General features: G+C 46.0%; 50 protein-coding genes and 2 pseudogenes (1 of these 52 running past the window's edge). 28 read left to right on the forward strand and 24 right to left on the reverse strand.

Translation table 11 applies throughout. From position 1 onward, the window contains the following. The first annotated feature begins 648 nt into the window (after positions 1–648). From VFA_RS18005 to VFA_RS18065, 11 genes and pseudogenes are all read left to right on the forward strand, one after another. The gene (locus VFA_RS18005) at positions 649–1,785 is read left to right on the forward strand and encodes a polysaccharide export protein (protein WP_004728286.1); all 1,137 of its coding nucleotides are present in this window, start codon (positions 649–651) and stop codon (positions 1,783–1,785) included. Positions 1,786–1,798: 13 nt separating this feature from the next. Continuing rightward, positions 1,799–2,239, forward strand: a complete 441-nt coding sequence (locus tag VFA_RS18010; RefSeq protein ID WP_004728287.1) for an arsenate reductase/protein-tyrosine-phosphatase family protein — start codon at positions 1,799–1,801, stop codon at positions 2,237–2,239. Between the two features lie 80 nt (positions 2,240–2,319). Next, entirely contained in the window at positions 2,320–4,485 is a 2,166-nt protein-coding gene (locus tag VFA_RS18015) for a polysaccharide biosynthesis tyrosine autokinase (RefSeq protein WP_004728288.1), read from the forward strand. Positions 4,486–4,920: 435 nt separating this feature from the next. After that, positions 4,921–5,978: pseudogene (locus VFA_RS23515) on the forward strand (ISAs1 family transposase). Positions 5,979–6,298: 320 nt separating this feature from the next. Beyond that, a complete protein-coding gene (locus VFA_RS18030; protein ID WP_004728291.1) occupies positions 6,299–7,582 on the forward strand; it encodes a UDP-N-acetylglucosamine 1-carboxyvinyltransferase in 1,284 nt (427 codons plus the stop codon). A 45-nt stretch (positions 7,583–7,627) separates the two neighbouring features. Continuing rightward, on the forward strand, positions 7,628–8,530 hold the full coding sequence (gene murB / locus VFA_RS18035; RefSeq protein WP_004728292.1) for a UDP-N-acetylmuramate dehydrogenase: 903 nt from the start codon (positions 7,628–7,630) through the stop codon (positions 8,528–8,530). Next, positions 8,520–9,794, forward strand: a complete 1,275-nt coding sequence (locus VFA_RS18040) for an oligosaccharide flippase family protein (RefSeq protein ID WP_004728293.1) — start codon at positions 8,520–8,522, stop codon at positions 9,792–9,794. Before murB ends, VFA_RS18040 begins: the two co-directional genes overlap by 11 nt. 41 nt (positions 9,795–9,835) lie before the next feature. After that, positions 9,836–10,744, forward strand: coding sequence for a glycosyltransferase family 2 protein (locus VFA_RS18045; RefSeq protein WP_004728294.1), 909 nt, complete (start codon positions 9,836–9,838; stop codon positions 10,742–10,744). 1,175 nt (positions 10,745–11,919) lie between these two features. After that, positions 11,920–12,948: a glycosyltransferase family 4 protein gene (locus VFA_RS18055; protein WP_004728296.1), complete on the forward strand. Its 1,029-nt coding sequence runs from the start codon at positions 11,920–11,922 to the stop codon at positions 12,946–12,948. A 76-nt stretch (positions 12,949–13,024) separates the two neighbouring features. Then, complete coding sequence (locus VFA_RS18060) at positions 13,025–13,780, forward strand: glycosyltransferase family 2 protein (RefSeq protein WP_004728297.1); 756 nt, start codon at positions 13,025–13,027, stop codon at positions 13,778–13,780. A 48-nt stretch (positions 13,781–13,828) separates the two neighbouring features. Continuing rightward, complete coding sequence (locus tag VFA_RS18065; RefSeq protein WP_038152513.1) at positions 13,829–14,995, forward strand: nucleotide sugar dehydrogenase; 1,167 nt, start codon at positions 13,829–13,831, stop codon at positions 14,993–14,995. 109 nt (positions 14,996–15,104) lie between these two features. On the opposite strand, the pseudogene wecA reads toward VFA_RS18065, so the two are convergent. Further along, positions 15,105–16,180 (reverse strand): annotated as a pseudogene (wecA, locus tag VFA_RS18070) (UDP-N-acetylglucosamine--undecaprenyl-phosphate N-acetylglucosaminephosphotransferase). 635 nt (positions 16,181–16,815) lie between these two features. Between wecA and VFA_RS18075 the strand changes: the two are divergent. From VFA_RS18075 to VFA_RS18125, 11 genes are read left to right on the forward strand one after another with little or no spacing between them, the layout of a single operon-like run. Then, positions 16,816–17,865 carry a glycosyltransferase family 4 protein gene (locus VFA_RS18075; RefSeq protein ID WP_004728300.1) on the forward strand — a complete coding sequence of 350 codons (1,050 nt, stop codon included), beginning with the start codon at positions 16,816–16,818 and terminating at the stop codon, positions 17,863–17,865. Continuing rightward, positions 17,862–19,259, forward strand: a complete 1,398-nt coding sequence (locus VFA_RS18080; protein ID WP_004728301.1) for a lipopolysaccharide biosynthesis protein — start codon at positions 17,862–17,864, stop codon at positions 19,257–19,259. The genes VFA_RS18075 and VFA_RS18080 overlap by 4 nt, the downstream gene beginning before the upstream one ends. Positions 19,260–19,270: 11 nt before the next feature. Beyond that, on the forward strand, positions 19,271–20,305 hold the full coding sequence (locus tag VFA_RS18085; protein WP_004728302.1) for a polysaccharide biosynthesis protein: 1,035 nt from the start codon (positions 19,271–19,273) through the stop codon (positions 20,303–20,305). Position 20,306: 1 nt separating this feature from the next. Beyond that, a complete protein-coding gene (gene wbjC, locus VFA_RS18090) occupies positions 20,307–21,410 on the forward strand; it encodes a UDP-2-acetamido-2,6-beta-L-arabino-hexul-4-ose reductase (protein WP_038152516.1) in 1,104 nt (367 codons plus the stop codon). A gap of 14 nt (positions 21,411–21,424) precedes the next feature. After that, positions 21,425–22,555, forward strand: coding sequence for a non-hydrolyzing UDP-N-acetylglucosamine 2-epimerase (gene wecB / locus VFA_RS18095; RefSeq protein ID WP_004728304.1), 1,131 nt, complete (start codon positions 21,425–21,427; stop codon positions 22,553–22,555). A gap of 16 nt (positions 22,556–22,571) precedes the next feature. Further along, a complete protein-coding gene (locus VFA_RS18100; RefSeq protein WP_038152518.1) occupies positions 22,572–22,970 on the forward strand; it encodes a WbuC family cupin fold metalloprotein in 399 nt (132 codons plus the stop codon). Between the two features lie 45 nt (positions 22,971–23,015). Continuing rightward, positions 23,016–24,143, forward strand: a complete 1,128-nt coding sequence (locus VFA_RS18105) for a CapA family protein (protein WP_004728306.1) — start codon at positions 23,016–23,018, stop codon at positions 24,141–24,143. Between the two features lie 50 nt (positions 24,144–24,193). Beyond that, the gene (locus VFA_RS18110; protein ID WP_004728307.1) at positions 24,194–25,198 is read left to right on the forward strand and encodes an ATP-grasp domain-containing protein; all 1,005 of its coding nucleotides are present in this window, start codon (positions 24,194–24,196) and stop codon (positions 25,196–25,198) included. Continuing rightward, positions 25,195–26,319, forward strand: a complete 1,125-nt coding sequence (locus tag VFA_RS18115; RefSeq protein WP_004728308.1) for a glycosyltransferase — start codon at positions 25,195–25,197, stop codon at positions 26,317–26,319. The genes VFA_RS18110 and VFA_RS18115 overlap by 4 nt, the downstream gene beginning before the upstream one ends. Further along, on the forward strand, positions 26,306–27,391 hold the full coding sequence (locus tag VFA_RS18120) for a glycosyltransferase family 4 protein (protein WP_232281754.1): 1,086 nt from the start codon (positions 26,306–26,308) through the stop codon (positions 27,389–27,391). The genes VFA_RS18115 and VFA_RS18120 overlap by 14 nt, the downstream gene beginning before the upstream one ends. Next, entirely contained in the window at positions 27,388–28,674 is a 1,287-nt protein-coding gene (locus tag VFA_RS18125; protein WP_004728310.1) for a capsular polysaccharide export protein, LipB/KpsS family, read from the forward strand. Before VFA_RS18120 ends, VFA_RS18125 begins: the two co-directional genes overlap by 4 nt. A gap of 70 nt (positions 28,675–28,744) precedes the next feature. Here VFA_RS18125 and VFA_RS18130 read toward each other — a convergent pair whose 3' ends face one another. After that, positions 28,745–29,977 carry an exopolysaccharide biosynthesis polyprenyl glycosylphosphotransferase gene (locus VFA_RS18130; protein WP_004728311.1) on the reverse strand — a complete coding sequence of 411 codons (1,233 nt, stop codon included), beginning with the start codon at positions 29,975–29,977 and terminating at the stop codon, positions 28,745–28,747. 309 nt (positions 29,978–30,286) lie between these two features. Between VFA_RS18130 and VFA_RS18135 the strand changes: the two genes are divergently transcribed. Beyond that, positions 30,287–31,606, forward strand: coding sequence for an MBL fold metallo-hydrolase RNA specificity domain-containing protein (locus VFA_RS18135; RefSeq protein WP_004728312.1), 1,320 nt, complete (start codon positions 30,287–30,289; stop codon positions 31,604–31,606). 75 nt (positions 31,607–31,681) lie between these two features. On the opposite strand, the gene VFA_RS18140 is transcribed toward VFA_RS18135, so the two are convergent. The 8 genes from VFA_RS18140 to VFA_RS18170 all read right to left on the reverse strand — a co-directional run bounded on the left by VFA_RS18140 (position 31,682) and on the right by VFA_RS18170 (position 38,570). Further along, positions 31,682–32,455, reverse strand: a complete 774-nt coding sequence (locus VFA_RS18140; RefSeq protein ID WP_004728313.1) for an ETEC_3214 domain-containing protein — start codon at positions 32,453–32,455, stop codon at positions 31,682–31,684. Between the two features lie 2 nt (positions 32,456–32,457). After that, complete coding sequence (locus VFA_RS23935) at positions 32,458–32,628, reverse strand: hypothetical protein (RefSeq protein WP_004728314.1); 171 nt, start codon at positions 32,626–32,628, stop codon at positions 32,458–32,460. Between the two features lie 8 nt (positions 32,629–32,636). After that, on the reverse strand, positions 32,637–34,247 hold the full coding sequence (locus VFA_RS18145; RefSeq protein WP_004728315.1) for a transglycosylase SLT domain-containing protein: 1,611 nt from the start codon (positions 34,245–34,247) through the stop codon (positions 32,637–32,639). Positions 34,248–34,303: 56 nt separating this feature from the next. After that, positions 34,304–34,900, reverse strand: coding sequence for an LPP20 family lipoprotein (locus VFA_RS18150; RefSeq protein ID WP_004728316.1), 597 nt, complete (start codon positions 34,898–34,900; stop codon positions 34,304–34,306). 3 nt (positions 34,901–34,903) lie between these two features. Further along, positions 34,904–35,917 carry a hypothetical protein gene (locus tag VFA_RS18155; RefSeq protein ID WP_004728317.1) on the reverse strand — a complete coding sequence of 338 codons (1,014 nt, stop codon included), beginning with the start codon at positions 35,915–35,917 and terminating at the stop codon, positions 34,904–34,906. A 24-nt stretch (positions 35,918–35,941) separates the two neighbouring features. Continuing rightward, positions 35,942–36,916, reverse strand: a complete 975-nt coding sequence (locus VFA_RS18160) for an LPP20 family lipoprotein (protein ID WP_004728318.1) — start codon at positions 36,914–36,916, stop codon at positions 35,942–35,944. A 155-nt stretch (positions 36,917–37,071) separates the two neighbouring features. Continuing rightward, positions 37,072–37,644 (reverse strand): uracil-DNA glycosylase family protein, encoded by a 573-nt coding sequence (locus tag VFA_RS18165; protein ID WP_004728319.1) that lies wholly within the window; start codon positions 37,642–37,644, stop codon positions 37,072–37,074. Then, on the reverse strand, positions 37,644–38,570 hold the full coding sequence (locus VFA_RS18170; protein WP_004728320.1) for a D-2-hydroxyacid dehydrogenase: 927 nt from the start codon (positions 38,568–38,570) through the stop codon (positions 37,644–37,646). Before VFA_RS18170 ends, VFA_RS18165 begins: the two co-directional genes overlap by 1 nt. A gap of 72 nt (positions 38,571–38,642) precedes the next feature. On the opposite strand from VFA_RS18170, the gene VFA_RS18175 reads away from it, so the two are divergent. Both VFA_RS18175 and VFA_RS18180 read left to right on the forward strand, forming a co-directional pair. Further along, positions 38,643–39,248 carry a YjaG family protein gene (locus VFA_RS18175; protein WP_038152521.1) on the forward strand — a complete coding sequence of 202 codons (606 nt, stop codon included), beginning with the start codon at positions 38,643–38,645 and terminating at the stop codon, positions 39,246–39,248. A 167-nt stretch (positions 39,249–39,415) separates the two neighbouring features. Next, positions 39,416–40,660, forward strand: a complete 1,245-nt coding sequence (locus VFA_RS18180; RefSeq protein WP_004728322.1) for a mechanosensitive ion channel family protein — start codon at positions 39,416–39,418, stop codon at positions 40,658–40,660. Positions 40,661–40,707: 47 nt separating this feature from the next. Here the strand turns inward: VFA_RS18180 and VFA_RS18185 are convergent, their stop codons facing one another. Then, the gene (locus VFA_RS18185) at positions 40,708–41,790 is read right to left on the reverse strand and encodes a CNNM domain-containing protein (RefSeq protein WP_004728323.1); all 1,083 of its coding nucleotides are present in this window, start codon (positions 41,788–41,790) and stop codon (positions 40,708–40,710) included. Between the two features lie 406 nt (positions 41,791–42,196). On the opposite strand from VFA_RS18185, the gene hupA reads away from it, so the two are divergent. Both hupA and VFA_RS18195 read left to right on the forward strand, forming a co-directional pair. Continuing rightward, entirely contained in the window at positions 42,197–42,469 is a 273-nt protein-coding gene (hupA, locus tag VFA_RS18190) for a nucleoid-associated protein HU-alpha (protein WP_004728324.1), read from the forward strand. Between the two features lie 42 nt (positions 42,470–42,511). Next, positions 42,512–43,204 (forward strand): DUF1481 domain-containing protein, encoded by a 693-nt coding sequence (locus tag VFA_RS18195; protein ID WP_038152523.1) that lies wholly within the window; start codon positions 42,512–42,514, stop codon positions 43,202–43,204. A gap of 78 nt (positions 43,205–43,282) precedes the next feature. Here VFA_RS18195 and purD read toward each other — a convergent pair whose 3' ends face one another. The 3 genes from purD to VFA_RS23940 all read right to left on the reverse strand — a co-directional run bounded on the left by purD (position 43,283) and on the right by VFA_RS23940 (position 46,502). Beyond that, a complete protein-coding gene (gene purD / locus VFA_RS18200; protein WP_004728326.1) occupies positions 43,283–44,575 on the reverse strand; it encodes a phosphoribosylamine--glycine ligase in 1,293 nt (430 codons plus the stop codon). Positions 44,576–44,662: 87 nt separating this feature from the next. Further along, positions 44,663–46,255: a bifunctional phosphoribosylaminoimidazolecarboxamide formyltransferase/IMP cyclohydrolase gene (gene purH / locus VFA_RS18205; protein WP_004728327.1), complete on the reverse strand. Its 1,593-nt coding sequence runs from the start codon at positions 46,253–46,255 to the stop codon at positions 44,663–44,665. An 88-nt stretch (positions 46,256–46,343) separates the two neighbouring features. Then, positions 46,344–46,502, reverse strand: coding sequence for a phosphoribosylamine--glycine ligase (locus tag VFA_RS23940; protein WP_081454175.1), 159 nt, complete (start codon positions 46,500–46,502; stop codon positions 46,344–46,346). A 2-nt stretch (positions 46,503–46,504) separates the two neighbouring features. Here VFA_RS23940 and zntR point away from each other — a divergent pair, with 2 nt between their 5' ends. Further along, the gene (gene zntR, locus VFA_RS18210) at positions 46,505–46,903 is read left to right on the forward strand and encodes a Zn(2+)-responsive transcriptional regulator (protein WP_004728328.1); all 399 of its coding nucleotides are present in this window, start codon (positions 46,505–46,507) and stop codon (positions 46,901–46,903) included. A 38-nt stretch (positions 46,904–46,941) separates the two neighbouring features. Here the strand turns inward: zntR and VFA_RS18215 are convergent, their stop codons facing one another. The 10 genes from VFA_RS18215 to VFA_RS18260 all read right to left on the reverse strand — a co-directional run. After that, entirely contained in the window at positions 46,942–48,582 is a 1,641-nt protein-coding gene (locus VFA_RS18215) for a methyl-accepting chemotaxis protein (RefSeq protein ID WP_004728329.1), read from the reverse strand. A gap of 251 nt (positions 48,583–48,833) precedes the next feature. Continuing rightward, positions 48,834–49,130, reverse strand: coding sequence for a DNA-binding transcriptional regulator Fis (fis, locus tag VFA_RS18220; RefSeq protein WP_000462885.1), 297 nt, complete (start codon positions 49,128–49,130; stop codon positions 48,834–48,836). Between the two features lie 23 nt (positions 49,131–49,153). After that, the gene (gene dusB / locus VFA_RS18225) at positions 49,154–50,122 is read right to left on the reverse strand and encodes a tRNA dihydrouridine synthase DusB (RefSeq protein WP_038152525.1); all 969 of its coding nucleotides are present in this window, start codon (positions 50,120–50,122) and stop codon (positions 49,154–49,156) included. Positions 50,123–50,261: 139 nt separating this feature from the next. Then, complete coding sequence (prmA, locus tag VFA_RS18230; RefSeq protein WP_004728331.1) at positions 50,262–51,149, reverse strand: 50S ribosomal protein L11 methyltransferase; 888 nt, start codon at positions 51,147–51,149, stop codon at positions 50,262–50,264. 138 nt (positions 51,150–51,287) lie between these two features. Continuing rightward, positions 51,288–52,631, reverse strand: a complete 1,344-nt coding sequence (gene accC, locus VFA_RS18235) for an acetyl-CoA carboxylase biotin carboxylase subunit (protein ID WP_004728332.1) — start codon at positions 52,629–52,631, stop codon at positions 51,288–51,290. Positions 52,632–52,646: 15 nt separating this feature from the next. Next, positions 52,647–53,102, reverse strand: coding sequence for an acetyl-CoA carboxylase biotin carboxyl carrier protein (accB, locus tag VFA_RS18240; protein WP_004728333.1), 456 nt, complete (start codon positions 53,100–53,102; stop codon positions 52,647–52,649). A gap of 61 nt (positions 53,103–53,163) precedes the next feature. After that, a complete protein-coding gene (aroQ, locus tag VFA_RS18245) occupies positions 53,164–53,613 on the reverse strand; it encodes a type II 3-dehydroquinate dehydratase (RefSeq protein WP_004728334.1) in 450 nt (149 codons plus the stop codon). A gap of 367 nt (positions 53,614–53,980) precedes the next feature. Next, positions 53,981–55,930, reverse strand: coding sequence for an acetate--CoA ligase (acs, locus tag VFA_RS18250; RefSeq protein ID WP_004728335.1), 1,950 nt, complete (start codon positions 55,928–55,930; stop codon positions 53,981–53,983). A gap of 215 nt (positions 55,931–56,145) precedes the next feature. Further along, positions 56,146–56,784, reverse strand: coding sequence for a 3'-5' exonuclease (locus VFA_RS18255; RefSeq protein WP_004728336.1), 639 nt, complete (start codon positions 56,782–56,784; stop codon positions 56,146–56,148). 3 nt (positions 56,785–56,787) lie between these two features. Continuing rightward, positions 56,788–57,671, reverse strand: partial view of a DUF294 nucleotidyltransferase-like domain-containing protein gene (locus tag VFA_RS18260; RefSeq protein WP_004728337.1) — the 3' portion only. It continues 940 nt past the right edge of the window; only the last 884 of its 1,824 coding nucleotides appear in the window; its start codon lies beyond the right edge, outside the window — the gene reads right to left on this strand; its stop codon occupies positions 56,788–56,790.

Below are 57,671 nucleotides of genomic sequence, written 5' to 3' on the forward strand. Positions count from 1 at the left end.
ACGTTGAAACACCTAGCGCAACTAGCATTGCTAATGCAATATTTTTCATAGATAGTCCTTAATATACAAATTTAAACATCGATGTTTGAAGTGTGTATTGCACTTCGATTCTCATTGTAGATACAAATTGTTTGTAAAGTAAACGGCTGAGATGTTGTTAAGGGAGATAACTTGAGGCTCATTGAACATTCAATCAAAATTTCACAGAGAAAATGACGACAATAAATTGTCATCTTAACAACGATGTGCATAATAAACGCCCGAAGAATTAAGGTGACAAAATAGTCGCTTGATCTAAAAACAACGTCAAAAAGCTTGTTAGTCACGTTTTTATGAAAACCGTGAGCGTAATGTGGTCCACGCAAACACCAAAGGGCGGTAGCATCCCAAGTTTTGGGATAAAACCACATTTATCGCAGTGAGTTATTTTCTTTTTTATCAAAGAACGTACTATAACGAACTAACACGCCATATGGCTCGGATTGAAAAGCTGGCAAAACGATATAGTTAAACGTTAAGGAACGAGCCTTTAACTATATCGAAGTTAACATTTTGCGCTCAATGTATTGTTCGCATCAATGATTGATTGAATTTTCCCAGAGATTACAAGAACAAGAGTGAACTTGTTCATAACCAAAATTGGCTTACATGGAACTGAAAAAACATCTCCTGATCGCGGTATTGCTGCCGACGATTCTTGCTGGGTGCACCATCGTGCCCGGATCGCACCTCTCACCAAGTGATAAAAATGTTGTTCAATCTGAATCCGATCAGGACGACAACATTTCTGACCAAGTCAACGTTTACCCGTTAGATGCCCATAATGTTAGCCGTTATCAACGGCATCAAGATTTCCGTTCGCGCGCCAATTCTGATCTTGATGCATTAGTGGCCGCTTATGAGTATAAAGTCGGCCCTGGCGATATCCTGAACGTGACCATCTGGGATCACCCTGAATTGACGATTCCTGCGGGCTCTTATCGTAGTGCGTCCGAAGCGGGCAACTGGGTTCATTCCGATGGTTCCATCTTTTATCCTTACATCGGTACCGTTGCCGTCGCTGGAAAAACAGTACGCGAAATTCGCGCTGTCATTTCTGAGCGTCTCTCCAAATACATCGAAAGCCCTCAAGTTGATGTCAGCGTCGCTGCTTTCCGATCTCAGAAAACGTATGTCACCGGTGAAGTCTCGAAGCCGGGGAAACAAGCGATCACTAACATCCCTCTGACGATTTTAGATGCGATAAACAATGCTGGCGGTCTAGCGGCTGATGCCGATTGGCGTAATGTCACCTTGACTCGCAACGGTGAAGAACAACATATTTCGTTGTACGCCTTGATGCAGCGTGGTGATCTCACTCAGAACCGATTACTGCAAGCGGGCGACATTATTCACGTACCGCGTAATGATAGTCAGAAAGTGTTTGTGATGGGCGAAGTCAACGACCCTAAAATGTTAAAAATTGACCGCTCTGGCATGAGTTTGACCGAAGCCTTGAGCAGTGTTGGTGGTATCAATCAGCTTTCTGCCGATGCAACAGGTGTATTCGTTATTCGAACCTCGAACGATAAATCTGAACGCATCGCTGATATTTACCAACTGAATATTAAAGATGCGTCTGCTTTAGTGATCGGGACGGAATTCGAAATTCAACCTTATGACATCGTGTACGTTACTGCTGCACCGTTGACGCGTTGGAATCGTGTGATTAGTCAGTTAGTGCCAACTATTTCGGGATTTAATGATCTCACTGAAGGCGCTCTACGCGTACGCAATTGGCCGTAGAAAGGTGAATTAGATGTTCAATAATATTTTGGTTGTGTGTGTTGGGAACATCTGCCGTTCACCCAGTGGTGAACGGGTATTGCAAACGTTGTTACCCAACAAGCACATTGCTTCTGCCGGCATTGGCGCAGAAAAGAGCCGTTTAGTCGGTAAGCCCGCGGATGAAATGGCAACGCAAGTGGCAGCTGAACATGGGGTAGATTTAAGCAACCATCATGCACAGCAACTCACTAGTGCTTTGTGTGGTCAATATGATTTAATTTTAGTCATGGAAAAAGGGCATCTCGAAGCGCTCACGGAAATTGCACCTGAAGCGCGTGGTAAAACAATGTTGTTCGGTCAATGGATAGGGCAAAAAGAAATTCCAGATCCTTATCGACAAAGTAAAGAAGCGTTTGATTATGCATACAGCTTAATTGAGCAGGCTGCGCAAGCGTGGGCGAAAAAACTTTGATATAGCGTTGATACCATCGCGACATCACACTGATTTTTATTTTTTAATTTTCCCTGAAGCTCCCAGGATACGACAATACAATGACAACACAAGCAACCCGATCTTCAGTCGATAGCCAATCAGATGAAATCGATTTAGGCAAACTCTTTGGCATTCTACTAGATGCCAAATGGATCATCATTATCACGACCTTTGTTTTTGCTGTGCTGGGGGTGGCCGTTGCCATACTTTCTACGCCAATTTATAAAGCCGACGCACTGATTCAGATTGAACAAAAAAGTTCCGGTGGTATCAGTTCGCTAGTTGGTGATATGGGAGAGCTGTTTTCTTCTGAATCGTCGGCAACGACTGAAATTGAGATCATCAAATCACGCATGATTTTAGGGGATACGGTTGATAAGTTTAACCTGACAACGGTTACTGAACCTAATTACTTCCCTCTATTGGGCAAAGGATTCGCTCGCCTAGGAGGAGAGAGTCGAGCGATAAGCGTTAGTCGATTCACTGTTCCTTCATATGCGGATGAAGATGAGCAATACTCAATTACTGTACTCGATTCTCAAGCTCAAACTTATCAGTTTCTACGCAATGGTCGAGAAATGTTTGAAGGTGTAGCCGGCCATCTTTCTAAGAAAGATGGTTATGAGTTGTTTGTGACTAACATAGATGCAGAAAAGGGCTTTGAGTTTACGATTGAAAAACGCAGTAAACTTGCGGCTATCGAATGGTTGAAACAAAATCTTTCCGTAAGTGAACGAGGCAAGCAAACCGGCATTCTGGAGTTGAGTTTTACTGGAGAACGAAAAACGCATATTGCTGATATTTTGAATGATATCGCGCAAAACTACTTTCTACAAAATGTTGAACGTAATTCCGCAGAAGCGGAAAAAAGTTTAGCGTTTCTTAAAAACAACCTTCCTGATGTAAAGCAAAGTCTGACAGAAGCTGAAGACACCTTAAATGCATTCCGTCAAAAAAATGATTCGATTGATTTAGGGTTGGAAGCGCAGTCTACTCTTAAAGTGATGGTCGAGCTGGAAGCCCAGTTGAATGAACTAACGTTCAAAGAAAGTGAGATTAGTCAGCGGTTTACCAAAGATCACCCAGCATACCGTTCCCTGTTAGATAAACGAGCTACGCTCTTGAAAGAAAAAGAACGTTTAAATCAACAAATTCAGAAAATGCCGAAAACGCAGCGTGAAGTGCTGCGTATGACACGTGATGTGGAAGTGAACCAACAAATATATGTTCAGCTTCTCAATAAAGTTCAAGAACTCTCAATAGTCAAAGCGGGTACTGTGGGTAACGTGCGTGTATTGGACCAAGCAGAGTCATACGCTGAGCCAGTTAAACCTAAAAAAGCGTTAATTGCAGTGCTCGCGACGCTATTCGGCGGCATGTTGAGTGTGGCTTTTGTTTTGGTGAAAGCGGCGCTACATCGTGGTGTGGAAAACCCGGATGATATCGAACAAATTGGCCTTTCGGTTTATGCCAGCGTGCCGAAATCAAATCTTCAACTAGAATTATTCAATAAGCTGAAGCGTCACCGTAAGCAAAGCACAGAATTAACGTTATTAGCGGAATCTAATCCAGCGGATCTCTCTGTTGAAGCCTTGCGAGGTTTACGGACCAGTTTGCATTTCGCGATGATGGAGTCTAAGAACAATGTACTGATGATCTCAGGACCTGCTCCGGGCATCGGAAAATCCTTTGTGTCGACGAACTTCTCAGCCGTTGCGGCCAAAACGGGGCAAAAAGTACTGTTGATCGATGCCGACATGCGTAAAGGTTACCTGCAGCAACCTTTTGGTTTGGCATGGGAAAATGGTTTGTCTGATTTTTTAAGTGGCAAGATAGGCTTAAATGAGGCAGTGAAGACCACTCAAGTTGACAATCTAGACATCATGACGCGTGGCCAAGTGCCACCAAATCCATCAGAGTTACTTATGCATCCTCGTTTTAAAGAGTTGATGGAATGGGCGAGCGAACACTACGATTTGGTGATAATCGACACGCCGCCAGTACTTGCAGTCACCGATCCAAGTATCGTGGGTGCATTGGCTGGCACAACGCTGATGGTGGCCCGCTTTGGTATGAATACCGTGAAAGAGATTGACGTTGCTCGTAACCGATTTGAGCAAGCGGGTATTGAAGTCAAAGGCGTGATTCTGAATGCGACCGAGAAGAAAGCATCTAGTTATTACGGTTACGGCTACTATAACTATTCATACAAAAGCGAAAGCTGAGAAAATACAGAAGAAGAAAAAAAGGGCCTATTGGGGCGGGTGAGAGAAAAACCACAAAAACAAATAATTACAATAAGATAGTAGTTTTAGACTGTCTCAAAATGAATAAAAAATGTCTCAGTGTATATCAAATGTCTGAGACATTTTGGTGTCGATTAGTACTAAAAAACTGATTTGGATAAGAAAAACACAGAATACAACGCCAATATAATGATCAAACACTGCTTATTTCCTGCCGCAGGCCAGGGAAAATTCACGAACATGCGCATGTTTAAAGGGGTCGTGGCGCATTGAGTTCTCAATTTTCAAACTTCACTAGTTAGCGCAATCACACAACAATCAATTTGCCGAAGATCGATTTGTAGATCATTTTCGGTGTTTTAATACCTCCATAGACAAATTGGAGGTCCAATAATTAGTAACCAGAACCCATTTATGCATGTCGATGTTATCCCAGATTACCGACAAAAAGGCAAAGTCGAGCACAAGCTAACAGATATCATTTTGTTAACAATTTGTTCGGTGTTTTCTGGTCAAGCTCGAATAGATTTTTTGAAGCGATTCGGTGCTTCTAGTTTTGGTGTTCCGTCAGCATCGACCATAGCCAGAACGATGAGAATGATAAGTGCGACTCGATTACAGAAGTGCTTTATTGAATGGATGAAAGATTGCTGTGAGTTGACCAAAGGAGAGGTGGTTGCCACGACGGTAAGGAGGTGAGGGGCTCTTACGATGACTCTCGCGGACTTGGTGCTATCCATATGGTCAACGTGTTTGCCACTGAAAATGGTGTGAGCCTCGGACAACAAAAAGTGTCCCAGAAGTCGAATGAGATCACCGCCATTCCAAAGCTACTTGAACTGCTTGATATATCAGGCTGTTTAGTCACGATTGATGCGATGAGCTGTCAAAAGAAAATTGCACAAAAGATACTTGATAGTGACGCGGACTATCTTTTAGCAGTTAAAGGTAACCAAGGCCGTTTAGAGCAAGCGTTCGATAACTATTTTGACATGAGCATGTTTCAAAACCACGATGGTGACTCCTACAGCACGCAAGAGAAATCACGTGGTAGACAAGAAACTAGGCTTGCATTGAACAATAAAGATTTAAGTGTTTTAGGTGATATTGAGTTTGAGTGGTCTGGTCTTAAAACCATGGGTATTGTGGTTTCAATAAGGCAAGAAGAGGAAGTAGCGAAAGAGTCAGAATTAGTGGTGAAATACTACATCAGCTCGAAGGATTTAAATGCTAAAGAGTTGTTAAATGCAACGCGATCGCATTGGTTGGTGGAGTCGATGCATTGGAGCTTGGATACCACATTTGGTGAAGACTCAAGTCGTAAGCGCGCGGAAGAAAGTGCAGAGAATTTCGCAAGGATCAGACAAGCGTGTTTAAATATGCTCAAGAGTGAAACGACTCTGAAACACAAAAGAGCGATGTGTGCCATGGATTCTGAGTACCTATTGAAGGTGCTAGAAAGCCTTTATTGACGGGGATATTCATGATTTTTCCGTGATAACTACTCCTGCAAAAGTGAAAGTAAATAGTAGAGAGTAGTCATAAATATAAGGGCCTAAAAGGGCCTTTTATTAAAAGTCTTAAAAGTTAGATATTTAAAGAAAATTAAATATTAAATGATTATGATTATTTAGATTGCATGTAATGTATCTCATACTATGAAGGTTATTATGTTCAAGTTTTACTGGTCAGTTATTTGTTTCAAAGAAGAAGTTTATTACCTTCTAAACTAAGAAATCTCTTAATAACATTAAAGTTTTAAACGTATAGATTGTATAGGAAAATTTATTTTATGGCTCTTTATAATGATGTTATTGAAATCGAAGGTGGGCAGACACCAAAAGGTGAAGTGACAGTTTCAGGTGCTAAAAACTCAGCAACTCGACTGTTAGCTGCTGCTACATTATGTGATGAAGAAGTAGTCTTAACCGGTTATCCTACTAACTTAGTTGATTCTAAGCATAAAGAGAGATTCCTAAATAATAATGGTGTCTTAACTAAGTCTGAAAATGATACTTTAGTTATTGATTCAAAAGATTATACTCCTAAACATTTAGATGATTATTTTTACCCAATTAGAACTACATATCTATTGGTTGCAGGTCAACTGAAACGCAGTGATGTCGCATATATCCCTTATCCAGGAGGATGTAACATTGGTGCTCGTAAATATGATGTGCATATTGCGATTTGGGAGGAATTTGGTTGTAAAGTCGAAGAGAAAGAAAACCATATAGAAATTCATAGACCTGAGAAGTTACTTGCTACCCAGTATGAATTTCCTATCTCAACTGTGGGTGGAACAGAGAATGCTTTGTTGATGGCATCTATTGCCGAAGGCATCTCAACGTTTGCTAACGCTTATATCACGCCAGAAATCGAGGATTTAATAGCTTTTCTTCGTCGCTCAGGTGTTGAAATTGAAGTTATAGGTCAGAGTTCCATTAAGGTTACTGGATGTAGCTATCTAAAAGGGCATCAATACCATGTCTTACCTGACCGTATTGAAGCATTAACTTGGCTAATTTATGGTGCAATTTCTGGCGGTTCTATACTGATCAAAAATGTACCTTTTGACTCAATGGAGATACCACTGATGTATCTCAGAAATGCTGGTGTAGATTTTTTCCAGAATAGTGAAAGTATTTATATCAATACATCATGTATGAAAGACGGCCATGCTCACTCTTTCGAAGTAGCTTGTGGTACTCACCCTGGCATTATCTCTGACATGCAGCCGTTTTACGTAATGCTTGGCTTAATGTCCATCGGTAAGTCACGTATACATGATTACCGTTACCCTAAACGAGTCTCATACGTAGAAGAGCTACAAAAGTTTGTAAATCTTCAACTTGAATTTGAAGAGGGTAAGATAACAACTAATGGTCCAGTTACTTTTAATTCCGCTGATGCCGTAGCTACTGATTTACGTGGAACTATGGCTGCTGTTTTAGCTGCATTATGTGCTCCGAGCGGACTTTCACGCATTACTGGTGTGTCAATGGCCCTGAGAGGTTATAACAACCTTGAAGCTAAGTTAGAGCAGCTTGGTGTTAAAGTCGATTACAAAGGTTAGTAACAATAAGGATATGCACCATGTAATCATGGTGCTTAAATAAATATGGTTAAGTTAGCAGACAAATCTTACTGGAAAGTTGGCGGTGAGTGTTCCTCATTTTTCGACGTTGGCGATGAAATACAACTTAAGAATACATTAAAGAATAATGACTTATCTAAATTGATCGTTATTGGCAACGCGACAAATCTACTCTTTGACTCCAAGGGATACGATGGTGTTGTGATTAAGCTCAATGGCCAATTTAATCAAGTCTCATTTTCTGATTCTGGACCAGTAGAAGTGGGTGCTGCTGTTTGGGTTCCGGGTTTAGTTAGACAATTAATGAAAAGAGGCAAAGGCTCTCTAGATCACTGTGTAGGTATACCTGCGACAGTCGGAGGATTAGTTGCTATGAATGGTGGGAGCCAAAGGAAGTCTATATCAGAAAATATTATATCCGTTAAAGTCATGGATTATGATGGTAATATCCATTGGATTGATCGCGAAGAGTGTTTATTTTCTTATAGAAAATCATTATTTCTTGATGGTGGTTTAATAATCCTAAGCGTTATATTGGATTTGGTGGATATTGAACCTAATTCAAATAGAATTGATCTTCTTAAAATATTGAAAGAAAGACGCCTGAAATTTCCGAGAAAAGAACCAAATTGTGGTTCAGTATTTAAAAGTAGTGTGGAACTATATAATAAAATTGGCCCACCAGGGTTTGTAATTGAGTCGCTCGGTTTAAAAGGTTTAAAATTTGGTGATGCTGAAATATCTGAGAAACATGCTAACTTTATCGTAAACAAAGGACATGCAAAATCTGATGATATTATATCTCTAGTTAAGCATATTAATCTATACTGTAAAAATGAATATAATATCGAGATGGAAGCTGAGGCGATTTACTTAAGTAAGTCTGGTGAAAGATATTTACTTCATTGTGCCCCAAATGAAAAATGATAGTCTACTTTATAAAATAATATCGATTTTTTTAAAGAAATCAATAGTTTTTATTCTTGCTTTTGTCGTAATGCTATTACAGGCTAGGGCTTTAGGTGCCGAGACTCGTGGTGTCTTGGCCGCATTGCTCGTATTGCCCAATTTGTTTGTAATTATTGCTGAAGGAGGAATGAGGCAAGCAAGTACATACTTTTTAGGAAAGAAAATAATTGACGAAAAAAACACGTTGGCTACATCGAAAGTGTTTTTTTTCGTATCATCAATTATAGCTACCATAATCCTTTTTCTTGCGCAAATTTACACATTACCAGATATTGATTCTAATTATATTCTCCTTTCCATCGTTGCCCTACCTTTTTTAGTAATAAATAGTGGGTACCGAGGGTTTTTGTTAGGATATAAGAAAACTGATAAGTTTGGTAATAACTTATTAATACCAAAATTAATTCAAACCTTAGTAATCGTAACGTTGTATTTACTGGGGGTTTTGAATCTAGAATGGTCTCTCATCGTTTTTATTTTAGTTGGTGTAGTAAATTTTGCTTTAGGCTGGCTTGCAGTCCAAGAAGTCGCCCCAAAGGCTCCAATTCGATATTTTAGTTTTACTACACTTAGTAAAATGCTAAAGCTGGGCGGAGTATTTGGACTAAGTTTCTTCTTCATAAATCTCAATTATCAAATAGGGATCCTAGTCGGGAAAGGCACGTTAGAAAGCTCCGAGTTAGGTAACTATGCAGTCACGATACAAATCGCGGAGCTTGTTTGGCAATTGCCAGCTGCGATTTCCGTGATCTTTTTTTCCGAAAGTATGTCTAAATTGCAACATGATGATAAATGGGTAGCGATAATAACAAAGACTACAAGAATTCAAACAGGTTTAACTCTTATCATCTGCTTGATAGGAATTCCTTTAGCTCAGCATCTGTTACCAATTCTCATTGGTAATGACTATGAAATGGTATATCAAATATTGATTCCGCTTATTCCAGGAATAGTGATGATGTCTGTCTTTAAGGTAATTAATGTAGACTTTGCAGGTAGAGGGAAACCTTGGATGATATTGACGTTTATGCCGTTTATTGCCTTGTTGAATTACTTCCTGTCCACGAAACTATCATTAGAATACGGTGTTGTTGGCCTTTCTATAGCTGTGTCTATTACTTATTCATTGGCAGCTATATTAGCCGTTTCCGCATACTCTTACATGTACAAAGTTAATTTTCTTTCTTTCTTTATTCTGAAAAAGAGTGACTTTAAAAAGTAGCGTTAGGTTTTGAATAAGTTAATTTCTAGTTTGGGTTTTATATGAAAAAATATAAAGTAGCCATTTTTACGGCGTATTACAATCGTGAGAATGATGTCAGTGAGTCAATTTCTAGCCTGTTGAACCAAACGTATGATGATTTTGTAGTTGTAGCTATAAATGATGGTTCTACAGATAATACACTTTCCAAGATGAAAGATATAAATGATGATAGGTTGATAATTATAGATAAGGACAATAGTGGTTTTGTTTCCTCAATGATTTATGCCATAAATAAAATAGATTCTGAATATATTGCGATACATGGCTCTGGAGATATTTCATATCCAGATAGAATATCTTTGCAAGTTGAGGTGTTAGATAACAATCCCAATGTTGGAGTAGTAGGCTGTCATTATAAGAATACAGATCTAACTAGAAACAAATCTGTTGAGTTTCACCATTTGTCTGGACTTATTAAGGGGCCAGAAATGGCGATTCAATTGAGTATGAAGAATCCCCTCACACAAGGTGAAGTTATGTTGAGAAGGGATGTTTATAATAAAGTTGGTGGTTACAATCCCTTATTTATTTTTTCGCAAGATTATGATTTATGGACAAGAATTTCAAAAGTTACCGATTTTTTTATAATCCCTAAATTTTTATATGAACGATATGTGCGTTTTGATGGAGTAAGCGGCAATGTTAATAAAATTGCCATTCAGCAATATTTAGCCAGTGTTGCAAGGGTAAATAGTTTTGTAGACAACTCTGATATTAATGTGTTGTCTGTATTCAAAAAAATAAATGATCCTATACTATCTAAGAGGTTAATTAGACTAAATGTAAGGGCAATACTATATGAAAAAATATATCCTAAAGATCTTGCAAGAATAAATTTATTAGAACTAGGTACTAAGGGCTTGTTTTTTAATCTCTTGCTAAATATATGTCGATTTAGAAGAAAGTAAAATGAATGGTAGATTTATAAATAAAATTAATGCTCTTCACTTATTTATATCAGGGACGTTTTTTTTAAAGATCATAGAATCAACTGTATCATTTATACCTCCTATATATAAATTTTATTTGCCAGCAACTCTATTTATTGGTTTTTATATAGCCTATCCTTATTTAAGGAAAATTCAAGGTAGTATATCGGTATCAATATTTCTGATAAGTCTATTTTCATATTTAATTATACTAATTAATGTTTTATGTTCTGACTATGTGGACTTAAATGGAGTAACTCCTTTAGATTTTCACTTGGTTTTACTTTTTTCAATCCCTGCCTTTTTTATGTATGGAATATCTATATCTAGAAGTGCTTCCTTTAATCTTGAAGAGAATTATATAGATAGGTCAGTTGTTTTTTTACTAGCATTAGTTATATTTCTTAACGTAAATTTCCAATATTTTAGATTAGACTTTGAATCATTTAAGTATGATAAGGCTGTTTATCTGTTTCTTGGGGATATATTGTCCATAATCGGATTGTATTATGTTTCTATTGCAAAGGGGACTTTGAATAAAACTATATACTTTTCTTTTTTTCTATTGTTATTGTTTGTTGTTTACTCTAGGACAAGTTTGTATTTCTTCGCTTTTACTGTCTTCGCTGGAATATTTATAAGTTCGAGTGGTAGAAGAAAGATTTGTTATTTATTGCCTGTCGTTTTTTTTGCGTTAATTATAATTCCTTTATCTGATAAACTAAGTCATATGGAGTTGCCCTACTCTTTGAATAGAATGTTGTTCGTATTCTCAGGGTCCGATGATGGTTCTTTAAATGGTAGGGAAATGATATTTGAGGGCTCATTAAGAAGTTTAGAAAACTCGCTATGGCTAGGAGATTTTGGTAACCAGATTGACGTTTTTGGGTATTGGTCATTCTACATCCATAATGTTTTATCCTACTTAAGACAATTCGGATTAATAGCTTTTATATTTGTAATAATAATGCTATCACTCCCTCTGATTTTCTTTACTTATAGAGTTCATATTGGTAGGCGTTTATCAATTAGCCCTTTATATACGTTTGGCTTTTTGGTTTCATTTTACTTGTTATGCATATATGTATTTTCTCGTTCGTATATGTATCCATACATTTATTTAATGCCAGGTTATTTCATAGGAGTTATTTGTAGTGAAAAAAAACCATACCTTACAAATAGGTAATTTTGGCGGTGACGTTCAAATTGATGGACAAACAGTAAAAACAAAAATGATTCATAGACTATTACTGTCTAGATATGATGAAGTTAAAATTATAGATATATATAATTATTCATTAATTAATTATTTGTTTCTTATACTTAAATTGCCTATGTTAGTATTTTTATCTAATTCCGTTTTTATAGGAATAGGTAAGCGTGGCATGAAAATATTAACTCCTATAGTAATAGTTTTGGGTGCTGCTTTTAAAAAAGAAGTCCATTATTATGTTGTAGGAGGTTGGATGCTTCTATATTTGGAACGATATAAGTGGTTGATACCATTTTATAAAAAGTTTAAATCTATTTTGGTTGAATTACCGTCTATGGTAATGGATTGCCAAGATAAATTTAATCTTAATAATGTTTATAACCTTCCAAATTTTAGGTGTTATAATTCTGAAGATACAACGGTTTTGCAAGTTAATTCACCAGTTAAACTTGTATTCTTTTCTCGAGTTATACCGGAAAAAGGAATATGTCTTGCGCTTGATGCGTTGAATCGAGTAAATAGTGAGAGTAATTTGGCTACTCTTGATGTTTTCGGGCCGGTTTTTGACAAAGAGATCCTTGAGTCTATTGAGAATAATCAATATGCGAAATATAATGGTGTTTTATCACCTGACGATTCTAGTATTTACACTGAGCTTAGTAAATACGACGTCTTATTATTTCCGACATATTATGAAGGTGAAGGGTACCCCGGTGCTATCGTAGATGCTTTCTTCTCTGGTTTACCCGTGATAGCATCGGACTGGAAATATAATGGTGAAATAATTACTTCCGGAATCGATGGCTATATTTTTGAATCAAAGAGTGTTTTATCTCTAGAGAATACTTTGAAGAAGCTTTGTTTGAATAGAGATCAAATCTTTGAGATGAAGAATAATGCACTGAGAACTTCAGAAAAATTCTCATTCGAAAATGCTAAGAAAATTATGAATGATGTTACATTTTTATAGGAAATGATTTCCCTTTGTCTCAATAAAAGTGTCATTTTATTTTTTAATTGGTTTTCTTATTTTAAGAGGTATCCCATTGTATTCTCTAGTTTCTATTATTACCCCTTCATTTAATTCTCAAGATTGGGTTGAAAAAACATATATTTCCTTGAAAAGTCAAACTTATACTAATTGGCAATGGATAATTACAGATGATTGCTCGGCAGATAATACTTTTGACCTTTTAAATGATCTTTCGAAAAATGATTCCCGCATAAAATTGTTCAAAAATTCTGTTAATTCTGGGGCTGCTGTTTCACGAAATAACTCTATATCTAAAGCTGATGGGGAGTTCATTGCATTTATTGATAGTGATGATCTTTGGTTACCAGAAAAGCTTGAAAAACAAGTGCAATTTATGCTCAAGAAAAACGTTAATTTTTCTTTTACAGCCTATGAGACTGTGAATGAAGACGGTGAGTCAACAGGAAAGAAAGTTGACACACATTTAACTGGATCTATCGAATATGAGGATATGCTAAGAAAGAAAGCCACTTTAGGTTGTTCTACTGTTATGCTAAGACGATCTGCTTTCGATGATATTTCAATGCCTTTAATTAGAACAGGCCAAGACTACGGTCTGTGGTTAAAGTTGTTGAAGACTGGTACAAAGGCATATCCTATTCCAGAGGTACTTACGCAATATCGTATACTGCCAAATTCAATATCTAGAAACAAAGTCAAGAAAGCCAAAAGACAATGGCAAATTTATCGACAGATTGAAAAACTTAGTTTAGTTAAGTCATTTGAATGTTTTTGCTTTTATGCTTGGCGAGCCGTTTTTCGTAAGTAGTATGTTGTTGTCAGATTTATATAAATAATTTAAAAATTAGGTAGTTAAATGAAAATTACTATTGCCGGCACAGGCTATGTCGGCTTATCAAATGCAATGCTGTTGGCGCAGAATCATGAAGTTGTGGCTATCGATATCATCGAAAGCAAAGTTGAAATGCTTAATAATAAGCAGTCGCCGATTGTGGATACAGAGATTGAAGATTTTCTCGCCAACAAAGCGCTCAACTTCCGTGCTACGGTAGATAAGCAAGATGCTTACGCCAATGCCGATTTCGTTATCATCGCGACGCCAACGGATTATGATGTTGAAACCAACTATTTCAACACAGGTTCTGTTGAATCCGTAATTAAAGATGTCATCGCCATTAACCCGAGTGCGGTGATGGTGATTAAATCGACTATCCCTGTCGGTTATACCGAGCAAATTAAGCAAGAGCTGGGTTGCGACAACCTGCTGTTCTCACCTGAGTTTTTACGTGAAGGTCGCGCGCTGTACGATAATCTTTATCCTTCTCGCATTATTGTGGGTGAACGAAGTGAACGCGCTGAAGTTTTCGCGAACCTGTTAGTGGAAGGGGCGGTAAAAGAAGACATTAAAGTACTGTTTACCGATTCAACCGAAGCTGAAGCGGTGAAACTGTTTTCGAATACCTATCTTGCATTGCGTGTGGCTTACTTCAATGAACTGGATAGTTACGCAGAAACTCACGATCTCAATTCTCGTCAGATTATTGAAGGGGTGAGCTTAGATCCTCGTATTGGCAATCATTATAACAACCCGTCATTCGGTTATGGTGGTTACTGCTTACCCAAAGATACCAAACAGCTTCGCGCGAACTATGCGGAAGTACCGAACAACATTATTGGTGCGATTGTGGATGCGAACACCACACGTAAAGACTTTATCGCCGATTCTATTTTGAAACGTAATCCTAAGCGTGTGGGCATCTATCGCCTTGTCATGAAGGCGGGCTCTGATAACTTCCGCGCGTCTTCGATTCAAGGGGTCATGAAGCGATTAAAAGCGAAAGGTGTTGAAGTGGTGGTGTATGAGCCAGTACTGAAAGAGAAAACCTTCTTCAACTCTCTAGTTTTGACTGATCTCGAACAATTCAAATCCGCGTGTGACGTGATTGTGTCTAACCGTATGGTGGATGAAATCAGCGATGTGGCCGATAAGGTCTATACGCGTGATTTGTTTGGTAATGATTAGTCCCTCAATTTGATACAGCATCCATAGTACTTAATTAAGCTTAAGATAGATAAATAAAAAAACCGGCGTTATGCCGGTTTTTTTATTTATCTATTTATCTATCTATTACTTATTTGCTCGCAATCACTTCTTCGGAGCGCTCGGATTTTACTCTGCGTAAGAATGCGGTAAGCCGCCAAACATAGCTAAGTAATACAGAATAAATCATAAAGCAGGCAATAAAGGTGTAGAACATGGTGGCTTCGCTGATACGCGCAGCTTCGCCATAAATTCCAAATGCTGCAAAACCTACTGCAATGAGACAAATCATGGCCAGTGTTTGCTTGGGAGTTAATCCTAAACGCTGGAAAATGTGGTGAAGATGTTCCCGGTCTGGTTTAAAGGGAGAGTCTCCTCTACGCACTCGGCGAATCATGATTGCAGCCATGTCCATCAAAGGTACTGCGATTAGCCACAAGGCGGTGACAGGCCTCATTAATGGCTCGCTACCTGTTTGACTTGCCCCCAACAGTAGCCAAATCACTGTAAAACCGATCATCATGCTGCCGGCATCTCCCATGAATACCTTGCGTTCGCGGCCCAGTATTCCGAGGTTCATAAAGATATAAGGCAACAGGGCAGTAATAATGACCAAACACAAGTAAGCTAACCCATGTTGACTATCTACGTTTAACAGAATTGCAATCGCGCCGAATGTCACAATCGATAAACCGCCAAGCAATCCGTCAATGCCGTCGACCATATTGAAGGCGTTTATGGCACCAATAACGGCAAACACGGTCACGATGATGCCAAACCAGCCTAAGTAAATATCACCAACTCCAAATAAGTTGCCTAAACTGTTGAGCTCAATCCCCGTCACTTCCATCATGGTGATGGAAAGGGCCGCTTGAATCGCGATGCGCACTTTCACACTGAGGTCGAACTTATCGTCCAGCGCACCTACAAATGTCAGCGTCGCAATCGATAACACAAACAGTTCACTGTACTGAATGATGTCGGGGCGAAAGGTGAGAAATTGAGACAGTACAATACAAGTCGATATACCTCCGACGAGTGGTACTGCCCCTTGATGAAGTTTGCGTGCATTAGGCTTATCTACTAACCCTATTTTTTTGCTACTTTTCTTAGTAAAAAGAGAATAGCAAACGCACTAAAGAAGATGAATGTGAGTTCCAAAAACATAGCCTAGCCAATTAATCCGTTAAGTTTGTATTTTTTTGTTTCGTCGAATTTTACCTGAAAATCCGACACGCTAAAAGTCAGGATTAAACGATTTATTCTGTGTATGAATTTTGTTTCTTTATAGTTTGTCTTTTAATTTAATCAACTAAAACAATGTATTATTATGATTTTTTTAATATGAGACGCTCATTGATAGGTATTGCAACGTCGTTATTACTATAGGATTCCTTGGTTGATGTGCTATCTCTAGTCACAATGAGAATCCAATGTAAAATTACATCAATTGTTGTGATTTTTGTCACGTTATGTCTTGCTACTCAATGAATGCTGAACGTTCCCATCGTCCACGCGAGGATGACTTTCTTTTCTGTTGTCCTGCATCAAGGGTTTTAGGTTGAGAATTTTTCGAACCTTGCCTATCGCTACATCTCTACGAGACCTTCTAAAGTCGGATTCTAATGAGCCAATGCTACCCTTCTTTAGGTTGGAAATGCTGTTAGAATAGAGCGCAATGAAATTGCGCTCTATATGAATGCTGTTTGTTTTTGTTTGATAACAAATGTGACTACAGTCTGTGAATGGTTCATGGAAGATAAAGCATAACGTTTTGTACGTGTTAGAGAAAAAATAGTTTTATGTCTAAAATAACTTTTTTTACCAGAGATAGTATTGATGAAAGCTGTGCTTCGACGATTCGTCTTCAGCACATTGTCGCGGGTTTCGCGGCCAATGGCTATCAGACGCGAATTGTGAGCGGTTACGCTCCTACTCGGTTGGGTAAGTTGAAGCAGTTCCTTTATCTTTATTGGCTATCTTTGTTTATCCGTAGTGATGCTTTTATATACGGAGAGCTGGTGTTACCCCGGTTTTTGGGCTGCTTTCTTTTTGCGCGTCGTTTGTTTGCTGAGCGAACTGAATTCCCTTTCTACAAGATTACTTCATTGCGTCGACACAAGCGCTTGTTGAGCCAATGTTACGTCCATACTCTACGACATGTTGATCAGTTCATTACTTGCTCCTATACCCTTAAACAATTTTATGAGCCTCATGTGAAGCGAGGGAGTGTTCAGGTCATCCCCTTTTTTATTGATGAATCTTTTTTCGATAAAAATACGAATCTCGTCGATCAACACCAGTTATGTTACTGCGGGTATATGGGGAATAACAAAGATGGAATCGAGGATCTACTGCACGCTTTCTCGTTATTTATTGAGAAAAAGGGGAGAAGTGAACCGTACCGTTTAGTGTTGCTTGGCAGTGCGGAAGATGCCGCGATGAAACGATTGAACGCATTGGTTCAACAATTGGGTATCGAACAACATGTGGTTTTCAAAGGACGAGTGCCTCACGAAAAGGTATTAGAAACAATTAACGCTTCTGGATTGCTAGTTTTAACTCGCCCGGACAATTTGCAAGCACAGGGCGGATTTCCATCGAAATTGGGGGAATATCTCAGTACAGGAAACCCAGTACTATGTACCGATGTGGGGGAAATCAAAAGAGTGATCGGAGACGATATCATTCATTTTGTGCCACCTGGTCAGCCAGAAGAAGCGGCAATAATGATGGTAAATGTGTTCAGTCGCTATGCGGAAAGTCAACAGCGAGCGGAGAAAGGTCAGGCCTTCGTTCGTCAGTTTGTACCGCGCCGAATGATTGCAGAGCTGTTGAGTCAGGCAAAATGACCCGGTCATTAGTAAAAAACTTTATTGTCTACGGCTTAGGGTTTGGGCTCAGTAAGTTTTCTATGGTGTTGGTGTTGCCTTTTGTGACGTCAGCATTAACGCCGGAAGAATTTGGTGTCATTGAATTAGTTCAGACGGCTTACAACGTGCTCATGATTTTTGGTCTCCTGCAATTGGATGCGTCATTTCAGCGATTCTATGCCAATCAAGAGTTCCAGCAAACTCGGTTGATAGGAACCATTGTTCTGTTTATCGTGTTGGCAAACGTTCTATTAATCGGGGCGATTCATGGGCTGGGCTGGTTATTTCTTGATGATCTTCCGGTTGGAATGCCTATCATTAGTTTGATGTCGGCATTGGTTTTCTTTTCCAATGTCTCTTCAATACTGTTTATTGTCTATCGTTATGACGACCGTGCAGTCTCATTATCGCTGCTGACCTTTATTCAGATCGCTGTTCAAGTGATTTTTATCTATTACTTTCTCGTGATTAAACAATACGGCGTCTTCCACTATTTTTTGTCGCAAACAATCGGCTTTGTGGTGTTGCTGGTGCTGCAGATCGCTTTACTCAAACGCAGTGTTGATTGGCGTATCGATAGGGGTTATCTCAAGCGTCTTTTTCGGTTTGGTTTACCACAGATGCCTGCTCGAATTGGCGCAGTGTTAAACCGGCATGTCAGCAAGTTCTTTATCATCAATGCGATGTCTATGCATGCGTTGGGTATCTACTCTGCAGCATTGAAGGTGTCTTCAATGGCGCAGATTATTTACATGGCTTTTAATATGGCGTGGTATCCCATGCTGTATAAAATGCTCAATAGCAAGGACTATACTAAGCTCAAAATAATGAATGCAATGGTTGTTGGCGTTTGTCTCTATGCGTCGATTGCTTTTGCTTTGTTATCACCACTCATGGGGCAATTGTTGTTGTCTGAAGAATACACTGAGTCTGTGAAATACATGGCGCCGTTGTTTCTATCGACACTACTGTTTGTGGTTAAAGATTCCGTTGATATTGGCACTCGAGTGACTGAGAAAACACAGTACGTCAGCTACATCTACTTTGTTGCCATGGCCGTGACGCTTGTGCTCTACACGCTATTTTCAAAATTTGGCATCGCGTCAGTTGTCGCCATTCAGTTCGCAGGGAACCTACTTTTGGTCGCTATGACCTTATATAACTCAGAGTGGTTATTTAAAGTAGGCTTTTCCTATCTCGTCAATATCGTTAGCATTGTGCTGTGTTTCGTCCTATTGGTCGTTATCGCGTCTTTGGATCTCAGCATGACTCAGTCGTTGTCAGCGTTTGCTGTACTCACGCTCTCTGTCATGTTGGGCAGTTGGATAACCTATAAAAAGAAGTTTGCCAAGTCGCATAATGAAGTCTGTTAAAGGGTAAAAAAGTGTTTAAAAACAAAGTATTACTAATCACTGGTGGCACTGGCTCATTTGGGAATGCCGTGTTGAATCGATTTTTAGAAACGGACATCAAAGAAATTCGAATTTTTTCTCGCGATGAGAAAAAACAAGATGATATGCGAAAGAAATATTGCAATAGCAAATTAAAGTTTTATATCGGTGACGTACGAGATTACAACAGTGTGCTGAGTGCAACTCGTGGTGTGGATTACATTTATCATGCAGCGGCACTGAAGCAAGTTCCTTCTTGTGAATTTCACCCTATGGAAGCGGTGAAAACGAATGTACTGGGCACTGAAAATGTCCTTGAAGCGGCGATTGCTAACCAGGTGCAGAGGGTGGTGTGCCTGAGCACGGATAAAGCGGTGTATCCTATCAATGCTATGGGTATTTCGAAGGCCATGATGGAAAAGGTCATGGTGGCCAAAGCACGTAACGTTGATGAAACAAAAACGGTTATCTGCGGTACGCGTTATGGCAATGTGATGGCCTCTAGAGGGTCTGTTATTCCATTGTTTGTTGATCTCATTAAGGCCAATCAACCTCTGACGATCACTGACCCTAATATGACGCGCTTTATGATGACGCTTGAAGATGCTGTCGATTTAGTTTTATACGCATTTGAACACGGTAACAATGGCGATATCTTTGTGCAGAAAGCGCCTGCTGCAACAATCGACACGCTCGCCCAAGCTTTACGTGAATTACTTCACGTGCCTCAACATCCTATCAATGTGATTGGGACTCGCCATGGTGAGAAGCTTTATGAGTGTTTACTCAGTCGAGAAGAAATGATTGCGGCCGAAGACATGAATGAGTATTACCGAGTGCCACCTGATCTTCGAGATCTTAACTACAGTAAGTATGTTGAGGAAGGCGATGCGCGGATTGCACAGATCGAGGATTATAACTCACACAATACCGAGCGTTTGGACGTCGAGGGAATGAAAGCTTTGTTAATGAAGTTGCCATTTATTCGAGCCATGTGTGCAGGGGACGAATTTGAACTTGATGCATAATATGAATATTGTCGTTACAGGTGCCGAGGGATTTATTGGTCAAAACTTATGTATGATGTTGTCTGAGCAGGGATACCATCACGTGACTCAGGTCGGCAAAAATACAACGCGCGATGAGCTAATTGATTGTCTAAAAACTGCGGATTTTATTTTTCATCTCGCTGGTGTTAACCGTCCTCAACATGAGCGTGAGTTTGAACAAGGTAACGCAGAACTGACACAGTTTATTGTGGATACGTTAGTGTCGCTTGAGAAGAAAACGCCAATGATGTTGAGCTCTTCTACTCAAGCGGAACATGCGAATCCCTATGGATTGAGTAAGTTGAGAGCGGAGCAGTTTGTTCATCAATATGCAGCATCCACATCAGCAGCAACTTACATCTACCGATTGCCAAATGTGTTCGGTAAATGGTGCAAACCTAACTACAACTCTTTTGTGGCGACGTTTTGTCACAATATCGCCAACGATTTACCGATCAGTATCAATGACCCTTCGGCTTCAGTCACATTGGTATATATCGATGATGTTTGCCAATCATTAATTGATTTGTTGGAAGGCAAAACATCACCGGGATGGTGTCAAGTTCAGCCTGAATATTCGACAACGGTTGGCGACGTCGCTGCATTGCTAAACCGATTTAAAGACAGCCGTCAGACGTTGGTGACTGAAAATGTTGGGCAAGGCCTGACTCGAGCACTTTATTCGACCTATCTGAGCTACTTCCGTCCTCAACAGTTTTGCTATTCGATCCCGAGCTATACGGATGAACGCGGCGCGTTCTGTGAAATGCTTAAAACGCCGTCTGCAGGGCAGTTCTCATTTTTCTCTGCGCACCCAGGAATCACTCGAGGCGGGCATTACCATCATACAAAGAATGAAAAATTTCTTGTGATCAAAGGCAAAGCTTTGTTCAAGTTTGAACACATGATTTCAGGTGAATGCTACGCGTTAGAAGCAAGTGGTAGCGCGCCAATGATCGTGGAAACGGTTCCGGGATGGTCGCATGACATTACGAATATTGGTGATGATGAGCTGCTCGTGATGTTGTGGGCAAATGAGGTGTTTGATCGCTCTGCGCCAGATACATTCGCTCACCCGCTTTAATGAGAGTACATAGAATGAAAAAATTAAAAGTCATGTCGGTTGTTGGAACACGGCCCGAAATCATTCGTTTATCTCGCGTGCTTGCCAAGCTTGATGAACATTGTGAGCATGTTTTAGTCCATACAGGACAAAATTATGACTATGAATTAAACGAAGTTTTTTTTAATGATTTAGGTGTTAGAAAACCTGATTTCTTTCTCAATGCAGCAGGAAAAAATGCAGCAGAAACAATCGGGCAAGTGATCATTAAAGTGGATGAGGTATTGGAGCAAGTTCAGCCGGAAGCGATGTTGGTATTGGGTGATACTAACTCTTGTCTCTCTGCGATTCCGGCAAAGCGCAGAAAAGTACCAATTTTTCATATGGAAGCAGGTAACCGGTGTTTCGACCAACGGGTACCGGAAGAAACGAACCGACGCATCGTGGATCACACCGCTGACATCAATATGACTTACAGCTCGATCGCTCGCGATTATTTGTTGGCTGAAGGCATTCCTGCCGATCGCGTGATTAAAACGGGCAGTCCAATGTTTGAGGTGCTCAATCACTATATGCCGCAGATTGACAGCTCAGACGTATTGAAACGCCTCAATCTAAAGGCTCAACAATTTTTTGTGGTCAGCGCACATCGTGAAGAAAATGTGGATTCGCCCACCCAATTGCTCAAGTTGGCGGAAACATTGAATACCGTGGCTGAGCAATACGGCCTTCCCGTGATTGTCTCGACTCATCCAAGAACTCGGAATCGTATTGAAGCTCATGGGCTTACTTTCCACCCTAATATTCAATTGATGAAGCCTCTTGGCTTTCATGACTATAACCACCTACAAAAAAATGCGAAAGCCGTGTTGTCTGATAGCGGCACCATCAATGAAGAGTCTTCTATCATGAACTTTCCTGCGCTTAATCTACGAGAAGCGCATGAGCGACCAGAAGGAATGGAAGAAGCGTCCGTGATGATGGTTGGTGTGGGTGTCGAGCGTGTAATGCAAGGCCTACAAGTGATTGCATCGCAATTAAGAGGTGATGAACGCCAACTTCGTCCAGTGTATGACTACAGCATGCCGAATGTGTCGGATAAAGTTGTACGCATCATTCATTCATATACGGATTACGTGATGCGCGTTGTCTGGAAACAGTATTAATAGCGTCAGTATTGTTATGAATCTTCTAGAAAAGGAACAGTTCGATGAACTCTACGCTCAGGCTGAAAGAGCTGAGCGTAAGCGAGCACATCAATTACTGCACCGTTCGCATGATGACAAAGTCCAGCGGCTACTGATTGCAATGGTGAAAGGTAGCTATGTTGAACCTCACTTTCACGAGCTTGAGCATCAATGGGAAATGTTTGTCGTCTTGGAAGGCTGTGTAAAAGTCACGACATATGATGCTGCTGGGCAAATCTTATGTGAGACGTTGCTGGGGGTCGAAGGGAACGCGTCGATCGCAGAAGTGAAACCACAAGAGATACATAGCGTTGAATGTGTATCGGACCGGGCATTACTACTTGAAGTGAAAGAAGGTCCGTTTAACCCGCAATTTGCCAAAGTCTTAGTTTAAGATGGGGCATCACAATAGCATTGAGTTAAGTAAATTAGGAATGCAATGAAACCAGCAACTGCGTTATTTATGGGGGATTTCGCTCCCGTCGCTGATTACAACGACATCACGTTAGAGAAGAAAGAAGCTGTCTTTGGGGACGTCTTAGACGAGATTAGAAAAGCAGACTTTTCATTCATTAACTTGGAATGTCCCTTAACGACGGCAGAACAAGCGTTGAGTAAAAGTGGTCCCAATATTAAAGCAAACCCCGGTTGTGTTGCGGCATTAAGTTCTTTTTCTCTTGTTGGTATGGCGAACAATCATGTGTTGGATTTTGGGCGAGAAGGCTTACAAGAAACGCTCAATGCTTTGGATTCTGCTGGGCTCAAACATGTTGGTGCTGGCCTAAATCAAGATGCTGCGGATAAGATTTTTTATCAAGAGGTTGGTGGCAAGGTGCTTGCTGTCATCGCGCTGTGTGAAAGAGAATTTAGCCAGTATGCTGATTATGATGCTGGTGCATCGGCGATTGATCCTGTTGAAAATTTTTATCGATTGCAAGAAGCCAAGGAAAAGGCGGATTACGTGTTTATGACCATGCACTGTGGTCATGAATACTTTCCTCTGCCTCGACCTGAACTACGCAAGCTATGTCAGTATTATGTTGATTTAGGCGCTGATGGTGTCTTATGTCACCATCCTCATGTCCCCGGCGCATATGAAACGTACAAAGGTAAGCCTATCGTGTACTCAATGGGAAATACCGTATTCGGTCGTCTCGGGAGCTTGCCTAGCGATTGGCGGATTGGCTACGCAGTATCGATTAGATTAGAAGCCGATCTTCCATTCGAAATTATTCCTTATTGTCTTGATGATCAAGAAAAAGCGCTTGTTCTCCTTAAGGGGGATGAAAGGGACGCTTTTATCCATCGAATGGAGGGGTATGCCTCTTTGTTGCTCGACGAGCAAGCTTGGTTGACTGAATGGCGTGCATTTGTTGCTCGTAAAACAGACGAAGCCCTTATTCAGCATTTTTTCCCATTCCAATTTAAAGGATTGGGAAGACTCGTTAAGTCTTCAGGCGTTCTTCCTAAGTTATGTCGTTCAACCGCCGGTTACAAAAAGCTAAACCAAATCAGGTGTGAATCTCATCGAGAACTGCTCATTCAAGCGTTCAAAAATAAGCAATGATAGTTGAGCGAGTGCTTCAATAGTTAAAGATTGTTCACGAGGAGTTTGAGTTGAACATTAAGATTATTCATTACAATCATTTTTTTGGCGAAAGTTTGCCGACTTACAAAAGTATGGATATGGCGGTTATACAGAAAACGCTTGAAAAAAATGGTTTTTCTGTTGAATTCGTGTCTGTAGAAGCGCTGCAGAATGAGCCACTGGATACGAGCTCTTTGTATTTATGTGGTAGCCATCAGAATGCATCGGTCAAGCAGTATTATGATGATGTGCTAGATTTTCCGCATATTGAGGAACGACTTATTCCTCGTCGCCTACTCATAAAAGCTCATGAGAATAAAGGCTATCAAGGACTTCTCGCTAGAAGTTTGGATATACCGTATGTTGAGCAGTACTACTTTATTGATGAGAAGCCAGTTACGACAAAGACTGTGGTCAAATGTCTATCTGGTGCCGGTAGCGCAGGGGTCACGTTATGTGAAACCACCGAAGAGCAATCACGGTTTCTTCGAAAACCGAAGTTTTGGAGTTCAACCTCTGGTCAATTGTTCGCTTATTTGAAATCTCTTATAAAATTTCGATTAAGAAAGGGGGATTATCTTGCGGAAAAACTTCAGTTCAATTCACCTCGTGTTCGATATGTTCAGCAGAAGTTTATCCCCAATTTATCTTTCGACTACAAAGTTTTGGTGTTTATGGATAAATGCTTTGTGCTCAAGCGTGGCGTCCGTGAGCAAGATTTTAGAGCGAGTGGTAGTGGTAAATTTGAGTTTGTTGAGCCATCAGAAGCGTTACTTGATTTCGCGTTATCCATTCGAAAAAAGCTCAACAGTCCTTATGCCTCGTTGGATGTTATTGAGCATGATAATGGCTTTGAATGTATTGAATATCAGTGCGTCCACTTCGGTCCGTACACGCAAATGAAAGCGCCTAAATATTACCGTTACGCCAATGGAAAGTGGGAAGCGAAAGATAACAATACGATTCTTGAGGAGTTGATTGGTCAATCTGTCGCAGATTTTGTGCAACAACATTTGGTAAAAGACGGACGATGAAAAAGGAAGTTGTTTTTTTTACCAGTAATCTAGGCGGCGGCGGTGCCGAAGGCGTTTGCATCAAAGTTGCAAATGCGCTTATTCATCGAGGTTGGAAGATCACGATTTTAGTGCAGAATTTAAGTAACGATCAGCTCAGCCATAAACTGCATCCGTCGATTAAAATTGAGACCTTAAACTGTTCGAGTATTCGCTATGGACTGTTAGCGTTAAGACGTTGGATTTCTATCAATCGCCCTGCTCAGATCGTCGCATTCCATTACATGCTTACAGCGGCTCTTGTTCTGGTTCGCTGTACTTTCTTCCAATCTCAGCGTTTTAAGATCATCTCTAGAAACATAAATACGGTTTCAAAAATCAAACAACACAGTTCGACGGAAGGCCGACCTCGAATTCAAGAGTATTTGCGTGATTTACTGTATAAGCAGTCGGATATCATCATCAATCAGTGCCATGGTATGCGAGATGATTTCATTAAAAATTACCCGGGTACAGAGCAGAAAAATGTGGTGATTTATAATCCCAGTATCGAGCATTTTTCGCCCCAACAGCATGCTGTTGGGGACGATCACAGCGCACCTTATTTTCTTTATGCGGGGCGTCTTGAATCGCAAAAATCTATCGACATGACAATACGAGCTTTTGCCCAACTGTGTGCGGAAGACTCAAATGTTCGATTGCGAATTGTGGGGGAAGGCTCTCAGCGAAAAGCACTTGAAGGGCTATGCCATGAACTATCGATCAAAGATAGAGTCGATTTTGTTGGCTTTAGTCGAGAAATCGAAAGGCACTTTTCTGGTGCGCTATGTACGGTATTGAGTTCCCAATACGAAGGTTTCCCCAATGTATTGGTTGAGTCAATTTCCTTGGGGACGCCTGTTGTATCGTTCGATTGCCCGAGTGGTCCAGCTGAAATTATTGAAGATGGTGTGAATGGCTTTTTAGTTGAGTATCAGAATATTGATGATCTGTTTTTAAAAATGAAGCTGATGTTAAACACCTCATTTAATCATGAAACGGTAAAAAGTACCGCACAGCGCTTCTCCATCAATAAAGTGGCCTCCGAATGGGATAAATTGCTGATGAGCCATCTTAACCAGGTGGATAATGATGACCGCTAAGAAAAAAATACTATATTTAATCAACGATATCACTATGCCTGGCGGCCTTTCACGAGTCACGTTGAATTTGATTCACGAGTTTTGTGGTTTGCACGGTGACATAGATGTGAAAGCGGTCTCTGCCGCTGCTAAGTTTACTCGTATTGAACATTCTCATATTGATTATCTGGATATGCCAGCATTGCATGGTTTAAATCCAATGCAAAAAATTAAGTGGTATCTCCGTTTAAAAAAGAATGTTGAGCGTTATGTTGATCAACAAGGTTATGATGTGGTGATTGCCGTTGGGACCGCAATGACGCTGTTTGCAAGCTTTTGCCGCTTTCAACATGCCCAACTGTGGGGAGCTGAGCATTTAGCTCACAACCATTACGGAATACTTCGAAAAGCTTTTAAACGTTGGCGTTATCCCAAGTTAAACCGGTTAATTTGTTTGACCCAGTTGGACAAAGAACGATATTACGACACCTATCTTCATTCTGTGTCCGTGATTCCTAATTTCACCAATTTCGCAGATGTCGATGTAAGCCCGAATCGCAAGAAAAATATCTTGTTTGTCGGCCGTTATAATCAGATGAAAGGGGTAGATTATTTAGTTGATATCATTAAGAAAAGCCACGTGCGTTGCCCTGAATGGCATTTCACATTGTTCGGTGAGGGAGAGAAAAAAGAGTGGCTCCTCAATGAACTTTCGGTGAACGGTTTGACCGAAGTTGTCACGGTCAATGAACCCACACCCCATATCAGTGATGCGTATCAACAAGCGGGTTTTTACATTCTCACTTCCCGAAATGAAGGTTTTCCGATGGTGCTCTTAGAGGCGCAAGCTCATGGTTTACCCATTGTTAGCTTCGACTGTGAGACTGGCCCATCTGAGATTATTCGTGATGAAGAGGATGGTTTCCTCATCCCGACATTCGATGTTGACGCATTTGCCGACAAGGTCGCTCTTTTGGCCAATGATGATGATTGTCGAACTCAGATGTCTCAAAGAGCACTCATTAATCGTCAACGATTCAGTAAAGATGCGATTGTGCAATTGTGGTTGAAAGAATTTAACGCTGTGTCATGAATATTCTATCTCTAGATTCACCTTATTCTCCGTTCTTTTCATTAGTGGTGAAACACATCAATAATGTGAGGAGCTTTCGTGCGATTTTTTCAAAATCGGGTTACCAACATTACTTCTCTGGCCATGAGTGTGAGTATATCGGCTCGATTTTATCTCAACACAGAACGTTCTCTGCGTCTGACATGGCGCTAGTCATCCGTTCGAATAATCACTTTTCTGCCTACGTCAGAAAGTTCGAAAAGCGTGAACTCACGGCCGATGAGCTGAATCAGTTTGCAAGTTTTGCTCATTACTTTAGGCAGTACTTGCATGAGAAATCGATAGATTTCGTGATGATGCATAACGATCTTCGTTGGCATCATGCCATCGCAAGGGAGATCTGTTTGGAAGAGGGGGTTCCTTTTTGTGTGAGTGAGCTGGGGTTATTCCGCCCTTACACGATGACATTGGATTTTCATGGCGTGAATGCGAACTCCAGTATCACATCATTGGACATCGATTTTTCCCAATTCGCAGATTTACCTGAACGATCTTTTGATGTTCCCGTACCCTTTCATGGTCATGAAAGTATGCGTTCAAAATTGCATTTTGCTTACTTCTTGATGCTCAATAAGTTAGGGGGCTGGCGTGGTCTTAATTCTCCTATTGCCCATAATGCGTTGAACTTCGCCCCCTACTTGAACCGTTTTTGGCAACAGAATATCAAGAATCGCTTGGGCAAGGGTTCGAAAAGCAGTTGTGGTTCAGATGCCGTGCTTTCACCCTATATCTTTTTCCCAATGCAGTTAGAACACGACACACAGTTTTTGATTCACAGTGATTTTTCGTCGAATCAAGCGCTCTTGAATGAGGTGGAACGTGCATTTTATCGTTCGACATTGACCAATTCGCATCGCTTGGTGGTGAAGCTGCATCCGAATGATTTAGGTACGTATCAAGCTGATGAGCGAACCTTATTCACTAAAGGTAATACGACTGCATTGGTGAATCAGGCTGAAGCGGTGGTTTCTGTGAATTCGACAGTATGCATGGAAGCACTGGAAACTGATAAGCCTCTGTTTGTGTTGGGAAGAGCCTTTTTTGCTCGTCAGGATCTTTGTCAACCAGTGAGAGTGTCGGAATTATCGCAGGCTTTATCAAATCCAAATCCTGTGAGTCGCGCAAATCGAAAAGGATTTTTGTACTATCTGAAATATCACTACAGTGTGCAGGGCGCCGGATTTAGTTTTACCGAGAATGAATTGCACAAGCTCGCTCGTGAAATTGAATCCAGAGTGAAATGAACTTTTCCTCCGGTAACCTAAAAAAGGTCAGCTTGAGCTGACCTTTTTTAGGTTCGATGATTCGTTAGTATTATTTGGCTCCAAAGCCGGTCATCATCGTTTTTATGGTTTTAATAACGATGTTCATATCGAGCCAGAACGACAGATGTTTAATGTAGAATAGGTCATAGGATAACTTTTCTCGTGTCGATTCGGTATCGTCAGCATAGCCTTGTACCGTTTGAGCCCAGCCAGTAATTCCGGGTTTAACCATATGTCGGTAACCGTAAAACGGGATTTCATCTTCGAATTGTTTGACAAAACTTTCTTGTTCTGGGCGCGGGCCAATGAGAGACATATCTCCCTTTAGGACGTTAAAGAATTGCGGCAGTTCATCAATGCGCACTTTACGAATCACTTTGCCTACTTTGGTTACTCGAGCGAGCTCTTGGGTGGCAAACTTATCTTCGGCATCTGCAGATTTGACTGTCATGCTACGAAATTTGTAGATACGAAATGGCTTACCACCCTGACCAACTCGTTCTTGGATAAACAAGATTGGCCCAGGACTCTCCAACTTAATGAGAAGTGCGGTGACTGCCATAATCAAGAGCGTCACGGGTAACGTTGTTATGATGAGCAATGATTCCCAGAACCGCTTGATGTATTGATAGATCGGGTTAGGTATCAGGGTTCCAATTGCATTTTCTGATAAATGGCAGGTCTGCACTTTGCCTTCTACCATCTCGCGAATGCTACCTGAGTGAAACACTGGAATATTACTCAGGCTGCAGTCGGCAATAAATTTTTCTTCTTCTCGAGAGAGTTGACCGTGTAGGTCGACAACCAAGCCGTCGTCAATGTCTGTGATGGCAAGGCCATTGGGAAACAGGCTGAGCTCAACGCGAGCATTTTTTGCATTCAACGCATCAACGCTGAAGTTATTAATCGCCTTCAGCTTTAATGTGGTTTTGTCTCTTTTAAGTTTAGCAATCAAATACATCCAAAAGGTCTGAATGAAAAAAGCATACACCAAAATTTCACGGGAATAGTCCAGGCGCAGCAGGAGAATAAGGACCATCACGCAAGCATAAACGGATGTCAGAACCGGCAAAATGTAATATTTTCGATCAACCAACAAAAAATTGGTGATTTTAGGGATAATGAGCGCTGCTCCGATGTAGGCCGCGCTGACTAGCCAGAAGCTATTGATGACGGTGACGGGAAGCTGCGTCCGAAAGCCGGTGATCATGTGAAGCAAAAAAACCGTACCTACCACGCCTAGTCCATGGCTGACCATGGAATTATTGAAAAGCTTGTTCACAGCAAAAATCCAGATTTATCTTTGAACGCGCATTTTAGCACAACGTTTTTCATGATGAGAATTGTCCTAGCCGAGTATATACTTTCAATGAATAAAACAGTGAACATGCATCGTTTTTTTCGTTCAAGATAAAAATATTTTCACCATGAATGTCATTGTATGTCCTAGTTCTTATTTTTATATTCACTTATGTGCATTTGTTGCGGTCAATCAGGGAACAGCGTCTCAAACTGCTTTGGTACTCCGGTTTTCTGATTTCGATTGACGATATGCTAGTCGTGTCGCTCTTCGAAACAAAAGGAACACCTCATGCAACTCACTCATCATGGTGGAAAACAGACGGTCACTGGTTCGTGTCATGAACTGGTGGTGGATGATCTGGCGATTTTTATCGATTGTGGCATGTTCCAAGGCCAAGATACTCAGGATGTCGAGCCAGATTTTCCCATTGATCACATTCAAGCGCTCATTCTCACCCATGCCCACATCGACCACATTGGCCGTTTGCCGTGGTTGATTGCTTCAGGTTTCACTGCGCCGATTTATTGCACGCCGGCAACCGCGGAGCTTGTACCGCTGATGTTGGATGACGCCATGAAGCTGCAATCGGGCTTCTCGCGTGCGCAGCGAGAGGTGGTGTTAGACAAGATTGACCATCTGATTGACCCCATCGATTACGAGCAGCCTTTTCGAATTGAATCTGACTCCGGCGTGATGTTGCAGTGTCAGTTTGTGCCTGCGGGGCACATTCTCGGTTCGGCGTACGTTGAAATCCAAATGCCCAACCAAGAAGTGATCGTCTTTTCCGGGGACTTGGGGCCGAGTTGCACGCCGCTGTTGCCGGATCCGGTGCCGCCAATGCATGCCGATTATCTGGTGATCGAAACAACCTATGGCGATACACACCACGATGGCGTGGACGTGCGCGCGAGTAAACTGCGTGAAATCATCGACCGGTCGCTGGCCGATGGCGGCACGATTCTGATCCCGGCTTTCAGTGTCGGCCGCACGCAAGAAGTGTTGTTTGATATTGAGCAGTTGGTGTATGAGCATCAAATCAACGTCGATTTACCGATTTTGCTCGATTCTCCGATGGCGCAAAAGGTGACGGAATCGTATCGTCGCTATAAACAGCTGTGGGGCGACGAAGCGAAAGAACGTTTGGCGATGAACCGCCATCCGCTGGCGTTTGAGCAATGTGTGTTGGTCCAGGATTACCGTTCGCACCAAGCGTTGGTTAATCGCCTCTCGTCAACCGGTGAAGCGGCGATTGTGGTCGCCGCCTCCGGCATGTGCGAAGGCGGGAGGATTGTGGATTACCTCAAAGCGCTGCTGCCGGATGCTCGCACGGACATCATCTTTGCTGGTTTTCAGGCAGAAGGTACGTTAGGGCGCGCGATTCAGCAGGGGGAGAAAGTGGTCATGATTGAGGGAGAAGCGATCGACGTGAACGCCCAAATTCATGTGATGTCGGGGTATTCCGCGCACGCCGATCAGGATGACCTGCTGGCCTTTGTGGAAGGCATCGATGAAAAGCCGAAACAAGTACATTTGATTCATGGTGAGCCGCAAGCCAAGCAGGCCTTTGCCGAGCTGCTGCGGGGTAAAGGCTACACCGTCGTTGAATAATTGATCCGAGAAAAAAGCCGCCTCGAGTTGTCGATGGGCGGCTTTTTTAATGCTGACTCAACACCGATGGACGGGTTAAGGCTGAATTAAACGAAATTCAGATTTAGTCAAAATCGCGTCTTCCAGCGCCGATAAGCCCAGCGTGCTGTAGCCGTAGAAGTTGGGCATTAAGGTCCGGCGCAGCGCTTGCGCCGATTGTGTGACGTCTTCGCCCATCATCAGTTCGTCTGTTAACGTGGTGAACTGAGCGCGCTGTTGTTCGGTCAGACTATTCTCGAATTCGGAGTAACCACTCACTGACGTGTACAGATTACTGAAATCGCCAGCGGTGTTTTCCTCAATGTAATAGGTGATCATACGCGACAGCGCCGCGCGCAAATCGGTCACACCTTCTTGCGCGCTAAACGGAGTGCTGAGTAAGTCCAGTCCACCGGCCGATTTCGACGTATCGGGCACAAAGCCTTGCGTCGGGAACACCAGATACGCAGCAATGGCCTCATCTTGAATCACCGCAGAGAGCACAAAGCGGCTGTCCTGATAATACTTGATCACATCGCCCGCGCCGGAGCGTTTGATGTAAACCGGCGCGCCAAGATGTTCATCCAACACGCTGGCCGAGGCGCGCACATAAACCGAGTTCAGTTTGTCCTGCGAGGGAATATCCGTGAACTGTGCCAGCGAAAAATCATAGATTTTTTCCAGCGCATCAGTGCTGTCGTTAAAGCTGCCCAGCGCAATGGCAACCAAAGACACCAGCGCAATCAATCGCCCCCATTGTTCTTTGAGAGAACGTTCTTTGAGCGAGCGAGATGGCGCTGCGGGTTCTAAAGTGTGTTCGATGTCTGACATGATTATTCTTTCAACTCTTCCAATTTGTCTTTCACCCGATCGGTGCCGTCACTGACGGCTTGTTCAATCTGGTCGAGGGCGTCCTGACCGAGCCAGTTGGTGATGGTGTCTTTGTATTGAACGCCGATGTACACGCCAACGACGATCAACAACAGCGGAATTAAACGCAACATATTGATGCTCACTGTGTGGTTTCAGGCTGATAAAGCGCCAAACGTGATGACACTTTTTTCAGGTAAGTTTTGGTTTCATCGTACGGCAGGTTGTTCATCAGCGTCTGATACACTTGGTCGGGCGTGAGCTGATTGATTTCACCGGCTGCTTTACGAATATTGGTCGAACGGTCGGCATTGAAGGCTCGTGCCACGTTCCCCGCGCCAGTGTTGTAGGCGGCGATGGTGCAGTACAAACGGCTTTGCTTATCTTCAATACGTTTCAGGTACTTGCTTTGCAAAATATGCAGGTAAGCTGTACCGGTTTCGACGTTGACGGGCGGCTGGTAGAGCTCCGACTCCTTCATTGGCGCGTCAATTTTTCTCATCTGACGGTTCACGTCATGCCCAGCGGTCGTCGGGACGATCTGCATCAAACCAAACGCTGGTACATAAGATTTCGCTTCCGGACGAAAGGCCGATTCACTGTGCATGATCGCCATCACCAGCGCTGGATCCACCGACCATTTCTCGCTTTCTTCTAGGGCGAGCGGTTGGTAATGGCTGGCACGTTTTGCCAAGCTGTTGTTAGGCAGGCTGATCTTGTAGCTGATGACTTTTTTCGGTGCGGCGGCCGTGTGCGTGGTCGCCTTTGCGGTCGCTGGTGTTGTCACTGGCGCTGTTACCGTTGCCGCTGGTTGGTCGCTGCTGGTGGACGATGCCACCTGTTGCGCCGCTTGATGCTCGGCAGTTGGCGCGGTGGTTACAGGCACCTTTGCCACGACCGGTTCGACAGGTGCAGGTTTTGTTTTGGACGGAGCGACAGCCGGGGTGGGTTCCGCTTGGCGCTCGGTGACAGTCGCGACTTCGTTGCTGGCTGGCGTCTGGTCGACGGGCTGCGCTGCGTGGATTGGGTCTGCCGGCAGCGGTTCGGGAATGCCCAATGCTTTGCGCTGCTGGCGGTATTGATTGCTGATCAGCTCAATGCGCTGTTTCGCTTCGTCGATCAGCGCCATTTTTTTCTGGTAGGCCCGTTGATAAATAAAATCATCCGGCGCGCCAGTGTCGGCGGCGATCAAGCGCTCGGCCTGAATGTCGTATTCATTCATCTGCGCGCGCGTTTGGGCCAGCACAAAGTCTTTTTCTTGGTTTTCTTGCTCGCGTGAATAATTCACGGTTTGTTCGGAGACTTGCGCTTGGTTAAGGTCGGCGACCGTGCCTTCAGGCAGGTTGAGCTGCTGGGTGGCTAACTGCTGCGCGGTGGCATTGCTGACGGAGGCATCCACCAACACCGACACCGTGGCTGTGTTGTTTTCATAATCGACCACTTGTCTCACCGAATCATCCGCGCTGTATTGCACGTCGGTGGTTTGGTCGGAGATTTGCGCGCTGCCCCATTGATTAATCAAGGCTTGGCGCTGTTGATCCAATTCGCGGGTGTAGTTTTCTCGCCATGCTTCGTACTCGTCGAAGCGTCGATTCACGTAGTCGTGAAACTCTTGTTTGATTTCTTCCGGAGAACGTTTGGCGTTGGCCGTGGCTTGATCCAGCTCGGCAAAGGCATCATGTGTGGCGGCAAAGCTGGTGCAATAGAAAGAGGAGAGAGAAAGGGCAATGAGCGTTTTTTTGAGTCTGCGCATGAACAATTCCTAGCCGAAATAAAGGCAGGGCAATCGGTAGCCCTGCCTTGTCTGAGTTACATGGATTTCAGTGAGTTCAGCGCGTTAGTCAAGTCTTCCGCGGCTTTCTCGTTGTTGAATTGATTCCATAATTTCGCGTCTTTAGATGCGGCATCCACAACTTGATCGACGTTGGCTTGGAACGTGGCTTTGTCCATGCCCACCAGGACGTACAGGCCGCCCGTTGGACTCACTTGGCTGACGATCAGTTTGCTGTTCGACAGGCTGCGGGTAACCACGTTCTTGGTGACGTTTTCGAATGTTTCCACCACGTTTTCAACGGCGACGTCATTGGTGGTGTTGACCGAGCTTTGAACCGCTTGCTTAAACAGGTTGTTGACGTCGGTTTGGAATTGCGCGGCCAATTGCACGCGTGCTTCGTTGATCGCCACTTTACGCATCACGCCCATGCCTGCGGCACTTTTCTTGGCATAGCCCATTGCGCCAGCTTCCAGATCCGTTGGCATTACATCACAGATCCACGCTGGGGCTTCGGTCGTTGGGGCATCCGGGAAAGTACACTGCGCAAATTGCTGCGCCTGTTCAACGGTTTGTGTGCTGTTACAAGCGGCCAGAGAGAGCGCCATCACGCTCATCAGAAGTGTTTTTTTCATCGGTTATAGTCCCATACTTTTCATTGTGGTTTGCGCGTGGCATTCGAGGTCGAGCAGGCTGTTACAATCTTTAGGCACGATTTTCGCCGCATCGCCTTTGCGCAGCTTGAGTGAGGTTTCCTCATCAATGCCGACCCAAGAGTACTTGGCCTTGATGCCGTGGGTTGGAATGTTGACCACGGTGCCTTCACCCACGGCGAATGTTTCTAGCTCGCCTTCGCTGTTTTTGAGGATCTTGGAAAAGGCGATGGTGTCGTTGGGTTTCACGTTTTTCTCAGAACCAATCGCAATCTTGGCCATGATGCCCGCCTCACATTGACGAACTTCAAGCACGGGCGCGCTGGCGGCCATCATCTTTTTCAGATCGGAACTGTATTCCACGGCTTCTGCGGCGGCTTTACTGGCCAAGCCTTGGTATCCGGCATTTGAGATTGGGCAGCTTGAATTGCGTGTTTCGGTGGATGACGAGTCGTCGCCTTTAATTTCGATGCGTTTCACCAGCGTCATGTCTGGCAGAGAGACAATTTTCACAATCGCCGTCACATCCACTTCGTAACGACAGCTGGCTGGAACGTGAATGGTTTCGCCTTTTTTGTTTTTGTAGCTGCGCGCTTCATCAAAAGATTTTGAGAAATCGGTGCTGGTGATTTCAGTCAACACAGCGTAGTCGGCAATCGGCACACCTTTGGTGTTGTAGCGACCACTTTGCTCCGCCAATTTGATTTCTTTTTTCAGCTTGTTAGCCAGTTTACGATCCACCAGTTGCGTGCCGGTTTCAATCACTTGGCTTTCTAGCGCGTTACGAATGACCGATTGCATTTTCTTTTGCGCACTGTCTTTGAAGTCCATGTCGACAGGTAACACGATCACTTTTCGGTCTTCGCTGGACTTGGCTGGCACTTCGGCGTTCGCCAAGTTCACGGCCATATCCGGTGTACAGATGGCGTCTGGGCCAGTCGAAATACAGCCGGAGAGCATCAAAGACACACCCAGCGCCACTGCGGTTTGTTTTAGCATAATAGACAACTCCATATTGTTTTTTTATTTAATTCCGAGGGCGTTCCATAGCCCTTGAGCGTCGACGATTTCCGCGAAATGACGCTCGGCTCCCTCCTTGGACAGGGAGTAATTGGACACAGAATTCCCGCTAGAAATAATTTCGTTACTCGCGAGGATATTTCCTTTTCGACCTTGGAGTTTGAGGGTCGTAATCTGAGTTGAGATATAGGCTTCTCCCACCGTGCTTTGCCGTAACTCTGAGGTCAACTTGAGTGTGTGTGTGGCGGCAGCGGTGCGTTTGAAGGTGGTTTTCAAACGTTCATGAGAGAATTTATCGGCCAGCAGTTCAGCGCTTTTCTTGTTTTTGGCTGAAGCGGCAAAGCGAATGACGATCGTCGACTGAACTTCGGCAATGGTGCTGAGCAGCGTATCAACGGCTGGTGCCTTAGGTATGAGGTCCTGATCGAGCGCACGCAGCATGGCTTGGCGCACGGCAACCGCATTGCCTTCCGAGGTGCGCTGTCGGTTATTTAACCACCACACCAGCGGGTCTTGATGTTGGCGTTGGTCAAGTTGACGCTGAGCGTTGCGATTGCTTTGCTCAATATCGGATTGTAATTGGCGGATGATTGTGTCGCGGCTGACTTTGGCCTGAACGTAGTAGGCGATGTCGTTGTGCTCGACTTGTGGGTACTCAATCCCGGTGAACGTGATCGTCGATGTTTTGCTATTGATTTTGTTATCCACAAGCGAGCTGGTGGACGAAAGCTCATTTCGACTTTGATAGACATCGCGTGATGCGAACGACGAATCAATTTGAGTCCAAAGTTGGGCGTTGATTTGGCTGAGCGCGGCTTGTTTGGCCTGATCTAAACTGCGTCCTTCACCGACAGCAGTGATGTATTCCGGTTGATTGGTTGGCGGCTTGCTGTACCAATCGGGTGGTGTGGTTGACTGACAAGCCCATAAAGCCACACTGCATAAGGCGATGATGACTTTGTTATTTATTGATAGCATGGTGTTATTTGATAAGCGCAACTAAACGTAAGTATGAATTTGCATACTATATAGTTATCTTTTTAAGATAAATGCGTTTTTTGGGAGAAGATCACGTTTATATGAAGGTGATCAGATTTTTGAATGCTTATGCATCCGTGTAAATTACATTTTGCTTAATTAATGTGCGTTTTGACATGCCTCGCAATGTAAGCGACCACGTCTTGTTCAAACCAAGGATTCTTCTTGAGCCACAATGTGTTACGTGGCGATGGGTGGGGGAGTGGCAGGTAATGCGGTGCCCAGCGTTGCCATTGACGCACGGTTTCGGTCAGGGTGGCAGGTTTGTCTTTCAGATAATAGTTTTGTGCATATTGACCGATCAGCAGTGTCATTTGGATGTTCGGCAACTGGGCCAAGACGGATTGATGCCACAGCGGCGCGCACTCTCGACGCGGCGGCAGATCGCCACTTTTGCCTTTGCCCGGATAACACAGCCCCATCGGCATGATGGCGATTTGTTTGGGGTCGTAAAAGGTCTCTTTGTCGATGTCGAGCCAGCGCCGCAAGCGATCGCCGCTCGGATCGTTCCACGGTACCGAGCTTTGGTGCACGCGAATCCCGGGTGCTTGACCAATGATCAAAATCCGCGCCGCTTCGTGCGCTTGAATCACGGGATTGGCACCCAAGGGCAGGGCCGGTTCACACACGCGGCACTGGCGAATGTCGCGCAGCAGATCGTGAAGCATCAGTACCCCTTGCTAAAATCAATGCGGTGATTGAGCTGAAAGCCGTCGCGCCACAGCGCGTAGTTGGCAGCGAATATGTCCACCACTTGCTGCGGAAAGCTTAGCGCTGCAATGTGCGGCGTGACGGTGATGGCTGGATGTGCCCAAAACGGATGTGTGTCGTTGAGTGGCTCGTTGGCAAATACATCCAAAAAGGCATGTTGAATATGGCCCGCTTCAATCAGTGGAATCAGTTCGTCTTCGACCAAGGTTTTGCCTCGGCCGACGTTAAACAGCAGGGCTTGCTGGCAATGGCTCAAGGTGGTCTTACCCAGTAATCCCAGCGTACTTGGCGTATTGGGCAAGGTGTTGACCACGATATTTGCCTGAGCAAGTGCCGCAGGCAACTCATTGATGTGATACGTCTGGCTGAAAGCGCCGTGCTTGGGCGGAATGCCGGAGCTGTTGACGCCAATCACCGTGAAGCCAAACGCTGTCGCCACGTTCGCCAAATGAGCACCGATGGAGCCTGTGCCGAGAATCGTCATCACTTGGCCGTTCAAGGATTGATATCGATGTGGCTGCCACTGCAGGTGGTGTTGCTGCTGTTGATAGCGCGTGAAATGGCGGTAGTGACTGATGGTGTAACCAAGCACGTATTCGGCAATCTGTTGGCCAAAAATACCTTTGACGTTGGTCAGTTCATAATCTTGTCGCAAGCCAGGTGCGATCAGCGCATCAACCCCAGCGTATGCCGATTGCAGCCACTCCAAGCGAGGAAACTCATCCAAGCATTGCGCCGCCAGCGGAGGTGCGGCCAGTAGCAAGGTGGCTTGGCTGCGATCGTCGGTGATTGCAAGCTCAGGCAGGTGCAGGGCTTCAATGGCTTCGCGATAGCAGGCGTTGTGCTCCGTTAAAATGTACAGCTGATGAGTGAAATTGTTCATAGATGCGCCTTTTTTCCCCGCTGGTTATCCAGTACACTTCCGCTGTCTTTTTCCGCAACGAATTGAGTGACCATGTTACAGACATCAAATGGGTTACAGAACCCTTTGCAACTTCGCCTTGAGAAGTTTGAACCTTGGCAACAGATTACCTTTATGGCGTGTCTATGTGAACGCATGTACCCGAATTACGCCATGTTCTGTGAACATACCCAATTCGCTGAGCCACGCAGTTACCGTGAAATTCTCGACAGCATTTGGGAATTGATGACGGTGAAAAACGCCAAGATTAATTTTGAGCGTCAATTGGAAAAACTGGAAGAGCTGATCCCGACCTCCGACGAGTTTGACTTGTACGCAGTTTATCCGGCGATTGATGCGTGTGAAGCGCTCGCGACAGCGTTGCATGGCCTGTTGGATCGCGATGATTTGTACGAATCGATGCAGAAAGTCAGCCAGATTTCGGTACAAACCGTCGCACAATTGGAAGAAGCGCAAACCGGTGAAACCATCACCAACGACAATCAGAAAGAGAACGAAGCCGTGTGCGAAGAGTGGGATGTGCAATGGGCCATCTACCGACCACTGCGTGAAGCGATTGAGCGCGATATCGACTTGATCAAAGATTTGCGTCAAGAGCTACGTGACGACTGCATCAGCAACATTGGTGTGTCACTGTAATTGATGGATGCGGGCGGGAGCACGCCTCCTGCCTGCGACGACCTGTCTGTTTTTCCCCTCTCGGCCTGCCCGCGGCCAATATTGTTATAAATTGTTAGCTACCACAGCACGATACCCCATAATGCGTTAGGATGCGTATCACGTAGTCCAAAATGCAGGAGTAAAGGATGTTGCAGTCTTTGGAGACTTGGCTGGGCCAGTTTGGCATCGAAATGTCTCAGTTTATTAAGTTGTCAGAAGCGTTAGGTTTGATCGTGCTGATCGCGGTGGCGGTGCACATTGTGCTCCATCGAGGCGTGGTCGCGTGGCTGAAACGCCGCGCAGAAAAATCCGATGCGGTTTGGCGTCACGCGCTGTTTGCGGGCAAATTGTTTAGCCGCATCGCACTGGTGATTCAGGGCCTCTTGATTGGTGTGCAAACCAACCTATGGCTGGCGCCGGAGAGCGTGATTCGCGATTGGATTCTGACGCTGGTAGCACTGTGGATTGTGCTGTTTGCGTTGCTCGCCTTGTATTCGTTGCTGGATGTGGCGGACACACTGCTCTCGCGCACGCCATTGGGCCGCAACATGCCGATTCGCGGCATTGTACAGAGCTTGAAAATCGTCTTCTTTGTCATCGCGGCGCTGCTGACCACGTCGATTTTAGTGGGCAAATCGCCGGTGATTCTGCTCAGCGGACTTGGCGCACTGACCGCGGTCATCATGTTGGTGTTTAAAGATCCCATCCTTGGGTTGGTGGCTGGGATTCAGTTGTCAGCCAATAAAATGCTCAGCGTGGGCGATTGGTTGGAAATGCCCAAATATGGCGCCGATGGCGATGTGATTGACATCAGTTTGACCACCGTGAAAGTACAAAACTGGGACAAAACCATCACCACGATTCCAACTTACGCGCTGATTTCCGATTCGTTTAAGAACTGGAAAGGCATGCAAGACTCGGGCGGCCGCCGCATCAAACGCAGTGTGTTGATTGATGCCACCAGTGTGCACTTTTTATCGCAGCAGGATATTGAGTATTTGACGCGCGCGAAACTGTTGGAGCCGTACATCAAAACCAAGTTGGAAGAGATCACGCAGCACAACCACAGTCAGCAGTTTGACGAGGAATGCTTAATCAATGGGCGTCGCCTGACCAATTTGGGCAGCTTCCGCGCTTATCTGGAACGCTACCTGCGTGCGCATCCTGATATTCATCAAGGCATGACGTTGATGGTGCGACAGTTAGCGCCGACGCATGAAGGCATTTCACTGGAGTTGTACTGTTTTACCAACACCACCGCGTGGGTGGATTATGAGCGCATTCAGTCAGACATTTTTGATCATCTGTATGCGGTGTTGCCGGACTTTGGGTTACGGGCGGCACAAGCGCCAACCGGGCATGATTTCCGCCATTTGCACGTCACGTCGTAAATACAACAACGCCCCTTATTTTTCGGGGCGTTTTTTTTGGCAGTGGGTTATTTGCGGCTATCGAGCGGCGCGTCCTCTTCTTCGTCGCGGCTTTCAATAACGCCGTGCTCGCGTTTCCAGCTTTCCCAGCGTTCGGTCGCGAGTTTTTGCATGTCGGTGGTGCGGTCCGCTTCGTCGATGATCTCTTCGCCAAGCAGGTGTTCAAACACATCTTCTAGCGTCAACAATCCTTGCACGGTGCCGTATTCATCCACCACTAAGGACAGCTGCAGGCGGTTTTTCATCATCTGAGCAAACGCTTTGGGGAGCGTTTGGGTGTTGAGCAACACGTGAATCGGGCGCATCACCATGCCCAGTTGTTTGTCACCAAAGCCGCTTTGTTGCAACTTAAACAGTTCAAGGCGATGGACAAAGCCGATGATGTCGTCGATGTCTTCGCTGTACACCAGCGGGCGCGAGAACGGTGTGTCGCTGTGCTGGGAGAGAAATTCGTTGATGGTTAACGCGGCATTGACGCGAAACAGCACGGTACGCGGCGTCATCACTTGCGTGACTGGCACATCGCTGATGCTCAGCAGGTTGTTGAGAATCTTCGATTCTCCTTCTGCCAGTTCTCCGCTTTCGTTGGCGAGCAGCGCCATGGCCGACAGTTCATCGCGCATGCGTGGCACTTCAATGTTGCGCGCCAAGCGTTTGGTGATTTGCTGCGAAAACCAGACAAACGGCGTCAGACACCACACCATCCAATCGAGGATCACCGCACTGGCTGGTGCCAGTTGGCGCCAGTACGCCGCGCCAATGGTTTTGGGCACAATTTCAGATAGCACCAGAATACCGAGCGTCAACACGGCTGAGAACACGCCGAGCCATTGGCTGCCAAAGACAACGGCGGCTTGTGCGCCTGCGCTCGCCGCACCAATGGTGTGGGCGATGGTATTTAAGGTGAGGATCGACGCCAGCGGGCGGTCAATGTCGCCTTTGAGTCGAGCCAGTTTTTCAGCGGACGGATGCGCTTGTTGGCGCAACTGCGCCAGATAGCTGGGCGTTAGGCTGAGTAAAACGGCTTCAAGCACAGAACAAATAAACGATACGCTAATCGCCACAGTGACGTATATCGTAAGCAAAAGCATGCGGGTTCCTTAATGGTTATACCTATCATGACCCCCGAATGGGGATGTGTGACATTCGGGGGAGCAGCGTGGTCGTGTTTGCAAAACTGCCACGCTGATGGCTGCATTTTAACAGCAAAAAAACGTGCTGTTGATGTTAAGTGTCCGTATTGATTGTGACGTTTCTTAATTCCGAAACACCTTGATACATCAGGCGTAGCGGGGCTTCGCCAACAATCTGGGATGCCATTTTGCGTGATAATTCCGTCAGGCGCTTGGCCCAATCCGTAACAAATTGTGAGTTATTACTCATATTATGGTTAAAAGTACGTCAGAGAGGCACAAGTTACGCGACAAACCTTTGCCAGACGGGGCATTTATGCTTTAGAGTGAACTGAATTCGATAACCTATGAGAAGGGAAACCTAATGAACAAGACCCAATTAATCGACTTTATCGCAGAGAAAGCAGACCTATCTAAAGCTCAGGCTAAAGCTGCTCTTGAAGCTACTCTTGGCGCGGTTGAAGGCGCACTGAAAGAGGGTGACCAAGTTCAACTAATTGGTTTTGGTACATTCAAAGTAAATCACCGTGCAGCGCGTACAGGTCGTAACCCAAAAACTGGCGAAGAGATCAAAATCGCAGCAGCAAATGTACCTGCATTCGTTGCTGGTAAAGCACTGAAAGATTCAGTGAAGTAATTGATGTAACGCCGAGATGTCTGTCTCGGCGTTTTTCCCTCTATGAAAAAAATTCTGTTTCCTTTATTGGCATTGGGCGTATTGGCCGGATGCTCCTCTTCTCTCCCAACACCTAACCTCGAACAAATCAGTGACTACACCGGGGGACAAAGTATGGGGGACGCGACCAGTTTCTATTGGTATACCGAACGTCAAAACCAACCCAGCAGTGCGGCAGATTATGTGTCGTCTGAGCGTTTTGGTTGGTACACATCCAGTTATCGTTGGGATGAAGGCCAAGTGCGTGAAGTTGTGCGCGAAGGCGTTCAACCGAAAAACAAGGTCTTGGTACCTTATCGTGTGCAACTGCGTTTCAACAAAGACGGTGAAGCGGTGTATCAGCAATACCGTGTCGACGGGAAAGTGTTGCCCCTCAACCAAGATCAGTTATCGCACTATCAGCAGCAGGCAAACGCACTCGCCGAGATGACCAAATCTCAGGATGCACAAGGGTTGGAATTGATCCAAGGTGTGTGGGATGGTGAAGTGTTTGAAACCTGTACCGGGCGAGAATATCGCCGAATTGAATTTAATCAGACGCTGCCCAATTTTGTGGTCAACCGACTGTCATCGCTCGACAGCTATGTCGCGTTTCTGGGCAAAATCCGTAACGACAAAGTGTATGTCGAAGAGCTGCTGATGCTAGCGGATGATAACCACGACTGCATTCGGCGTCCGAATCTGATTAGCGATTAATCGCGTGCTCATTTGAGCAGACACCCCGAATAGAAAAAAGGCGCCTTACGGCGCCTTTTTGCGAATCAACGATGGACGTTATTGGTTTTCCTGCTCGCGAGCAATCGCGCGGTAACCGATGTCGTTGCGGTGGAACATGCCATGCCAGCTGATCTGTTTTGCCAGTTCGTACGCACGTTGCTGCGCTTCTGACACGGTATTGCCGAGCGCGGTCGCACACAGCACGCGGCCGCCGTTTGTGACGACGTGGCCATCTTTGTCGGTGGTGCCCGCGTGGAACACTTTCTGACCTTCCACTTCCGTGGTTGGCAGGCCGGAAATGATGTCGCCTTTGGCGTAATCACCCGGGTAGCCACCCGCAGCCAGCACGATACCGATGGACGCGCGTGGATCCCATTTCGATTCCACTTGGTCCAGTTTGCCATCAATCGCTGCCAGACACAGTTCCACCAGATCAGATTGCATACGCATCATGATCGGCTGGGTTTCTGGGTCACCAAAGCGGCAGTTGTATTCAATCACTTTAGGCGCGCCAGTGCTGTCGATCATCAGGCCGGCATACAAGAAACCTGTGTATGGATTGCCTTCGGCCGCCATGCCACGCACGGTTGGGTAAATCACTTCCTGCATCACGCGATCGTGGATGGCTTGGGTCACCACAGGCGCTGGTGAGTAAGCGCCCATGCCGCCGGTGTTCGGGCCAGTGTCTTGGTCGCCGACACGTTTGTGGTCTTGGCTGGTGGCCATTGGCAGCACGTTTTCGCCATCGACCATCACGATGAAGCTGGCTTCTTCGCCATCGAGGAACTCTTCCACCACAACACGGCTGCCCGCATCACCAAACGCGTTGCCTGCCAGCATGTCTTTGATAGCGTCTTCCGCTTCTTCCAGCGTCATGGCGACAATCACGCCTTTGCCTGCGGCGAGGCCGTCGGCTTTGACGACGATCGGTGCACCTTGTTCACGCACATACGCCAGCGCTGGCTCAATTTCAGTGAAGTTGGCATAAGCGGCGGTTGGAATGTTATGGCGCGCTAGAAAATCTTTGGTGAACGCTTTTGAACCTTCTAATTGCGCGGCAGCTTGCGTTGGGCCAAAGATTGGCAGGCCAGCGGCACGGAATGCATCCACCACGCCAATGACCAGCGGCGCTTCAGGGCCAACGATCGTCAGCTCAATCGCGTTGTTCTGTGCAAAGGCAACTAGGCCCGCGACATCTTCAACTGCGATATCGACGTTTTGCAGCTTCGCTTCCAGCGCGGTGCCCGCGTTCCCCGGAGCGATAAATACGGTTTCAACCGCAGGGTTTTGCGCGACTTTCCAGCCTAGCGCGTGCTCGCGACCGCCAGAACCAATAATTAAAACTCGCATAAATGAATTCCTTAATTTTAAATTCGGATCTTTGCATCATGGGGAGCGCGACCACGCTGGCTGGCTCCCCTGTGACGGCTCGAAGCATTAGTGACGGAAGTGACGCATGCCGGTGAAGATCATCGCCATGCCGTGCTCGTCCGCAGCAGCAATGACTTCTTCATCACGCATGGAACCACCTGGTTGAATCACGCATTTAATGCCCGCTTCGGCGGCAGCATCGATACCATCGCGGAATGGGAAGAATGCATCGGATGCCATTACGCTGCCAGCCACTTCCAGACCTTCGTCGGCCGCTTTAATACCCGCAATTTTCGCGGAGTAGACGCGGCTCATTTGGCCTGCGCCAACACCGATGGTCATGTCGCCTTTGGCGTACACAATCGCGTTTGATTTGACGTATTTCGCGACTTTCCAGCAGAACAGCGCATCTTTCAGCTCTTCTTCGGTCGGTTGACGTTGAGAAACCACTTTCAGGTCGCTCAGTGTCACCATGCCTTGATCGCGGTCTTGAACCAGCAGGCCACCGTTGACGCGTTTCACATCAAAACCAGTGGTCTTGCTGTGCCATTCGCCACATTCCAGCAGGCGCACGTTTTTCTTCGCCGCCACTACATCAATCGCTTCAGCAGAGACGCTTGGTGCGATGATCACTTCAACAAACTGGCGTTCGACAATGGCTGTGGCCGTTGCTGCATCGAGTTCGCGGTTAAACGCGATGATGCCGCCGAATGCGGAGGTTGGATCGGTTTGGTAGGCGCGGTTGTACGCTTCCAGAATGTCGCCGCCCAGTGCCACACCACATGGGTTGGCGTGTTTGACGATCACACATGCTGGTTCAGCGAACTCTTTGACACATTCCAGCGCCGCATCGGTATCGGCGATGTTGTTGTAAGACAGGGCTTTCCCCTGAATCTGACGTGCGGTAGACACCGACGCTTCTTCTGGGTTTGCTTCGACGTAGAACGCGGCGTCTTGATGGCTGTTTTCGCCGTAACGCATGTCTTGTTTCTTGATGAACTGTTGGTTGAAGGTGCGTGGGAATTTTGATGCCTCATCGCCTTCTTTGTTCTCGCCGTAGCTCGGAACCATGGTGCCGAAGTAGTTGGCAATCATGCCGTCGTAAGCCGCGGTGTGTTCAAACGCAGCAATGGCGAGGTCAAAACGCGTGTCCAGCGTCAGTGATTTTTCGTTTGCATCCATTTCGGTGATCACGCGGTCGTAATCGCTCGCGTTCACGATGATGGTCACATCTTTGTGGTTTTTCGCCGCAGAGCGCACCATGGTTGGGCCGCCGATATCGATGTTTTCCACCGCGTCAGCCAGTGTGCAGTTCGGATTGGCCACGGTTTGCGCGAATGGGTAAAGGTTCACCACCACCATGTCGATTGGGTTAATGGCGTGCGTGTTCATGACCTCGTCGTCCTGACCACGACGGCCAAGAATGCCACCATGAACTTTCGGGTGCAGCGTTTTCACGCGCCCGTCCATCATTTCTGGGAAACCGGTGTAGTCAGAGACTTCAGTTACTGCAATGCCTTGCTCGGCAAGTAGGCGAGCGGTACCACCAGTAGACAGGATGTCGACACCGCGCTCAGAGAGCGCTTTTGCAAACTCAACAATGCCAGTTTTATCTGATACGCTGATGAGTGCACGGCGAATTGGACGAGCGTTATTCATGCTTCCATTTTCCTTAAATTCACGGAGTTAATGACGAAAGATGTTTGCCAAAATTGTTCATGAGGGATAGCGCTGCATCACCCCTTGGTCAGTTTTGGTAAAGACCTTTTTCTCCAAGAGTTCGGATGGCGCGTATTCTAACCAATTTATTACAAAAGATCTCGCGCAATCGTTTGGCATTGGGAAAATAATAGCTAAAAACAGGTTTTTCAAGCGAAAAAAGTAACCAAAGAGTAAATAGGTGCAGTTATGTTTCAGATAGGTGAATTGGCGAAACGGTGTGGAGTTTCCACCGATACGCTGCGTTTTTACGAGAAAAATGCGCTGATCTCGCCAGCCGGTCGCAGCGATTCGGGTTACCGACTGTATGATGAAGAGAATCAGAAACAGGTAAGTTTTATCCTCAAAGCCAAAGAGCTGGGGTTGAGTCTGGAAGAAATTAAGGAACTGCTTGAGATTCGTTTGGAAGCGACCGAGCACAGCTGCGCAGAGGTCAAATCCATTACCTCGGCCAAGCTGATGTTGATCGATGAGAAAATTGCCGACCTGATGCGCATTCGCAGCGCCCTGAAAAAAATCAACGACGCCTGCTGCGGCCATCGGGATGATGACGCCAGCCATTGCTCCATTTTGGCGGCGCTGGAATGACAAAGGGCCTTTCGGCCCTTTGAACTGATGACTTCCGGTTACACCTTAAACGTTGAGAAGCTGTGGATCAGCTGCTGGCCGTTTTCCATCAAGAGCTCGCTGGCGGCGGCGACTTGTTGGGCTTGTGCGGCGGATTGGGTGCTGTGATCGGCAATCTGCGTCAGGTTGCGACTGATTTCATCGGTCGCGAGTGATTGTTGGTTACTCGCCTCTGCAATGTGCTGGTTGAGGGTCAAAATGGTGCTGACCTGCTGATCAATCGCATTGAGCACCTGCTGCGCTAAGTCGGCTTGCTCTTGCGTGGCTTTGGATTGATGCTGTGTTTGTTCCATCGATGCGCTGACATCGCGAGTGCGTTGTTGCAGGCTGGCAATGATCTGTTCGATTTCATTGGTGCTGCTTTGCGTGCGTGTCGCGAGTGTGCGTACTTCATCGGCGACCACGGCAAAGCCGCGCCCTTGCTCTCCGGCGCGCGCGGCTTCAATCGCGGCATTAAGCGCCAGTAAGTTGGTTTGCTCAGCGACGCCACGAATCACTTCTAAAACCGCGCCGACATCTTCGGTTTCTTTGGCCAGTGCTTGCGTGTCGCGATCGGTTTTACTCAATAGCTCCGACAGTGAGCTCATGTAGCCCGATGCTTTGGCGATGACATTGCTGCCTTCCTGACCTTTGGTGCTGGCGGTGTGCGCGGCGACGGCAGCTTCCTGCGCCGCATTGGCCACTTCTTGGTTACTGGCGTGCAATTGGTTCATGGCTGAGGCGACGGTATCGACCGATTGTTGCTGCTCCATGGCTTTGCCAGAGGCGCTTTGTGCCACTTGGGTCAGCTCTTGCGCGCTGCCCGTGACGCTTTCGGTGATTGGTGCAATGTCCTGCACGATGTGGCGAATCTTGCCAGTAAACTGGTTGAAGGCGCGTGCGATGCGCGACAGTTCGTCATTGCCGCTGGTATCGAGCTGGCGCGTAAGGTCACCTTCGCCTTTGGCAATGTCTTCCATCGCATATAGGGTGGCCAGACAGGGTTTTGTGATGCTGCGACCGATGGTGTAGGCGAGGGCTAACATCACCGCAATCGCGATCGCCAGTTGTAGCAACACGGTTTGCAGGCGTGTTGCGACCAGCGCTTGCACATCATCAATGTACACGCCCGAGCCGACGATCCATCCCCAAGGCTTGAACAGTTTGACGTAGGAGACTTTCTCGACCGCCTCTTGTGCGCCCGGTTTCGGCCATAAGTAATAGACCACGCCTTCACCTTGGTCTCGTGCGCGATGGGCCATCTCGACAAATAATGCCTTGCCGTTCGGATCTTTAACTTCCGACAGGGCTTTGCCGTCGAGCTGTGGCTTAAATGGGTGCATTACCATGGTGGGCGTCAGATCGTGAATCCAAAAGTAGTCTTCGTCGCCGTAACGGGCGGCGGCGATGGCTTGTTTGGCTTGCTGCTGGGCTTGCTGCTCGGTAAGTGCGCCGCTGGTTTGTTGCTGATAAAAGTAATTGAGCAAAGAGGTGGTGCTTTCAACCAGATGACGGGTTTGATTTTGTTTGGCCAGCATCAGGTCATCCTGATAGTCCTGAACCAATAACGTGAGGGGGATCAGCAGAAGCAATGTGATGGTGCCGCCGAGTAAATAGAGGCGGGCACGAATGCTCATCTGACGCAGACTAGAAAAATTCATAAGCATCACTCCTTGTAATGCGGGCTGTTGAACAGAGGCGATATTGTTTTGATGAATTGTGAATCGCACTTTGCACTGTAACAAATGCAGGAAATGAGCGTAAATGCGACGAAGGACGAATCCTCAATAACTTGCAACTGAGCTCTAGTTTTCAACGAAATCGTGGGGTGTTTGCAGTTAAAGGCGTGCGGTTTTCGGGCAATAAAAAACCGAGCCTCAGCTCGGTTTTTTTCAAAAAGGGTCAGAACGAATTAGTTCATGCCGTATTTTTTCAGTTTTTTGCGAAGAGTACCGCGGTTGATACCCATCATGGTTGCTGCGCGAGTTTGGTTACCGCGAGTGTACTGCATGATGGTGTCTAGTAGTGGTTGTTCAACTTCAGCGAGAACTAATTCGTATAGTTCTGTCACTTCCTGACCGTTCAGTTGTGCCAAGTAGTTTTTAAGAGACGCTTTAACTGAATCACGTAGTGGTTTTTGCGTGATTTGATCTTGTGAAGTTACGGTAGTTACTGTTAAAGCTTCTGAAGTCAGATTTTGTTCGAACATATTCGGTCTAGCTCTTCTCTTAATTATGATGCAACGTTATCAAAATAACCTTCTAATGCTTCGAGTTGCAGCGGGGCTGCCTCTATGGCATTGAAGGTACGGCGAAACTCACTCGCCTGTTCATGTTCTTTGAGATACCACCCAACGTGCTTGCGCACGATGCGAGGGCCTAAATACGCTCCATAAAATTGATGCAGAGCGTTCACATGACCAAGCAGGATGTCTTTCACTTCCGAAATCGGAAGCTCAGGCATCGTGGTGCCGTTTTCCAAATAGTGTTGGATTTCCTGAAAAATCCACGGACGTCCTTGGGCAGGTCGTCCAATCATTAAAGCGTCAGCGCCGGTGTACTCCAGCACATGTTTGGCTTTCTCCGGAGAATCGATATCACCGTTAGCGATAACCGGAATCTGAATAGCCGCTTTGACCGCTTTAATGCTGTCATATTCCGCCTCACCTTTGTACATGCAGGTCCGGGTTCGCCCATGGAGCGCCAGTGCCTGAATGCCGCAGTCTTCGGCAAGTTTAGCGATTTGGACGCAGTTTTTATTGTCTGTGTCCCAGCCAGTTCGGGTTTTGAGTGTTACAGGAACATTCACTGCATTCACTACGGCTTTCAGGATGTCTTCAATGACATTCGGATAGCGTAGTAGCGCAGAACCGGCCAGCTTCTTATTCACTTTTTTCGCTGGGCAGCCCATGTTGATGTCGATGATTTGCGCACCGTTTTCAACGCTGAACTGGGCCGCATCGGCCATCAGCTGTGGATCGGAACCCGCAATTTGTACAGAGCGAATGCCCGATTCGCCTTCATGCACCATGCGGTTTCTGGACTTGTCTGTTTTCCACAGCGCTGGGTTCGAGGACATCATTTCACTGACGGCCATTCCCGCGCCATAGCGGAGGCACAACTCTCGAAACGGTCTGTCGGTGACACCGGCCATCGGTGCAACGATGAGATTGTTCTTAAGTTGATAATTTCCGATTTTCAAAACGTCTTCACAGCTTCATACCAGCAAGGGCGCGCATTTTACGCATTTTTTCGATGCGTGAAAAGACTAATATTTGAGCATTTACAAAAACATTTTGTAAATGGCCTATTTTTCAGTCAATTAGCGCGCAAAGTCTTATCTAGCCTTGTTTGCGACCCGTGATGCGGCACCATTCTTCCTTCTCAACGATCGGATCAACGTGCAGTTCGTCACGGTAATAATTGGCGACGTCTTCGGCTTGAGTGTTCAGTACGCCGGACATGGCCAGCAGGCCATTCGGCTTCATCAAGCTCTTGATGACAGGGGAGAGTTCGCGCAGTGGGCCAGCGAGAATGTTGGCGACCACGACGTCAGCCACGAGGCCTTCGGGCTGGTCTTTGGGTAGGTATACTTCAATCAGATCTTCAACGCCGTTGCGGGACGCGTTGTCTTTGGATGCCAGCAGCGCTTGTGGGTCGATGTCGATACCAATCACTTTTGCAGCGCCCAGTTTGATGGCGGCAATGGCCAAAATGCCCGAGCCACACCCAAAGTCGATCACGGTTTTGCCGGACAGATCGAGTGAGTCAAGCCATTCCAAGCACAGCGCGGTGGTTGGGTGTGTGCCAGTACCAAAGGCCAAGCCAGGGTCGAGCATGACGTTGACGGCGTCTGGGTCTGGCACGTCGCGCCAGCTTGGGCAGATCCACAAGCGTTTGCCAAACTGCATTGGGTGGAAGTTATCCATCCATTCGCGTTCCCAGTCTTTATCTTCAATTTGCTCAACTTTGTAGGCAAAATCGTCCGCCAGTAGGTGACTGGCGCGAATTTGGCTCAACACCCATGAGGTATCGGCTTCGGCATCGTAGAGGGCAAGAACATCGGTATCGCCCCATAAACGTGCTTCTCCCGGCAGGGGTTCAAACACGGGCGTATCCTTCGCGTCCAGGAAAGTGATCGATAACGCGCCCGTGTCGTCCATCAACATATCGCTGATGCGCTCGGCGTTTTCGTTGGTCGCGTTCAGTTTAATTTGAATCCAAGGCATTGCTCTTGCTCTCTTCAGTTCGTTCAATTGGCGCAAAGTGTAGCAGATTTGGCCCGTTTTTATAGAGGCAGTCCATTCACTCAGCGCCGCCCACAAAAATGCCCACCGAAGTGGGCATTTGCGCGGCTAAAAAGCGGGTTATTGCAGACCCAGCTTTTTCTCCAGATAGTGGATGTTGGTGCCACCGTGCTGGAAGTTCTCATCTTTCATGATCACTTGCTGCAGTGGAATGTTGGTTTTGATACCTTCCACAATCATCTCATCGAGCGCGTTACGCATCCGTGCAATCGCGACGTCACGGTTCTCACCAAAGGTGATCAGTTTGCCGATCATCGAGTCGTAGTACGCCGGTACGGTGTAGCCTGAGTAGATGTGTGATTCCCAACGCACGCCCATGCCACCTGGTGAGTGGAAACGGGTGATCTTGCCTGGGCAAGGTAGGAAGCGCTCTGGGTCTTCCGCGTTGATACGGCATTCCATCGCATGGCCACGAATTTTGATGTCGTCTTGTGTGAACGACAGCGGTTGGCCTGCTGCGATGCGCAGCTGTTCTTTGATCAAGTCAACGCCTGTGACCATTTCAGTCACTGGGTGTTCAACCTGAATACGTGTGTTCATTTCGATGAAGTAGAATTCGCCGTTTTCGTACAGGAACTCAAACGTACCTGCGCCGCGGTAACCGATTTCGATACACGCACGGGTACAGCGTTCACCGATGTACTTACGCATCTCTTCGGTAATGCCTGGTGCTGGTGCTTCTTCCACTACTTTCTGGTGACGACGCTGCATTGAACAGTCGCGTTCACCCAAGTGGATCGCGCTGCCCTGACCATCGGCCAGAACTTGGACTTCAACGTGACGTGGGTTTTCGAGGTATTTCTCCATGTAAACCATGTCGTTGTTGAACGCCGCTTTCGCTTCTGCACGGGTCATGCTGATGGCATTGACCAGTTCCGCTTCGCTGCGAACCACACGCATACCACGACCGCCGCCACCACCAGAGGCTTTGATGATCACTGGGTAACCAATGCGTTTCGCGTGTGCACGGTTTTTCACTTCATCGTTGTCCAGAGGACCGTCAGAACCCGGTACACAAGGAACACCGGCTTTCTTCATCGCGGTGATGGCTGAGACTTTATCGCCCATCAGGCGAATGGTGTCGGCTTTTGGACCGACGAAGATAAAGCCGCTGCGCTCAACTTGTTCAGCAAAGTCCGCATTTTCAGACAGGAAGCCGTAACCGGGGTGGATGGCCACTGCGCCGGTCACTTCAGCTGCTGAAATGATGCGTGGAATGTTCAAGTAGCTATCGATGCCTTTTGCAGGGCCGATACATACGGTTTCATCCGCCAGCAGGACGTGTTTTAGATCGCGGTCTGCTGTGGAGTGAACGGCAACAGTTTTGATGCCCAACTCTTTACATGCACGAAGAATACGAAGCGCAATTTCGCCTCGGTTCGCGATGACTAACTTATCTAGCATAACTACGCGCCTCGATTATTCGATGACAACAAGTGGCTGGTCGAATTCTACGGCCTGACCGTCTTCAACAAGGATCTCGGTCACTACACCAGACTTGTCTGCTTCGATTTGGTTCATCATTTTCATCGCTTCAACGATGCACAATGTGTCACCCGCTTTCACAGTTTGACCCACTTCGATGAATGATTTTGCATCTGGACTTGGTGAACGGTAGAACGTACCCACCATTGGAGAAAGAACCATGTGGCCCGCAGGCGTTTTGGCTGCTGCTGGTGCTTCAGCGACGGGCGCTGCTGCAGGTGCTGCTACTGGCGCTGCCATTGGTGCAGGTGCGGCATACTGGATAGGTGCAACTGGGGCGACACCGTGACGACTGATGCGTACCGATTCTTCACCTTCAGAAATTTCTAGCTCAGCAATGCCTGACTCTTCAACCAATTCGATAAGCTTCTTGATTTTACGAATATCCATTGTTTCTTTCTCTTTTATCTTGTGAATAAGACAGCTCAAATGAGCTGCAGAGTGTTTGGGTTTACTTTGCTTGCAGCGCGCGAACGGCTGCCGACAAAGCGAATTCATAGCCTTGTGCACCAAGACCGCAAATCACCCCGTGTGCCTTATCAGACAGGTAGGAGTGATGACGGAACGGTTCACGAGCATGTACATTCGATAGATGTACTTCGATAAATGGAATAGCAACCCCCAGCAATGCATCACGCAACGCCACGCTGGTGTGAGTGAATGCGGCCGGATTAATAATAATGAAGTCCACTTTGCCGTATGACTGGTGGATGGCTTCGATCAGTTCGTATTCGCGATTTGACTGAAGATGATCCAACTCAATGCCAGCGCTTTCTGCTTGTTCTTGTAGGTTCGCTACAATTTGCTCCAAAGTTTGTGAGCCGTAGTGTGCCGGTTCACGTAAACCTAATAAGTTTAAGTTTGGACCATTTAAAACCAGAATGCGTAATTTTGCTGCCATTGTGTTGCTATCTCCCTTTATTATGTAGTTATTGCGAATATTCCCATATTATCGCTTATTCGACACAACTTTTTTGTCAAAAGTTCGCGCTTTTTATTAAATTGACCAAGATTATAGCTAATTCATCGCAAATGGCAGCAATTTACTGGTCTTATCACTTTGATTGACCTTTTGCAGCATCGCATCGACTTTTTGTTAACGAATGTGAATGGATCAGGGCGCGCGGGCCGTCTGTACTGGGAGGGGCGCGGTTTTGTGCGGGGAAGGATACTGATGAAATGCTTACTAATGAGTGGCTTATCGCACGTAAAAACCAAAGCACCTTCCATCGGAAGGTGCTTGGTATGTGTGCAAATTCGCGCGAGGGTTACACCAATTGTGCTTTCTCGGCGATCAGTTTATCGACCACACTTGGATCGGCGAGGGTCGATGTGTCACCCAAGTTTCCGGTATCGCCCGTGGCAATCTTGCGCAGAATGCGGCGCATGATCTTGCCTGAACGTGTTTTTGGCAGTGCATCCGTCCAGTGCAGCACATCCGGTGTGGCGATCGGGCCAATTTCTTTGCGTACCCAATCTTTGACTTCTTTGTGCAGCTCCGCGCTGGGGTAAACACCATCGTTGAGTGTGATGTAGGCGTATATCGCTTGACCTTTAATGTCGTGCGGCACGCCCACCACGGCGGCTTCGGCGATCTTATCGAAGGCCACCAATGCCGATTCAATTTCAGCGGTGCCCATGCGGTGCCCGGACACGTTGAGGACGTCGTCCACGCGGCCAGTGATCCAGTAGTAGCCATCTTCATCACGGCGCGCGCCGTCACCGGTAAAGTACATGCCTTTAAAGGTGGAGAAGTAGGTTTGCTCGAAGCGTTCATGGTCGCCATACACGGTACGCATCTGACCGGGCCATGAATCGAGGATCACGAGGTTTCCTTCTGCAGCGCCGTCAATCACTTCACCCATGTTGTCGACCAATGCCGGTTGCACGCCAAAGAATGGGCGAGTCGCAGAACCAGGTTTCAATGCCGTTGCGCCAGGCAGTGGCGTGATCAAAATGCCGCCTGTTTCGGTTTGCCACCAAGTATCAACAATCGGCGATTTTTCATTGCCGATGGTTTTGTAGTACCACTCCCACGCTTCTGGGTTAATTGGTTCACCCACCGAGCCCATGATGCGCAGGCTGCTGCGCGAGGTGCCTTTCACCGCTTCATCGCCTTTCGCCATCAGGGCTCGAATCGCAGTGGGGGCCGTGTACAGAATGTTGACTTGATGTTTGTCGACCACTTCACTCATGCGCGCGGTGCTTGGGTAGTTAGGAACGCCTTCAAACAAAATGGTTTTCGCGCCGTTCGACAGCGGCCCGTAAATCAGATAGGTGTGGCCGGTGATCCAGCCCACATCAGCAGTACACCAGAACGTTTCTCCCGGCTGGTAATCAAAGACGTATTTGAAGGTCATGGTCGCGTAAACCAAGTAACCGCCTGTGGTGTGCAAGACGCCTTTGGGTTTACCGGTTGAGCCTGAGGTGTAGAGAATGAATAGTGGATCTTCTGCGTTCATCTCTTCTGGCGGACACACATCGGAAGCCGCTGCGACCGCATCGTGCCACCACACATCGCGGTGTTCGTGCCACGCAACCTCACCGCCAGTGCGTTTGAATACGATCACTTTGCTGATGGTTTTCACTTCTGGGTTGGTCAGCGCTTCATCAACGTTTTTCTTCAACGGTACGGCGCGGCCGCCTCGCACGCCTTCATCGGCAGTGATCACCACTTTGGAGTCGGAATCGATAATGCGTCCGGCCAGCGCTTCGGGAGAGAAGCCGCCAAATACCACGGTATGTACCGCACCAATGCGGGTACACGCCAGCATCGCCACGGCAGCTTCCGGCACCATCGGCATGTACAAACACACCACGTCGCCTTTGCGAACGCCTTGTGCTTTCAATGCATTGGAGAAACGGCACACGTCGCGGTGCAGTTCGTTAAATGTCAGGGTCTTATCATCGGCTGGATCATCGCCTTCCCAAATGATGGCCACGTCGTCACCGCGTTCCGCCAAGTGGCGGTCAATGCAGTTGGCGGAGACGTTGAGCGTGCCATCTTCAAACCAGCGGATATCCACGTGGCCGGTATCAAACGAGGTGTGCTTCACTTGGGTGAATGGCTTCATCCAATCCACAATCTTCCCGTGCTCGCTCCAGAAACCTTCCGGATCGGAGACCGATTGTTGGTACATCGCTAAATAGGTTTCGTCGTCGGCATGGGTGTGCGCTTTGATGTTTTCTTTGACTGGATAAATGTGGGCTTCACTCATTGCATGTTCTCCTTGTGAATACAGCAAATTTCCTTTTCACACAGCGTTTCAAACACGCGGGCGGAAATTCGATATGCCTATAACTCTTAGTCAGCGGCGGTTTTTACACAATTAGACTTTAGGATGAATGGTCGATTTGTTTCGAGAAAATAGGCAGTTAAGCCGGTTTTTGAGAAGTGGATCTAAGCTTGTGCACGGTGAGGTTTGCCCACGTGTTACGAGGAATGGTGAGCCGAGGAAGTAAACGCGGGCAATTCCCCTTTGGTTAAACGCACGTAAACCAACGCCGCGGTGATGGCATCTTGCAAGGCGTCGTGTTTGTCTTGCAGCGGCAAATCAAGATGACGGCAGATCGCATCCAAGCTCAGGTCGAAATAGGCGTTGGGCAGATGTTTTTCCAGTTTGTCGTGATAGATATGACTGACTTCAATCAAGCTGTTGGGCAGCGGAAACCCCAAGTGGCGGCGGCACGCGATGTCGAGAATCTTTTTGTCGTAGCGAATGTGGTAGCCGACCAGTGGACGATTGCCGATAAACGCAATCAAGCGCGTTAAGGCGTCTTGTTCACTGATGCCATCGACTAAATCTTGATGGCGAATGCGATGAATGCGCACCGAGCCAGAATCAAGCGATTGTGGCGCGCGTAGCCGCACTTCAAACGGCTGGCTGGTCAGAATGCGGTTGCCGATGATTTTCGTCGCGGCGATGGTCACCAACTCGGCCCGATTTGGGTCCAAGCTGGTGGTTTCACAATCCAGCGAGACAAATTCTTGTTCGGTCGGCGCTTCAAACAGCGTTTGGTAACGGGAGCCGCGCAGCTTGTAGTGCCAGTATCGGCGGGCAATCCAATTCATGGCTTAGTCCCGAATTTGATAATGGTAGCCCAGCCATTGCTTGAACTTTTTGACCACATGTAGGCTGTGGCGCAGCAAATCGCGTTCGGCTCGGTCGAGTTGTTTTAAATCCAGCGTATTGGCACTGTGCTGGTTGCTGAGCTGCTGCGCGAGGCGCAATTTGAAGAACTGCTTCAATGCTTCACTCAGGTTGTCACCGGTCTCTTGCTCCAACACCTTCTGTTTAACCAAGGCTTCAATGCGTTCAAAGGTGTTGTTGACGGCAATGTGGTGTTCGAGGCTCAAGGCGCGAATGCCGTGCACCAGCGGGAAGATGCCCCCTTGTTTGATATCGAGGCCGGATTTGGAGTTTTTGACATTCCCCAATAGTGTCAGCGGTACCGAGAAGTTGAGCGCCGGTCGCGTAAATTCGGTCAAAATCAGCTCCTGATCGGCCATCAATTGATGCAGGTGCGCTTTCACCGGGGCAAGTAGGTCTGTGTTGCCCGCCACCGCGTGGGCGTCAGCCATGATGGCAATATCCATCACGCGTTCGGGGCTGGCGGCTTTCACCCATTCCGTCAGTGTGTGTTTCCAAGCGCTTTGCGACTTGACCCATTTCGGATTGTTGACCATCACTTTGCCTGGGCAAAGTGGGTAGCCCAACTGCAATAACGTATGCGACAACTGGTTCATGACGGGCTGGCATTGATGCCACTCCAACCCATCTTTGATGATCAAGGCATTGTCCTGATCGGTTTTAAGAATTTGTTCGCCGCGCCCTTCCGAGCCCAGCACAATGAGGCAACAGTGATCGTGCAGCGCGGGAGGAACCACCAATTCAAACGCTTTTTCGATGATTTGTTCGTTGACCGCCGAAATCAGCTCCATCACAAAGCGGGTGCGTA

The organism is Vibrio furnissii CIP 102972 (assembly GCF_000176175.1).
Taxonomy (GTDB): domain Bacteria; phylum Pseudomonadota; class Gammaproteobacteria; order Enterobacterales; family Vibrionaceae; genus Vibrio; species Vibrio furnissii.

Excerpts from the sequence above, each read along its gene's own strand:
- VFA_RS18005 (WP_004728286.1), top strand. The coding sequence starts at position 649 with ATGGAACTGAAAAAACATCTCCTGATCGCGGTATTGCTGCCGACGATT.
- VFA_RS18010 (WP_004728287.1), top strand. The coding sequence starts at position 1,799 with ATGTTCAATAATATTTTGGTTGTGTGTGTTGGGAACATCTGCCGTTCA.
- VFA_RS18015 (WP_004728288.1), top strand. The coding sequence starts at position 2,320 with ATGACAACACAAGCAACCCGATCTTCAGTCGATAGCCAATCAGATGAA.
- VFA_RS18030 (WP_004728291.1), top strand. The coding sequence starts at position 6,299 with ATGGCTCTTTATAATGATGTTATTGAAATCGAAGGTGGGCAGACACCA.
- murB (WP_004728292.1), top strand. The coding sequence starts at position 7,628 with ATGGTTAAGTTAGCAGACAAATCTTACTGGAAAGTTGGCGGTGAGTGT.
- VFA_RS18040 (WP_004728293.1), top strand. The coding sequence starts at position 8,520 with ATGAAAAATGATAGTCTACTTTATAAAATAATATCGATTTTTTTAAAG.
- VFA_RS18045 (WP_004728294.1), top strand. The coding sequence starts at position 9,836 with ATGAAAAAATATAAAGTAGCCATTTTTACGGCGTATTACAATCGTGAG.
- VFA_RS18065 (WP_038152513.1), top strand. The coding sequence starts at position 13,829 with ATGAAAATTACTATTGCCGGCACAGGCTATGTCGGCTTATCAAATGCA.
- VFA_RS18075 (WP_004728300.1), top strand. The coding sequence starts at position 16,816 with ATGTCTAAAATAACTTTTTTTACCAGAGATAGTATTGATGAAAGCTGT.
- VFA_RS18080 (WP_004728301.1), top strand. The coding sequence starts at position 17,862 with ATGACCCGGTCATTAGTAAAAAACTTTATTGTCTACGGCTTAGGGTTT.
- wbjC (WP_038152516.1), top strand. The coding sequence starts at position 20,307 with ATGAATATTGTCGTTACAGGTGCCGAGGGATTTATTGGTCAAAACTTA.
- wecB (WP_004728304.1), top strand. The coding sequence starts at position 21,425 with ATGAAAAAATTAAAAGTCATGTCGGTTGTTGGAACACGGCCCGAAATC.
- VFA_RS18100 (WP_038152518.1), top strand. The coding sequence starts at position 22,572 with ATGAATCTTCTAGAAAAGGAACAGTTCGATGAACTCTACGCTCAGGCT.
- VFA_RS18105 (WP_004728306.1), top strand. The coding sequence starts at position 23,016 with ATGAAACCAGCAACTGCGTTATTTATGGGGGATTTCGCTCCCGTCGCT.
- VFA_RS18115 (WP_004728308.1), top strand. The coding sequence starts at position 25,195 with ATGAAAAAGGAAGTTGTTTTTTTTACCAGTAATCTAGGCGGCGGCGGT.
- VFA_RS18120 (WP_232281754.1), top strand. The coding sequence starts at position 26,306 with ATGATGACCGCTAAGAAAAAAATACTATATTTAATCAACGATATCACT.
- VFA_RS18125 (WP_004728310.1), top strand. The coding sequence starts at position 27,388 with ATGAATATTCTATCTCTAGATTCACCTTATTCTCCGTTCTTTTCATTA.
- VFA_RS18135 (WP_004728312.1), top strand. The coding sequence starts at position 30,287 with ATGCAACTCACTCATCATGGTGGAAAACAGACGGTCACTGGTTCGTGT.
- VFA_RS18140 (WP_004728313.1), bottom strand. The coding sequence starts at position 32,455 with ATGTCAGACATCGAACACACTTTAGAACCCGCAGCGCCATCTCGCTCG.
- VFA_RS23935 (WP_004728314.1), bottom strand. The coding sequence starts at position 32,628 with ATGTTGCGTTTAATTCCGCTGTTGTTGATCGTCGTTGGCGTGTACATC.
- VFA_RS18145 (WP_004728315.1), bottom strand. The coding sequence starts at position 34,247 with ATGCGCAGACTCAAAAAAACGCTCATTGCCCTTTCTCTCTCCTCTTTC.
- VFA_RS18150 (WP_004728316.1), bottom strand. The coding sequence starts at position 34,900 with ATGAAAAAAACACTTCTGATGAGCGTGATGGCGCTCTCTCTGGCCGCT.
- VFA_RS18155 (WP_004728317.1), bottom strand. The coding sequence starts at position 35,917 with ATGCTAAAACAAACCGCAGTGGCGCTGGGTGTGTCTTTGATGCTCTCC.
- VFA_RS18160 (WP_004728318.1), bottom strand. The coding sequence starts at position 36,916 with ATGCTATCAATAAATAACAAAGTCATCATCGCCTTATGCAGTGTGGCT.
- VFA_RS18165 (WP_004728319.1), bottom strand. The coding sequence starts at position 37,644 with ATGCTTCACGATCTGCTGCGCGACATTCGCCAGTGCCGCGTGTGTGAA.
- VFA_RS18170 (WP_004728320.1), bottom strand. The coding sequence starts at position 38,570 with ATGAACAATTTCACTCATCAGCTGTACATTTTAACGGAGCACAACGCC.
- VFA_RS18175 (WP_038152521.1), top strand. The coding sequence starts at position 38,643 with ATGTTACAGACATCAAATGGGTTACAGAACCCTTTGCAACTTCGCCTT.
- VFA_RS18180 (WP_004728322.1), top strand. The coding sequence starts at position 39,416 with ATGTTGCAGTCTTTGGAGACTTGGCTGGGCCAGTTTGGCATCGAAATG.
- VFA_RS18185 (WP_004728323.1), bottom strand. The coding sequence starts at position 41,790 with ATGCTTTTGCTTACGATATACGTCACTGTGGCGATTAGCGTATCGTTT.
- hupA (WP_004728324.1), top strand. The coding sequence starts at position 42,197 with ATGAACAAGACCCAATTAATCGACTTTATCGCAGAGAAAGCAGACCTA.
- VFA_RS18195 (WP_038152523.1), top strand. The coding sequence starts at position 42,512 with ATGAAAAAAATTCTGTTTCCTTTATTGGCATTGGGCGTATTGGCCGGA.
- purD (WP_004728326.1), bottom strand. The coding sequence starts at position 44,575 with ATGCGAGTTTTAATTATTGGTTCTGGCGGTCGCGAGCACGCGCTAGGC.
- purH (WP_004728327.1), bottom strand. The coding sequence starts at position 46,255 with ATGAATAACGCTCGTCCAATTCGCCGTGCACTCATCAGCGTATCAGAT.
- zntR (WP_004728328.1), top strand. The coding sequence starts at position 46,505 with ATGTTTCAGATAGGTGAATTGGCGAAACGGTGTGGAGTTTCCACCGAT.
- VFA_RS18215 (WP_004728329.1), bottom strand. The coding sequence starts at position 48,582 with ATGAATTTTTCTAGTCTGCGTCAGATGAGCATTCGTGCCCGCCTCTAT.
- fis (WP_000462885.1), bottom strand. The coding sequence starts at position 49,130 with ATGTTCGAACAAAATCTGACTTCAGAAGCTTTAACAGTAACTACCGTA.
- prmA (WP_004728331.1), bottom strand. The coding sequence starts at position 51,149 with ATGCCTTGGATTCAAATTAAACTGAACGCGACCAACGAAAACGCCGAG.
- accC (WP_004728332.1), bottom strand. The coding sequence starts at position 52,631 with ATGCTAGATAAGTTAGTCATCGCGAACCGAGGCGAAATTGCGCTTCGT.
- accB (WP_004728333.1), bottom strand. The coding sequence starts at position 53,102 with ATGGATATTCGTAAAATCAAGAAGCTTATCGAATTGGTTGAAGAGTCA.
- aroQ (WP_004728334.1), bottom strand. The coding sequence starts at position 53,613 with ATGGCAGCAAAATTACGCATTCTGGTTTTAAATGGTCCAAACTTAAAC.
- acs (WP_004728335.1), bottom strand. The coding sequence starts at position 55,930 with ATGAGTGAAGCCCACATTTATCCAGTCAAAGAAAACATCAAAGCGCAC.
- VFA_RS18255 (WP_004728336.1), bottom strand. The coding sequence starts at position 56,784 with ATGAATTGGATTGCCCGCCGATACTGGCACTACAAGCTGCGCGGCTCC.